The following is a 57671-nucleotide window of genomic DNA, read 5'->3' as shown; positions in this document are numbered from 1 at the left end:
CTTGTTAAACATTGGAATCCTATACCAAAATAGAGCAAATTCTTACTCCGGAAATGCGCCCCTATAGCGGCGTAACCTTGATAAAAAGCAACCCTAATTCTCTTCCTTATTGTTTGCAAACCTAACAAGTTCTGTAAAACTTGATATTAAATCCGTAACGCATTGTTCACTTTTATATTCACCATTTCCATTTTGAACGATATCCAATCTAGCATAAACTTGTTTCAAAAGTGCCTTTGCGTTATCTTCATTCAAATCATTTATACTTTTGAGTACATCATCATAACACTTTACAGCTTCAGCACTTGCTAATTTTCCATTGAACATTTATTCCCCCCTATGCATACAAGTATTTCTCAATCTGACCCATTTTGAAGTATAGCCTTGTTCCATAACTGCGCCCGTTTGTGGCATTAGCGCTTTTACAATGTAGTAATAATTGGTCCTTCCTTGGTAAGAATAATCGTATGTTCGTATTGAGCAACAGCGCTTTCATTGGTTAGGAAAGTCCATCCATCTTCGGATTGGAAGACTTCTTCTTCAAATGTAGAGATAAAAGGTTCAAAGGCAATTACCATACCATCTTTTAAAATTTCATCATCCCAACGGGCGAAGTAATTGAAAATATGTTTTGGTTCTTCATGAATCGAACGCCCAACACCGTGTCCAGTAAGGTTTTTTATGACTGTAAAGCCATGCTTTTTCGCTACGTTGTGTACAGCTTTTCCGAGCGCGCTTTTTTTCAAACCTGGCTTTGCCTTCTTAAGTCCGGCGTCGAATGCTTCCTTAGCAACGTCACATATTTTCTGTAAAGTTGCCTCTCCTTTCCCAACTACAAAGGAAATTCCAGTATCTGCAAAATACCCGTTTTTTGAACCTGAAACATCAATATTTACTATGTCCCCTTCTCGAATGGTCCGTTTCCTCTTCGGAATCCCGTGCGCTACTTCATTATTTATGCTAATACACGTATATCCAGGAAAATCGTATTCTCCTTTTGGGGCAGATTGAGCTTCTGCTATTTCAAACATCTCTCTCGCAATTTCATCGAGTTCTTTTGTGGTAATTCCAGGTTTCGTACTATGGACTAATTCATCTCGAATTGCCCCACAAATTTCACCAATTACTCTCAATCCATCAAAATCCTTTTTAGTCTTTGCAACCATTATATATCCTCACTTTTTAATGTATTTTATGATTAGTATTCCATTTAGTTTCTAAACGGAACAGATTTTCATGCAACAATATGGCTCTATAACAGAAGGAGGCATTATTCGATGAACGCGCCCGATTGCTTAATAAGCTAATTGGCGTAAATTGAGAAGTAGATTTTCATCTTGCTTTTTAACTATATATTTACGAATTTTACTGTCTATCTTTTTTTGTTGTTTGCTATCTTTATTAGGCCAGTTTATGGGGGAATACCAGTGAAGCTGTCACCAACCAATAAGGAAATGTCAAGACTGCAATCAAGTTGTTTAATGTAGATTTAAAATAAAGTTGTACCGTTTATAAAAAAGTTAAACCGTTTTGCCCCTTTGGATATGATTATCTAAAGACTCTTCACGCAACCTTAGTAAACGACTGTTAGAATCCTCTATTAAATAATACTGTAAAATATAGCTCATTATTTATAGAGGATCATAAGTAAGTCACCTTAGTTATCACACCAAGATGCCTTACTAGTTTAGGAAAATATCGATAAATGGACTAAACCGTTTTATTCTCCTCCTCTATAGCTATAACTTCCCTTGCTGCTTCTATGAAAGATAATATGATTGGTGAAAGCCATTTGTCTTTATGCCATGCCATATGTGTATACACGTGCAAGTCCGGAATCTGCCATGGAAGAGCAACAAGTTCCCCCCGTTCAACTTCGGCTTTCACTGTTATTTCTGGAAGAAAAGCAATGCCGATTCTCGTAATTGCACATTGTTTAATGGCTTCGGCATTTTGAAACTCTAAATAAGTAATATCATCAATGCCCTTTTTCTCAAATGACCGGTCAAACATAGTTCGATAGGTACAACCTTTTTCATTGACCAGGAACACTTCTCCGTGAAAATCTTCCAACTGTAGTACAGTTCGTTTCGCGAGGGGATGATCTGGAGCAACGAAAAAGCGGAAAGTTTCTTCCATTAACGGTTCCACTGCAAGTCCGCTTGAGAGAATGGTTTCGTCCAGCATAAAGACGACATCCGCGGTTCCCTCAAAGAGCGTTTGCTTGAGTTCCTGATTTGGAACAGAACGGAAGATGAGACGAACCCCTGGATAGCGCGAACGAAATAGCTGGAAGACAACTGGAAGCCGATAGGCGCAAAGAACCTCGTTGGCACTTATCGTCAGAGTGCCACTTAGATTTTCATTGTCATGAACGGCACTGCGAGCTTCGTCCAATTTGTCTAGAACACTTTGGACATGAGTTAAAAAGCGCTTACCCGCAGTTGTGAGAACGAGCTGCTTGCCCAATCGGTCAAAGAGACGAACACCAAGTTCATCCTCCAATGCTTTTATTTGCATCGTGACGTTGGAGGGGACGTAGTTCAGCGCTTCCGCAGCCCGACTGAAGTTTAAAGTTGATGCAACCGTGCGAAACGTATTCAGTTGGCGTAATTCCATCATACTACCCCCATTCCACTTTCAGTATTATTGAATACAGTTTTTAATTTTATTCACTTTTTTTGAGAGTACCATAGGTTTATACTAAGTACAAGAAATACATTCTAAATGTATGGTTTCATTTTGAAGGGAGAGACAATACAATGGATTATGAGATTTTTGATTTGGGTGACGTAACCTTGCAATCAGGAGTGACGTTACCGAGCGCATTTCTTGCTTATAAAACTTATGGAAAATTGAATGAAAAGAAAGATAATGTCATCGTCTATCCAACTGCTTTTGGCGACCAGCATGCTCAGAATGAATGGTTGATTGGAAACGGCATGGCACTAGATCCGCAGAAATATTTCATTATCGTTCCAAATCTGCTGGGGAACGGATTATCTTCGTCTCCTAGTAACACGCCTCCCCCATTCGACAGGGCTAATTTCCCTCAGGTAACGATCTATGACAACGTCAAATTACAACATCGGTTAGTGACCGAAAAATTCGGCATTCAAAAGATCGCTCTCGTAGTTGGATGGTCAATGGGAGGCGTTCAATCATTCCAATGGGGGGCAAGTTATCCCGACATAGTGGAACGAATAGCACCTTTCTGCGGAGGTGCAAAGACTTGGCCGCAAACGTATGTGGTCCTAGACGGAATGAAAGCTGCGCTCATGGCTGCAGTTGGCTTCGATTCAAGTAAACTAAACCAGTTGACTTCAGCAGACATGCGCGCCGTTGGCCGCGTCTATGCGGGATGGGGCGTATCGCAGGCCTTTTACAAAGAGGAACTTTATCGTGAGCTGGGATTTGACTCATTGGCAGATTTTGTAGTTGGCGTCTGGGAAGATAGCTTTATGAGGATGGATCCGCACAATGTTCTGGCCATGTTATGGACAGGCCAACATGCAGATCTTAGTGCAAACCCCGCATATAACGGAGATTTCGATGAGACGCTCAAAAGCATTAAAGCGCTAGCCTGTGTCATGCCAGGGAGCACGGATCTATTCTGTACAGCTGAAGATAACAAATACGAGGCTAAGCTTATACCTAATGCTATTTTTAATCCTATCGAGTCGATCTGGGGCCATTTTGCCGGACGCGGAATTAACAGTGTCGATAATAAATTTATTGATGACAACCTAAAACGCTTGTTGGCACTTAGTAAGAACGGATAAATGAAAAGTAGCTTTATATTTTTTGTTGTCCACTATTCTAAAAACATATACTACAATTAAAGACAATTGTGAAGAATTGTATTAAATTATAGGATAGATTAATAGAAATAAGTGATTTTAGAATTCAAACTATGTTTTAGATTCCATTAAAGGCTGATAGTGGAACAACACAAATAGAAAATGATCAAACTTTTTTATGAAAAATGCATAGTTCTTCACAATAAATGAATTCGTTTTGATTAATCTTTTTTCAAAAGATTCTTTTAATTTTACGTAAAACGTGGGTTTGCGAGGTATGTTTGATCAAACATTATTTCAAAGCTACATTTAAGTTAAATACTTTAACATGCATACCCCCGTCCTACTTGGATGGGGGTATGTTAAATTTTCTAGAGAGAAGCTTTAACCAGCACAATCTGTACGCACTAAAAAATTGCGGGAAAGCCGATTAGAATAAGAAGTTATGAGAAAGATTTTTACCCTTTAAAAGATCCAATTTCCCTGTTTTTCTGATTTCTCTTGGTATTCTTTTATCCCTTCAACAATTGAAGTGGCAACTCGATTTTGAAAATCGTCTTTCCACATTTTAGACTCATCATCAAGATTCGTCAGATAACCTACTTCTATCAAAGCCGCCGGCATTTTCGTATCCTTTACAACAAATAGATCTTGCTTCTTTATCCCTCTATCCCTAAATCCAGTTGCTTCAACCACATGTTTCTGTAAGGTTTCAGCAAAAAGGCGGGAATTGTTGTGATAATAAAATGTTTCCGTACCCGAAACATTGGGATCAGAAAAAGTATTCCCGTGTATAGATATAAATAAATCTGCATCTATTTCATTTGCATATTTGGGCCTGTATCGGCTTTCTTGTGATAGAAAGCTATCGTCCGTTCTCGTCATAAAAACTTCTATTGCAGGATCCTGTCCCAATAGCTTTTCCACCTTTTTTGACACACTCAAAGTAAAATCCTTTTCATACTGGCCACTTTCGCCTGACGCCCCGACATCTTTACCGCCATGTCCCGCATCAATGACAACCTTAAAAGCTGTATTACTGTTTTTACTGTTATTATGCTTAACGTTATTGTTGTCGGGATTGCTAGTGCAAGCCGATAATATTAAAGTTGAAAATAAGAACAATGTAATAAATAACATATTTTTTTTCATGTTTCTGCCTTCTTTCTTTTTAATATAGTTCTGGAGTGCTATGAAGCATCAAGACGATGGCAACGGTCATAGCAATTGAATTGTACCGGTTCAACAGAAGCATCAATTTTCTTCATTAGAAACCCCTGTTTTGTTAAATAGCTCAATAGCTCCGGTAAATATTTCGCTGTTTTGGATTGATCATGCAACAACACAACTGGTGTGGCGTCATTTCCTTCCAATGATTGAATTTGTTCAATAAGGTTTTCCACATATTCCCCCTCTGGCAGGTCCCAGTCATTGCTGTCGATATTCCAATCCCACAATTCGTAGCCTTGTGCATTCAGAGCTTCTCTGAACGGTTTGGTTAAATACGGTACACTTCCGTACGGAGTTCGAATAAGTACGGAATGAATTCCAGTAATACTTTCGAGTGCTTTTTGGGCTTCATTCATTTCACTGAGAGCCGTTTGTTTAGAAAGGTAAAATCGATTGACATCATGTGTTACACCATGTATCCCAACGCCATGCCCCTCCTTAACCACTTGTTTTACTACATTAGGACGCTCCTTCATATGAGGTGAAAGCATAAAAAACGTCGCTTTAGCATCATGTTTTTTTAAGGTTTCAAGGATATCGTCTGTTGCAGAAGATGGGCCGTCATCAAATGTTAAGTAAACGACTTTCCCGTCAGCCCTTTTTGAATTGGTTGGCAGTGATTCTAATTTCCCTGTTTTCCTTTTTGCTGCATCATTTTTCACAAATTTTTCTACCTCTTTCACTGGAGAAGGAGAAGTAACTGTACTTATTAGAAAGAATGATAGGAAAATAGTTACTAATAGGAGTCCCAAACTTATGATTTTTTTCCTTTTTAACCTCTTTATCCACTGACTTTTCCGCTTTAACGCCATTTTTTTTATCCCTTCTTTTTCAAAGCATCTTTGTACTGTTTAAAGATTAATAGAGGCAGATAAAGATTAGGTGAAGATAATATCAATATCATTTAAAGAATTAAAAATGAGGCTAGCCCTCAGAAATGTGAGTGTATTCTATAACCTGGCATAAAAAATCCGTAAGTCAAATACCCGCGATATAACGGCTATTTGACTTACGGATTTCACAGTAATTTAGGCTTCTATTAGGATTAATTAAATTTTTTAATGGTGTTTTGACTAGAATGAATATGGTCTATGAGCTTGTCTGTGAAAAAAAGCCATCCGTTCGATACCTTTGGTAAAGGCCTATTGATCGGATGGCTCAAATAAATTAAAAACTCAATATTATCCCTTAAGTTTGGCAAATTGAATAGGTTACTAAATAAAATATCTATCCTTTTTTGTTTAAATAGAAGAAAAACTGCACTCCATCTTCAGTATTCGATACACCATATTGCGACTCATGCAGCTCTAAAACATTTTTTGAAATAGCAAGCCCTAATCCTGTTCCACCATTCGAACGCCTGCGAGATGTATCTCCGCGATAAAAACGATCCCATATTTTCTCTAAATGTTCCTGCGCAATATGAGCGCCTTTATTTTCCACACTTACTTTTACACGCTCCGGCTCTTCTATCGCGGAAATAATAATGCTTTTATTTTCTGGCGTGTAGCGAATCGCATTGGTAATAAAGTTCGTAATCACTTGCTCTATTCGATGTTGATTGGCAACCACCATAATCTTAGAAAGTTGTTTATGAACATGTAATTGCTTGTTCGCTATGTCTAAATCTAATTGCTCGCATATATACTCAATGACTTGGTCAATATAGAAGACATCCATTTTCATTTTATACGTACCAGATTCAAATTTTGCTAATTCGAGCATATCAACAATGAGCATATCCATTTTATCTACTTCATTAGCCATTGCTTTAAAATAATAATCTTTTTTATTACTAGCAACACCATCTTCCAAAATGGAGATGCAACTCTTCATAATACTTAAAGGTGTCTTTAATTCATGTGAAACACTAGAAATAAATTCTTTACGTGTATTTTCTAATTGTTTTTCTTTCTCTATATCTTGTTGCAATTGATTAATATACGAATGCAAAGTAGTAGAGAGAGTATTAATATTGTGTGATAGAGTACCAATTTCATCTTTAGAGGTAATGGGTATTGTCTCTGAAAAGTCCAGATTTGCCATCTTGTTTGTAGTATCGTTTATTTGTAACAACGGTTTCGCAATCTTTTTTGAATAATAAAATGATGCCAGAACAATAAGAAGTAGTACAAATATAACTAAGTATGGGTAATAACCTTCTAACATTTGTACAGCCTCATCAACTGGTTGTAATGATGTCATAGCAAAAATATAAATAGTTTTACCTGTAGTATCTTTTATGGGTCTAATAAATATTTTGTAATTAATATTATTTTCCTCATAGTCCAATGTTTCAGCATCGCTAGTTTGATTTTTATTTAATAGTAGGTTTACTTGAAATTGTTTTACTCTATCTATAAACACACGATTCGTATAAATGTTCGAACCGAAGGTCCCTACTGGTAATTGTAATTTCTTAATGACTCCCTTTAAGAATATCTGCGAGCTACCCTTTGGAATAGGCTCTGGTGCATCTTTTTTGCCATATAACTTTTCTGATAGTTGCCCATTATCCAATGCAACATTCCTATTTTCGACCGTTAATATAGCAGGAACCACTTTATCATCTTTTTTTACTCCATCAATCATAATACGATTTCCCTGTTCTAATTCAAACCTCTCTAATCCAATGAAGCTATACAATGGGATGTTAATGACACGATTGGAGAAATCCTTATTTCGAGAAGGATCTAATTGAACTTTTACAGAAAAATCATTTGCATATTTTATATTTCCTACACTATCTAATGTTGTAATCCACGTCGTATTTTCTTGGTAGAAATCCTGCTCTAGCTTTTGAATTTTCTGTACATCTCCTCCTGCCTTTATGTACTCTTTTTTAAAAGATTGAATACTTGTTTCAATATCATTTACCTTTTGGTTTGCATAATATTGCTTAAAAAATATAGTTTGTCCAATAAAAATTGTCGTTAAAATGAGCATACATAATAATGTTGTAAGTATAAATAATTTTGATACAATTCCTATTTTCATGCCTTACCCTCAAATTTATAACCAGCTCGAATAACAGTTACAATACTATTTGCTTTATTTCCTAATTTATGACGTAAATTACGAATATGACTATTGACTGTACGATCATCACCAGCAAATTCATACCCCCAAATTTTAGTGATTAGCTGTTCTCTCGTAATAATAATCCCTGGATTTTGCATTAAATATGTTAATATTTCATATTCTGTGTGTGTTAAACCTATCTTTTCTTCATCTACTGTCACGGTACGTGAAGGGAAATGGACATGGATACCATTTCTAGTTAAGATATCTTCATTAGATAACTCTCCTGTATAAGCATATCGACTTTCCATTAATCGTTTCACTCTCGCCAATAAAATTGGTGGACTGTAAGGTTTTGTAACATAATCATCAGCCCCTAATTCAAAACCAAGTAACGTATCGTCTTCATCCACACGAGCTGTCAATATAATAATAGGCACATTCGATGATTTGCGAATTCGTCTACAAACAGACCATCCATCTAACTCTGGCAGCATAATATCTAAAATTATTAAATGTACTTCACGTTCTTCAAATATAGCCAAAGCTTCATTTCCATCTACTGCTTCTAATACTTCATATCCTTCATTCAATAAATAATCTTTCACTATTTCACGTAAAATGTCTTCATCTTCTACAATTAGTAATGTTTTTTGCATTTTTCTCCCTCGCAATGTCAAAAAGGTAAGTACCTATGAAAGAATATCATAACGATATAAAGATGAGATAAAGAAGTTAACTTGATATCATAATTGATAAACCCTCTTTAGGATCGTTGTCAATTAATTGCACATCCCACATTTTTATTTTATCCATACAAAAGCAATATTAGAAAAGAACGAATTTGCAACCCTTAGTTGGGGTAATACCAGCGAAGCTGTCACCAACCGCATAGGGATATATCCTTTTCTTGTGCCTTTTCGATATTGTCTTCGTAAGAAGCAATATCAGTAGTTTTACATTCATAAAGTGAAAATGTTAATAGTATTAAACTCCACGATAAAATCATTACCTTCTTCAAAGAAGGTAATTTCATTTTACTCATCCTTTTATCAAATTGTGTTAACTCTCCTCTATTTTAAGAGACAAGACATTTATCATTTCATTAATGATAAGCATTTTCTCATTTGTAAGCATCAGCCAATCATTCTTTTCTTTTATATTTATCATCATCAAATACAACTTCTAGTATCGCAAGCAACAACGCAATAATAATTTCTGATCTTATGGAGAGTATCATACTTTTCATAAATTCATCCACTGTAAACAGAACGAGCCAGTTGGATAAGGCCGCAACGCTAATTCGGACGAAAAACACTTTGATTCTCCCCGTTATATTACGAACCGACAGCTTATAAATTACTTTGAAAAAAATTTCAACAATGATTCCTAGAATCAAAAAACTTATAACAAAAATAGCCAAAGACCAAATTGAATTATACTGAACGCCAAGCAGTTCAAAAATCCCTGCTAGTCCAAAGAAATAAAGCCCTATTACAAAGCTCAGAACTAAAATAATAAGAGATCCAATTCCGACAATTGTTGCCGTCTTTTCTCTTATATTCATATCACGGAATAAATTATTTTTGTGTTCTGGCATAAATTTGTTTCTCCTTCAGTTAAAATCCAACTTCCAAACTCCATTAAAGAAAATCTCCCTATATGTAAATTACCACGTATCGTAATAAAAGGTTTAAGCTGATACATATAATATAAAACAAAAATAATTATAAACAGCCAACCACATGCTTTTTGTTTTTTCTTCATCTCTTCTATCCTCTCACTAACATCAAAGTGGCAAGAACTTATATAATCAGTTATTAATCCATAACCAGAAAATGATAAGATTTCAAAATGCTACCTATGCCTCCCTATCTAGGTTGAGAAGAACCATTCCAATTAAAAGACAAATATGCCAACCTATAAAAATTTTTATAAACCGGATACTTACATAAATTTATCTGATGTTATCTATACTTGAATAACATTATGCAGGTTAACGATTGGGACAATACAAACATAACGTCGGTAAGTAGCAATAACCTCTTAATCTTTTACCTCCCTAAAAAATCCCCTGATAATAATAAATTTCTTAATCTGAATAGTATATTGTATCAGAATTTCTCTACAAAAAAATAATAATACTGGAATTTTCATCCAACCTGTGATGGTTGGCTAACTTGTACAGGCGGCCTCCTATTTTCCCTTGGAAATTAAAAAAGGCATGTTCACTTAGCTTCCTGTAAATGAACATGCCATTACTACGTTCTGCCTTCATCTCTTACAAATGACTTAAAGTGATTTGCCAGCATCAATTGCTTTTTGAATGGCTTCTATTGGGTTATTCTTATCTGAATTAATTTCATAGACGACTTTATCTACCTGCCATTGTATTTTCACTTGAGGAGAATCTTTAAAACCACGAACTTTTATGACTCCTTTATCTTGAGGAGCAGGTAAATAGTGACTTTCTAAATAGCTAACCATTTGTTTTGCAAGCGCTGTATTATTAGGATATTTTTCTGTTACATATTGGGTATCAGTAGGATAATCCAATCCAATAAACCAGCGGCCTTCATTCCAAGAGATATACTGGTGACCTGCACCTGCATCTCTAGATCCTTAAATACCAAAACCTAGGTCAATGTTTGTTTGTTTTATGTTACGATAGCCTTCCATGTAATTAGCTGCTTCTTCCGAAGTATTAAATGTATGCTTTTCTAGTTCATCCGGAATGGAACGTTGTTTGCTTGAATTATCATCGTTATTCCTATTTGATTCATTGGCTGCAGAGTTGTCATCATTATGCGATTGTTCCACATTGGATTCCGAGCTAGTACCAGCTGCTTCATTTGTTTCATTCGTAGTTGCATTCGGATCATCATCTGCTGCTTCAAGATTTGTGTTACATCCAGCTAGGGTGATGCTAACAACCAGGATTCCCATCATTATGCTTCTGACATGCATCGTCATTCCACCTTTCCTGAAGTCCTCTATAGGAAACATTTTCCCTAACAGCAAGACAGTAAACATAACTAAAGATACAGGGTAATTACGTCATGCAAAATGTATGAATCCATCATACTTAGCCGAGGGCTCTCCTTTAGCCTTACATATCCCACCTTCTTTTCACATAGTTATAGGAAGGAAGAAAGGTGGTTACTGACATGAACAATTCTGATTTTGCTTCCCTTCGTTACCCAGAAGATATGCTATCCATTATTCGCAATGGATTAACGACTTCTTCACATCCGAAGAGTGTAATTATTATTGGTGCAGGTATGGCGGGCCTTGTTGCTGCTTCCTTATTAAAACAAGCGGGACACCAAGTAACCATCCTGGAAGGTAATGATCGCATTGGTGGAAGGGTTTATACGCTGAGAGAACCTTTTTCAGCAGGAAATTATTTAGATGTGGGGGCAATGCGAATTCCGGATAATCATGCGTTGGTCCTTGAATACATGAAACGATTCCATCTACCAGTCAATCATTTTCTAAATACGACTCCCGAAGATATAATTTATGTCAATAATGTATTAACAACAAGAGCAGTATATGAAGAAAACCCTGATATTTTACAATTTCCGGTGAATGAAAATGAAAAGGGAAAAACAGCAACAGCGTTATTTTTAGAGGCAACACAGCCATTTCTTGACTTATATAATAATAGTTCACCTGAAGAACAAGCACGGCTAGAAGAGGAATTTAGTGAATACTCGATGGGCGAATTTCTACAATATAATCCTATTGGTCGACCACTATCTATACCCGCCATTCGCAGCATTGGTGTTATGCTAGGAATCGAAGGTTTTCCTCAAGCTTCCTTTGTCGATATTCTGACAGATATTACGTATCCTATATTTGGTGAATCCGTTGAGTTTCTGGAAATAGATGGTGGTAATGATCGACTTCCATATGCCTTTCTAAATCAGCTTCAACCACATACGTACGTCAATCAAAAAGTAGAGCGAATCTATCAACATAATCATGGCGTACGAGTTCAGTCGTGGAATCCGCTAACTCATAAAACAACATGGGTTGATGGAGATTATACGATTGTCACCATTCCCTTTCCTGTTTTTCAGTTTATCGATGTTATTCCTTATAACTCCATTTCCTTTGAAAAATGGCAAATTATTCGGGAACTGATCAATGTACCCTCGGTTAAAATTGGAATTGAATTTAAACACCGATTCTGGGAAAAACTTCATCTCGGGAATGCTATTTCAGATATCCCTACGCGTTTTTCTTATATTCCAAGCCATGGAATAGGTGAGCCAGGACCAGCGATTTTGTTAGCTAGCTACAGTTGGGGCGAAGATGCAATTCTCTGGGCGAGTTTACCACCACAGCAGTTAGCTCGAGCATTGTTAAAAGACATAGCAAAAATCTACGGCAATATCGTCTTCCAAGAATATATTAAGGCTGTATCCTATAATTGGAGCCTAAATCCATACTCAGCAGGGGCATTTACGTTATTTACCCCTGGACAAGGAAAAGAATTTTCAGAGGTTATTCGCCAACCTGAGGGACGATTACACTTCGCTGGAGAGCATACTTCTTCCTTTCACGGCTGGATAGAAGGAGCAATTGAGTCTGGTATTCGCACTGCGTATGAGATCAATGCAAGAGAATAATCATTACTACTAATTATAAAATAAGGTGGCATACGAAATGACTTCTTCAACGAATAGTTTTGGTTTTAAATTCAAAGGCGATCTGCAAATGCGGATTGCCGGCCTTCACTCCATTGGAAAAGAAACAAGAACGTGCCCTTCTTATCAATGGAATGGCTTAGAACGGAGTGAAGAAGGAAGATGGGTATTTCAATATACATTACATGGACAAGGTGCTATCCGAATTGGAGAGCAGACGTATGATTTATCAAAAGGACACGCATTTCTTGTGCAGATCCCGAGTGATCACTGTTATTATTTACCTGATCAATCTTCTAGCTGGGAATTTATCTTTATTACGTTATTTGGAAATGAAGTAACCCGCTTCTTTGAACAGATCACCACGAAACATGGACATCTATTTACGTTTCCCCTTCATGCGAAACCTATTAAGCGCATCTTTCATTTATTAGAGGAAATTGCGACTTCAGGAATTGAACAAGCATATAAAGCATCGCAATACGCCTACAGCTTTCTAATGGATTATCTGCAATACGTAGAATATGAAGAGCAGAGTCAAAGCCCGTTCCCCCTCACGATTTATAAAGCCATCTCCTTTATGCAAAGCAAGTTTGCGGAAAATCTTGTCTTGGATGATATTGTTGCTGTTACTGGTTTATCAAAGTATCATTTTACAAGACTCTTCCATCACACAGTAAAAGAGACGCCGATGAAATACCTTGCAAAATTACGAATACATCAATCCATCTTTTTACTAAAGAATAGTGATCTAACCATTGCAGAAATTGCAACAGCGGTTGGCTTTCGTAGTGGTAATTATTTTAGTAAAGTTTTTAAAAACATGATCAATGTCCCTCCTAGTGAATATCGAAAAAACCAATCCTATATGCCTGTTGATCATTTTTTTATCGATTAAATACAAGCAATAATTTACCTCATTTTATTTTTTTTACGATTGTAAAGCTACATTTCTTCGCATAACATGTAGTTCAAGAAGGCAATTATTTATCAGGGGGGAATGTTGATGTCTAAGATTACCTTTTTAGGTGCAGGCAGTACGGTGTTTGCTAAAAATTTACTAGGCGACTGCATGACTGTCGATGCGTTGCAATCGTTTGAGTTCGCATTGTATGATGTCGATCATAAACGTTTACGAGATTCAGAGTTATTGTTAAATACAATGAAAAAGAACCTACAATCCAATGTAACTATTATTACCTATCATGACCGAAAAGAAGCTCTGCGAAATGCAACCTATGTAATTAATGCTATTCAAGTAGGCGGTTATGATCCGTGTACAATTACCGACTTTGAGATGCCAAAGAAGTATGGACTTCGCCAAACAATCGCAGACACGATCGGAATTGGAGGAATCTTTCGTAACCTCCGTACCATACCAGTTATACAAGCATTTGCTAAAGACATGAAAGAAGTTTGTCCAGATGCATGGTTTCTTAATTACACGAATCCAATGGCTGTATTAACCAATGTTTTGCTCCAAGAAGGAATTAAGACAGTCGGCTTATGTCATAGCGTGCAAGTCTGTGCAAGCCATTTATTAGAATCATTAGATATGCCCTTCGATAATATTCAATGGAAGATTGCTGGAATTAATCATATGGCTTGGCTTTTGGAGATTACAAGAAATGGCAAAGACCTTTATCCAGAAATCAAACAACGTGCCCGCCAAAAGCAATCTGAAAAACATGATGATATGGTCCGTTTTGAATTAATGCAACGCTTCGGCTATTATGTTACGGAGTCTTCCGAGCATAATGCAGAATATCATCCATACTTTATTAAAAAGAACTATCCAGAACTGATAGAACAATATAATATTCCGTTAGATGAGTATCCTCGTCGTTGTGTGAATCAAATAGAAGGATGGAAACAGATGCGAGAAGATCTTGTTCATAATAAACATTTACATCATGAACGTACCATGGAATATGGTTCGTATATTATCGAGGCAATGGAAACGAATCAGCCATTTAAAATTGGCGGTAATGTCCTAAATACTGGCGGCCTCATTCGTAATTTACCAGAAAAAGCTGTAGTGGAAGTTCCATGCCTGGTCGACGCATCCGGGGTTACACCAACTCATGTAGGCGACCTTCCTGAGCAGCTCGCAGCACTCAACCGGACAAATATCCATACACAATTATTAACAATCGAAGCGGCTCTTACGAAGAAGAAAGAAAAGATCTATCAGGCCGCACTTTTAGATCCACATACCGCTGCTGAATTATCGATTGATGATATTGTTTCTCTTTGTGATGACTTGATTGAAGCACATGGCAGCTGGCTACCAGCTTATACGTAATTAACAAAATCTCTCGCTTAGGTTCAGCGAGAGATTTTTTAGTAAAATAATTAGTTTTTTAAGTTATATCTTCTCCCATGAACACATAAAATGAACTCAAATCAAGTAAACTTTCGTAAAAAATCATCCTATTTACATCGCTTCTATTTCATTATTTTTTTATTCAACCACCTCATTTTTTACTAAATACAAGAAAAGGTGAAGACAATGGCAACCATAAAAGATGTCGCTAATTTAGCTAACGTATCACAGGCTACCGTTTCCCGTGTATTAAATCATGATCATACCCTATCTGTCTCGGCGGATACAAGAAACCGTATCGTTGATGCAGCTAAACAATTAAACTATCAGACGATCCGTGTTCGCAAACAACATACTTATAGCCAAGCTCCCTACCGAATTGGTATTTTCTTATGTTTATCGCAAGAAGAAGAATTAAATGATCCGTATTTTCTTTCGATACGGCAAGGAGTTGAGCAGGAATGTAAAGCACTTGGAATTGAAAGCATGGAAATATACCGAAAATATAATTTTAATACTACTCAATTAAATCCTAATTTGGATGGCTTGATCATAATTGGAAAAGTAGATACCGAACTAATACAGTATATTCGAGGAAAAATGAAATGTATCACGTTTATTGATTGCTCTCCAGACGAAGATACGTATGATTCAGTTGTAATTGATTTTCAGAAAGCTACGAATCTAGCATTGGATCATTTATTGGAGAGTAATATCAATACAATCGGGTTTATCGGAGGGAGGCAAACCGAATATACGAATAATCAACTTTCCCACACATATGAGGACGAACGCTATTTAACATTCAAACAACGTATGCGTGAAATAAAGCAATACGACAAGCGTCATGTGCATATTGGGGAATTCACAATGACGACAGGTTATCGGCTTATGAAACAAGCAATTGAACAAGGCGGGCTGCCAAATGCTTTCTTTATTGCAAGTGATCCAATGGCGATTGGAGCATTACGTGCACTACGAGAATCCGGATTACGTGTTCCAGAAGATATAAAAATTATTGGCTTTGACGATATTGAAATGGCTCAATTTGCAAACCCTCCTCTTTCTACCATTCATGTTCCAACCGAATGGATGGGAAAAATCGGTGTGAAATTATTAGTCGAACGACTAAAAGGGCGTGATCTACCATTAAAGGTAACAGTACCTACAACATTAATCCAACGTGAAAGCACGAAGATGACAACGTAAGTTAAATGATGTTTTCCATTAAAATAGCGGAAGGATTGATATTATGAAAGCGCTTTTAAAGATTAGCTTTACACTTCTCATTTGCAGCATTGTATTAATCGGGTGCTCTGACGGTTCTAATAAAGAGAGCGGAAAGGTCACTTTATCGTTATTTTCTACTGTCACAAATGAATCAGATCAGCAAGCAATCGAACATGCAGCAGCTAAATTCGAAGAAGCGAACCCAGATATTCAGATTGATTATAATTTTCCTGGTGGTGATTATGAGGACATGCTTCGAGTGAAGATGGCAGCTAATGATATGCCTGATTTATTTGACACACACGGATGGGCACAGCAACGTTATGGCGAATATGTGATGGACTTATCCGATATGGATTGGGTAGCTGATTTAGATCCTGCCTTAGAATCTATTTTCACCGATGATCAAGGAAAGGTCTATGCCTATCCTCTCAACCAAGCAAAAGACGGTTTAACTTACAATAAACATGTTTTGGATAAATATGGTATTAAACCTCCTGAAACGTTTGATCAATTCATGGATGCGCTTGAAAAAATAAAAGAAAAAAGTAATGGAGAAGTTACTCCTCTTTGGTTTGCAGGATCAGAAAAGTCACAGCTTGGGCAATTTCTTGACGAATTCGCTACTCCTTTACTCATTACACATCCGGAACACAATTTCAGTAAGGAATTAGAAACAGGAAGCTTCGATTGGTCGAAATACACTTTTTTACCTAAAAAACTAAAAGAAATGCAAAATAAAGAACTATTAAATGAAGACGTGCTTACCGCACAAATTCATGAACTACCTCAACTACTTGCTCAAGATAAGATTGGGTTTGTTATGGCCACAACGCCGATTCAATCCGTAAAGGAATTAAACCCGGATGCAGAATTAGGAGTTATTCCTGTACCTGCGATTCATGAAGGCGGGGAACAAAGTTGGATTGGAGGCGAACGTCATACGATGGCAATCTGGAAAGATACGGAACACCCTGAAGCGGCTCGCAAATTTATTGAATTCTTAGCACAGCCAGATTTAGTTAAAGCGATAGCAGAAGGAACCTCCCTACCTGCCGGATTAACCAATGCCACAGCAGATGTCTATTACTCAGACGATTATCAAAAGTACGCGGATGTCCAAGTAGAGCCTTATTTTGATCGAATTTATTTGCCAAGTGGGATGTGGGATGTATTAGGAAATACAGCACAAGAACTGCTATCCGGTGCTTTAACTCCTGAACAAGTGTCCGAATCTACAGGAAGTGAATTTGAACGACTACGGGATCAAGGGAAGTAGAATTGCGCTTAATAGGAGTTGATTTAAATGAAAGCATACACGCATTCTCTCCAACAGTCGAATACTAAGACGAAACGGATTTCTTCATTATGGTGGATGTATCTACCTGCATTGTTATTTGTTGGACTTTTTATTATCTATCCATTTATCAATGGGATTCGCATCTCGTTCACAAACTGGAATGGTTTTTCTCAAATGTATGATTTTATTGGATTCAAACAATATACGCGAATGCTTTCTGATCCCGATACATGGTTAGTTGTACGAAATACATTAATTTATGGAATTGGGAGTACATTGTTGCAGAATATTATTGGACTGCTTTATGCTCTATTATTAAACCAGAGCTTCCACTTTCGAACATTGACACGTACGATTATTTACTTGCCCGTTATTATTAGTCCCTTAGTGATGGGGTATATCTGGTATTTCTTTTTTGCTTACCAAGGTGGAGCATTTAATGATGTCCTCCTTTGGTTAGGATTGGAGAAAGTTAATATATTAGGCAACCCTGACATGAATATTTGGATTATCGTATTCGTAAATACATTTCAATTTGTTGGAATCGCAATGATCATTTATTTGGCTGGATTACAAAGTATTCAGAAGGATTACTATGAAGCCGCCGAAATAGATGGAGCAAGCCCCTTTCAACGATTTAAAAACATCACACTTCCACTATTAATGCCATCCATAACCATTAATATGGTTATCAATATAATTGGGGGATTGAAGCTATTTGATGTCATTATTTCGTTAACGAACGGCGGTCCTGGTAACGCCTCCCAGTCTATGTCGACCTTTATGTATAATCTATATTTTTCCAGACAAGATGCTGGGTACGCAGCTACACAAGGGGTGTTAATGATGGTAATAGTCCTGCTACTAAGTCTTTCAGCATTATTGTATTTTCGTAGGAAGGAGGTTGAGGCATAATGCATCCCATCGTAAAAAAAAGACTGTTTACGATCATAGCACTCCTTATCGTCGCATTGCATATTCTCCCCTTTTATATCCTTGTGACAACCTCCTTAAAGGCAAGGGGAAACTTCAGTTCAAAATGGATTTTCCCAAGGGATATAAGCTGGGAGAACTTTACTCTTGCCTGGCAGCAAGCCAATTTAGGTCATGCACTCCTTAATACAACAATAATTACTTTTTTCGCTGCATTATTGCTTATATTTATTGGCTCACTAGCCGCTTATCCATTAGCTAGACGGCAAACGAAATTGAATAAATGGATGTATATGTTGTTTATCGCTATTATGGTAGTGCCCCCATTAGCGGCACTCGTCCCGCTTTATCAGCTCGTTGTTAATATCGGCTTAATGAATACCCATCTTGTAGCCATTCTTAATAACGTAGCTGCATATCTACCCTTAACGATCTTCTTATATGCTGGCTTTATCCGCTCAACAATACCTAAATCGTTAGAAGATGCAGCTCGAATAGACGGTGCAAGTACAGCAACCATTTTCTTTCGGATTATCTTCCCATTACTAAAACCGGTCACGGCATCTATCTTAATAATTTCTTGTGTCTTCATTTGGAATGATTATCAATTTGCGATCTTCTTCCTACAAGATAAAGATGTTCAAACGATGACTGTAGCATTATCAAGCTTTTTCGGCGAAAATGCGAATAATCTCAACCTTGTCGGTGCAGCAGCAATTATTGCCATGCTGCCGATGGTGGTTCTGTTTCTATTCTTACAGAAGTACTTTATTAAAGGTCTTGCATCAGGATCTGTCAAAGAATAACCGTTATTTTTTAGGATAACTTAGCAGTTATTACCTGTTTTCCACTTCTATTGGCTTGATGCGAACCAACTGCATCAAGCTTTTTCTTCTTGCTTGCTCCCCTTCTCTTTTTAAAACAAGCAAATGCCAGAGCTGGCCTCGACTTGCTTCTAAAGATCTTGGATTACTTATTATGCAAGGTATAGGGTATAACCTTAAATGGTAATAACTTGCGGAATAGGATGTTGGATAAAAAATTTTATTCCATTTATAATAGTAGAAAACTGTATGCTGGGTGGAGGGTCATCATGAAAACAGTCTTAGCTTTTTTAAAACCATATAAGCTCCCGGCCGTTGTTGCTTTTTTACTCATGTTAATCGAGCTTACGGTAGAGTTAATGCTTCCCTTCTTTCTAGGAAAAATGATCAATGAAGGGGTGGTAAACCAAGACATAGACACCATCATGATGTGGGGTGTGATTATGATCGGTCTTGCTTTTATAGCCTTCATTGCAGGAATTATCAATTCATTTTATTCATCCCATGTCGGATGGGGTTTTGCTCATGATATACGCAAAAAATTATTTGCTAAGATTCAAGCATTCTCCTTCGCTAATTTAAATCAGTATCCAACTTCTGGGTTAATGACTCGCTTCACCAACGACGTACGGCAAATTCAAAATACGATTTATATGATATTGCGAATTATGTCAAAAGCACCATTATTAGTGATCGGTGGTGTAATCATGGCTTTTGTCGTTAATGCTAGACTTGCACTTATCTTTTTAATTACTGTTCCAATATTAGTAGGGTTTATCTTATGGGTATTAAAACGAGCCAGCGGTTTATTCAATAAGATACAAAATAGTATTGACAAAGTAAATCGCGTGATGCAAGAAAACCTTTCCGGGATACGGCTAATTAAAGCTTTTTCACGAAGAAACCATGAAGAAACACGGTTTACTGAAGCAAACCAAACCTTAGCAAATCGTACCCGCTATACTTTTCGGTTCATAGAGTCGTCGATGCCTGTGCTTTTATTCGTTATGAACCTGAGTTTAATTTTCATTATCTGGTTTGGTAACCTTCAGACGATTTCCGGTACAACTAGTGTCGGAGATGTAGTTGCGATCATCAATTATGCGATGCGGGTTGCAATGTCTATTTCTATGTTTACCTTTATTATCATGGGAATCTCACGAATGAAAGCTTCTGCTGATCGTGTGGATCAGGTATTAAACGTTGATGTGGATCTAAAAGATCATGATGAAGCAGATAGCTCTCTTCGTGTTAAGCAAGGTTTTATTACATTTGATCATGTTTCATTTATTTATCCAGGAACAACGAAGTCTGTTTTAAGTAATGTTCGTTTTTCTGTGAATCCAGGTGAACGTTTAGCAGTTATTGGCTCTACTGGATCAGGTAAGACATCGTTATTTCAATTAATACCACGCCTCTATGATGCAACAGAAGGCGAAATACGGATTGATCATCGACCAACGACTGATTATACATTAGATAATTTGCGGAGAAGTATTGGATACGTACCTCAAAGCCCGCTATTATTTACCGGTACAGTAGCTGAGAATATTGCTTGGGGGAAAGAACATGCTTCTACTAAGGAAATTATTCACGCAGCCAAAGATGCACAAATCCATGATGCGATTATGGAGCTTGACAACCAATATCAAACGAAAGTTGGGCAAAAAGGGGTCAACTTATCTGGTGGTCAGAAACAGCGAATTTCCATTGCCAGAGCACTTATTCGAAATCCGAAGATTTTAATGTTGGATGACAGTACGAGCGCCCTCGACCTCACGACAGAATCAAAGTTGCTACACGCAATGGAGTCCTATGAATGTACAACGTTACTTATTACCCAAAAAATTTCGACGGCAATGCGGGCTGATCGAATATTATTAATTGATGAAGGAAAAGTACTTGCAATTGGAACGCATGAGGAATTGCTTCATTCCTCCTCTCTATATCAACGAATCGTTACGTCTCAATTTGGAAAGGAGTATGCAAATGTCGAGTAATTCATTAAAACAACCTTTTCAATATGAGAAAATTCCAATCGACTCGATTCACGTAGATAAAAAAAAACGTGCCAAAGATACAACAGGAACAGTTAAGCGCATATGGTCTTATTTAGCAAGAGAGAAAATGAAATTAGTCCTTGTTATATTAATGGTTATTGCAAGCTCTGGGTTAAGCTTACTTGGTCCCTTTATGATCGGTATGGCGATAGATGACTTTATTGTCACTAAAGAAACAGCAGGATTAACTACTTTACTAATCTGGTTAGTCGTCATTTATCTCGGTCATTCCCTTTCGGTATTTTTACAAAATTATTGGATGATTGGTATCGCACAACAAACTGTATTTTCTTTAAGATCGGAATTATTCTCTCAATTTCATCGACTACCTATCGCTTATTTTGATCAACGCCAACATGGTGAACTGATGAGTAGAATTACCAATGATATTGATAATGTAAATAACACGCTTAATCAATCCGTTATACAGATATTCTCTAGTGTGTTAACACTAATTGGGACAATAGGCGTGATGATTTACCTTAGCCCCCTTTTAACGCTTGTAACCATGACCATTATTCCTGTTATGTTTCTAGGTATACGTTGGATTACGAAACGCACTGGTCCATTATATAAATTGCAACAGCGGAACCTTGGCGAGGTCAATGGCTATGTAGAAGAAATTGTATCCGGACAGCATATTGTAAAAACCTTCTCTCAAGAAAACCGGGTCATGCGCGAATTTGAGCAACGAAATAAAGACTTAAATCATGTTGGATTCTGGGCTCTAACCATTTCTGGATTTATTCCTAAAGTCATGAATATGCTTAATTTTTTAAGCTTCGGGCTCATCGCATTGGTTGGTGGACTATTAGCTATTAAAGGTTTTGTGACGGTAGGTGTAATTGTTATTTTTACCGAGTATGCGAGACAATTTACCCGCCCCCTAAATGAACTATCTAATCAATTTAACATTCTTTTATCTGCGGTAGCAGGAGCAGAACGTGTCTTTCGTGTGATCGACGAGAAACAAGAAGAAACGGATGAAGAAGATGCCAAGGAACTACATTCAATAACCGGTCATATTATCTTTGACCATGTCTACTTCGGATATGAGGATACTGCCATTCTTAAAGGAATTAGCTTTGAAGCAAACCCGGGAGAAACCGTTGCTCTAGTAGGACATACTGGAGCAGGAAAAACTACCATCATTAATTTGCTTGCTCGGTTTTATAACTATGACGAAGGGGATATCAGGATAGATGGAACATCTTTAAAAAGCATTAAACGAGCTAATTTGCGTCAACATATGGCTTTTGTCCTACAAGATGCTTTCTTATTCCATGCTACTATCCGTGAGAATATTCGATATGGGAAATTAGCAGCTACTGATCAGGAGGTAATGCAAGCAGCCAAAAATGCTAATGCTCATGAATTTATAGAGAAATTACCAAATGGCTATGATACGATGTTAGATCAATCAGGGAGTGGAATTAGCCAAGGTCAAAAACAATTATTAACAATTGCTCGTGCTTTACTTGCAGAACCTACCATCTTGATTTTAGATGAGGCAACCAGTAATATTGACACGATTACTGAATTAAAAATTCAAGAGGCACTCAAACGATTAATGGAAGGACGCACAAGTTTTGTAATCGCTCATCGATTGAATACGATCCAAGAGGCGGACCATATTATTATGCTAGAGCACGGAGAGATTATTGAGCAAGGCAACCATCATCAATTGCTAGCACAGCAGGGGAAATACTACCAATTAAACCAGAACCAAATGCAACAAAGCAAAGCTAATTAAAATGGTTTATCTATGTAAATACGGGGAATTTTTACAGAGAAAGGGAGATCAACTTGGGTAGAAAAGGTTCCATGATAGAAAAACAAATCAATAGCAACTATTTAGATGAAACGATAGCATTAAAGATCTATCAGCCTCAATCGTTCTCATCGCTTTATAAGTATCATATTTGCATTATGCAAGATGGCAATGACTATTATCAAATGGGCCGAATTGCGACGCTAAGCGATCGACTTCATGAAAATGAAGACATGACAAATACGATCTTTGTTGGCATTCACTATCAAGACAAATTCGATCGTCGTAAAAAATATCACCCACAAGGGGAACAAAATCAATCCTATACAAAATTCCTAGTTAACGAAGTTGTGCCTTTTTTAGATGAGCTGCTCCCCACCTTTCATATGGGACAATCAAGAACCTTAATGGGCGATTCGTTAGCAGGGACATTGGCGTTTATGACTGCAATTCGATACCCACATACATTCGGGAATGTGATCATGCAGTCCCCTTATGTGGATGAAACCGTATTAGAAGCAGCCAATCAAGCAACGAATTTAGATGCTATCGATATTTATCATACAATCGGAAGTGAAGAAACAAAGGTAACTACTACTGACGGAAAAACGCAAGACTTTTTAACACCAAATCGTGCATTGTATCAAATCTTAACAAATAAGGGGTTTAGTTATGAATATCATGAGCTATTACAAGGTGAACATACTTGGAAATACTGGCAAAAAGATATGAAGCGTGCACTGACAACAATGTTTGATTAGGTAATTACATTTAATTTTTCAGATAGTGCAAAAAAATCTCTTATTTTGCCATATTTTTTGTTATAATAAAGGGTAACTTAAAAAACTATACTTATTGTTAACAAACGCAATAGGAAAGTAGTAAAAAACCTATCTAGCTTTTAGCAACATATGAACCAAACCATTACAAATGAATCAAAGTGTTTGATAAAATAGGAGGTTTTATTATGAAATATGGTATTGTTATTTTTCCAACGAAGGCCGTACAGGATGAAGCAAATTCATACAGAAAACGTTATGACCCGCATTACGCGTTAATTCCTCCACATATTACGTTGAAAGAAGCATTTGAAGCAGATGGGGATCAATTGGAGGAAGTAGTTACAGAGCTTAAGCACATTGCAAATGAAACAGAACCTTTTAAAATAAACATTAACAAAGTAAGTACGTTTGCACCAGTTACCAATACGATATACTTCAAGATTGAACCAATTAAAGAACTTAATGATTTATATAAAAAAATGCATTCTGGTACCTTTTCAGAAAATCAAGAGTATGCGTTTGTCCCGCATATTACAATTGCTCAAAAGCTTTCCCATGATGAATACTCCGATATTTTTGGCAGTATGAAAATGAAAGATATCCAAATTGAAGATACCGTTGATCGTTTTCAACTAATGTATCAATTAGACAACGGCTCATGGACGGTTCATGATTCGTTTGTATTCGGGAAGGAATTTGTGTGAATATAAAAGTCGTTACATCAAAAGAAGCAATTGAGCAAGCTTATCACATTCGTACGGTTGTATTTGTAGACGAACAAAAGGTTTCCCCTGAAGAAGAACTGGATAGCTACGATGAAACGGCCATTCATTTTGTTGCTTATGACCAGGACAAGCCGATTGCAGCAAGCCGGCTTCGTTTTGTCGATCAATATGGGAAACTTGAACGAATATGTGTCTTAAAAGCGTATCGTGGGCAATCCATTGGCAAACAGCTTATTAAAGCTATGGAAGCAGTAATTGCTGAAGAAGGTTACCAGCATGCAAAGCTTAATGGTCAAACACATGCAGAAGCTTTTTATCAACGATTGGGTTATCAGACTATATCGGAACAATTCATGGATGCAGGTATCCCTCATGTAACCATGGTTAAGCAATTAACATAGAAAAAGCATTTCTTTTTAGAAATGCTTTTTTCATGTTACGTTTTCTTAACATATCCTTTTTCATGAATGAATTTCCCATTACAGGCAATGCTAAATGGTGATCTTGTTTGAAGGGGGCACAATTGATGGATCCATACCTGCAAATGTTTGGTGATACAGTATTCGGCTTTTTTGCCTTATTTATATTAACCAAAGTATTAGGAAAAACGCAAATCACCCAGTTAACTCCCTTTGACTTTATCTCTTCACTAATTCTAGGTGAATTAGTTGGGAATGCCTTATTTGATAAAGAAGCCGGTATTCCTGAAATTGCGTTTGTTATTCTTTTATGGGGAGCATTGATTTATATAACTGAAGTAATTACCCAAAAAATCAAGCGTACTAGGCATCTTATTGAAGGTGGTCCGGACTTTGTTATTTATAGAGGAAAATTAATTCGTGACGTAATGAAAAAAAATAGCTTAGATGTGAATCAATTACAAAGTTTACTCCGTACAAAGGACGTATTTTCCTTACGTGAAGTGGAATTTGCATTTATAGAAACAAACGGGACGATATCCGTTATTCGTAAACCCGAGTATCAAATGCCGAATAAACAAGACCTTCATGTCTCTCCTCAAGAAATTAATCTTGCGACTACATTAATTAATGATGGTGAAATTGTCTACGATAATCTGAAAGAAAAAAATTTAACAGAGGAATGGCTGCAAGAGCAATTGAAAGCACAGGATTATGATCATATAAAAGATGTATTTTACGCCGAATATATGAAGGGGCAAGATTTGTTCGTTCTTCCATTTGTTAATAGGGAACACCATAAATTTGATGCTTAGCAAACATTAGGCTAAGCATCAATTGGTATTATTAGATGGTTCTGTTAATTCGTCTTCCCTTTCCCGTTAATGAGGCAAATATGTTTTCACTAGCTTTAACAGGTGTAATAAGATAACGATCATAACCAGCTGGATAGAATCGTTCATACTGCTTGGATAACTGCTGATGTTGTTGTTCAAGCATAACTTTAAAAGGACGTTCAATATGAAATGCGTTTTCATCTGTTGTAGCAGTTCTACGGTGATATTGTTGATATTGATAATGCTGAATTGGCAAAATATACCCCATCACCATCAGCTCCTTTTTATACCATTCGTCTGAAAATTTTGTTTACGACTATTCATATACCCTTTTTCTCAAAAAGTTAATCCTACTCTTCCATCTTTTTTTCTAATTCTTTTATTAGATCTTCAACATTTGTAATCATTGATAAAAAGTCACTATTCCATTGGTCCATTTCTTCCTCAAAAGCTTTCACCTTTTTTTCAGGAAACTGAAGCCACTTTTCGTTTTTTCCTAAATGCTTCTCAATTGCATGAAAATGTCTCATCCATTCTGGTTCTGAAATTTTCATATTATCCCCCTCAGAGACAAAAAAGCAGCTTAATACAGCTGCTTCAAACCCCCAATTATTTAAAACAAAGAGAATGGTCCCCGTTTCCTATCGTCATGGTCGTCACGTTCTTCCTCCCTACGATCATCTTCATGATGCTGTTCTTCACTGCTACTTTCAAACTCTTTATCTTCATGTTCTTCCCTATCTTCCTCGTTCATCGGACGTCTTCCTAAAAATGGATCCCTTCGATGACGAGGTGGGCGGGGCTGAGGTCTTGACTCTCGAGATGGTTCAATTCTAACATTATCCGCCTTTATAACAAGATCCTTCACATGGATTACCTGTTTCTTACCTTCCGACATTCACTTTCACTCCTTCTATACATATGATCGTTATTAGTCTATGTATGTATGCCGATGAGGTATAGACATCCGCCCGGAATTTAGCAAAAATACAGTATACATGCCCCACAGGATAAATATCACGAATCATTCTCAATAATTAGTGTGAGCGCCCACACAATCCTTATAAACGCACATATTCTATTAAGGACAAATGAGTCAATTCCAATTCGAAAGGAGAAATAATTCATGGGTTGTGGAAAAGATTTTGATACAGGTAACTGTGTATGTGATATTTTAAAAGAAATTGTAGAGGCACAAAATGATATCGTTGAGAATTGCTGTGACTCAAGTTGCGAACAATCCATTCATGATTTGTTGGGAGACAATGATAACGGGAATGGTCTTGATACAGTACCAGTAATACTTTATTGCAAAGGGGACTGCAAACCTTTCAAAGGATTCGGTGCTCACCCAAGCGATATCGGCGATGTAGTTGGAAGCTTTTTCTTCCGAGTTAAGAAAATAACCGATGATTGCTGCGCAGTTCTAGAACTATTAAGAGATCCAGAAGATGAATATGCATGTCCTAAAGATCCTTGTGACCAAGAAACAGATCCACTTTGCGCAACAGGCATCTGTATCACTGCTGACTTAAACTGCTTCTGTCACGTAACTTGCTTACCAGCAATTAATGCACTAAACTAATTGCATAAACAAAACACTGGGGTGGCTTCACCTCAGTGTTTTTTTATCAATTTTATAGTTAGAGAACATAGGACACCAATCATATAAAATAAACGAAAACCGCCGGTACAACCACCGGCGGATACTTTCAATATAACATTAAAATCCTAGTAATCTTATATGCTTTATATCATCAAGTGAAACCTTTGTACTTGATGATCGATTTCCGACTCTTATATACACATAATTGCCTTCCGAACCCGTAATGACTCCACGAAAAGTTCTTTCTTCTGTTTTAATTTCACAGCGTAGTTTTGGTGCATAGCTTGGAGAATTAACAAAATAGTCCACTTTTTCTTCAATGGACATATCCTTGAATTTTGTTTGTTTCGTTTCCTCTTTTGGATCATTATTTCGTTTCACTTCATTTTGTTCATCAAATGCCGGATGCCTTCCCCCTTTTTTAACGGCTTCTTGAGTTCCTTTATTATCGAAGTTTTCTACTTTTTCATTTCCTGTTTCTTTTTTGTTTTTAGGGGTTACATACATATGCTGCATAGGCGCTTGCAAATCGACTTCCTTAGGTTGATGAATAAAAAGCAATGGGTTTTTTGCGTACTTCTTTCCCATCCTTTATCTCTCCTCCTTCCAGTCTTCCTCAAACCATTATATGAACCCATTTTTGGAAATGTGTTGCCCCTACTAATTTTCTTTGTTTATTTTAATATCTAAAAAAATAGCGAGATTAAAATAATCAAAAAAAAGAGCGATAAATCTCGAATACATATAACAAAGACTATGCGGTTTAGTTCAGCTTGTAGAGAAGCCTCGCAGATTTGCCTTGGAAGTTCCTTTAACACAGAAAAAGACTTCAACCTGGATAGGTGAAGGATAGATAAGGCTTGGAATCGTGCACATTTTCCAAAGTGACATGAACATCTGTGAGAATATTATGTTTCAAATTTGTTGTTTTAGTGTCAGAACTAAAATAAGGCTGTCGAGTATTTCTCCTCGACAGCCTTACGAAAACACTATTGAATCAGAAACCCCATAAAAGCAGTTGCCATACCAAAATAGATGAGAATAGAGATAATATCGTTAATCGTTGTAATGAACGGTCCTGATGCAACAGCTGGATCAATCTTCATACGATCCATAAGCATAGGTACAAGTGCTCCCGCTAATGTAGCGACTAACAAAGTAGCAGCAATCGAAATACCAACGAGTAACCCTAAATAAATATCATCTTTCCATAAATAAATCACAATGGTTATAACAATGCCACATACAATACCATTGATTAGGCCTGTACAAGCTTCTCGCATTACTAATTTCCACTTTCCTTGCTTTCCATAGTCTCCATTTGCTAGACCTCGGACAGCAACAGCTAAGGCTTGCGTACCTGTATTACCGGCCATACCCGCAATTAATGGAATAAAAATAGCTAGTACTGCGACTTGATTAAGTGTTTCTTCAAAGCGGCCAATTAGGCTTGCAGTAAACATCCCTAAAAACAAGAGGATAACGAGCCATGGTAGTCGTTTACGAGCGGAAACAAATGCATTATCATCTGGTTTATCCATGTCGGAGACCCCAGCTAATTTCGAATAATCTTCACTCGCTTCTTCTTCCATAACATCCAAAATATCATCAACTGTAATGATTCCTAGTAAATGGTCTTGAAAATCAACAACAGGCAAAGCGAGGAAATCATAATCCCGCATCATTTGGGCAACTTCCTCTTGGTCTTTGCCTACTGAGACAGCTACAATCTTCTCACTCATAATATCTTCAATTAACGTCTCTTCATCTGCTACAATTAAATCCCTTAACGAAAGTACACCAACTAACCGTTTTTCTTCGTCCAGTACATATAAATAATAAATAGTCTCAGCATCCGGCGCTTCTTCTTTTAAAGCTTGCATCGTTTGTTTGGCCATGTAATTTTTATACGTAGCTACAAACTCTGTCGTCATAATACTTCCAGCAGTTTTTTCTTCATAATGGAGTAATTGTTTAATTTCTTCTGCCGATTCTTTCTCCATAATCGTTAAAAAACTGGCAACTTGATCCTTCTCTAACTCATTAAGTATATCCACTGCATTATCGGCAGACATCTCAGCTAACACCATCGATGCAAATCGTGGATCCATCTCACCCATCAGAACTTGCGTATCCTCTTCATTCATGCTTTCCATGATGTCTCCGACTTCTTCTGGTGATAAATAGGTATAGATTTGTAGACGTGCTTCCTTTTCCTGCTCCATGAAAAATATGGCTTGATCATAGGGATGCATATCAAGAAACTCGCTACGAAATCCTTCCATATGATCTTGTGCCAGCGCTTGCTGTAATTTCTCCCAATGATGCTCATACTGTACTTCATACTCTTTATCAAAACGATTATTGGATTCCATATGATCACATCCTTCTTCTTCCCTATCTTAAAGTTTACCCGTCGCATGTACAATCAAACAAAGTTACTTGGATTATGGTAGTTCCTTTTATATAATATAGTACAATTCCGTTCAAAGGCAGACGATAATTCCCGCAACATATCATATCCAAAAAAAAGATACAAATCAAGGAGCGATTTGATGAAAATTGATGTAATCGGCGATGTACATGGCTGTTTAGAGGAACTAGAACGTTTATTCCAAAAACTAGGATATACTAAAGTCCATTCAAATTTCACTCACCCTGATGGACGTATTCCTGTTTTTGTTGGTGATATAACCGATCGTGGACCGCACTCTATAGATGTTATCAACCTTGTTTATCAAATGGTAATTGCAAATCAGAATGCCTTGTATGTACCAGGAAACCATTGCAATAAGTTATACCGTTATTTTTCAGGCAATCCCGTTCAACAGCGCCATGGATTAGAAACGACGGTTGCAGAATATGAAAAGCTTACTTCCTATCAACAAGACACCGTTCGTTCTCAATTTATGCATCTATATGAACAAGCGCCACTTTATTTACAGCTTCCTCAAGCAAATGCAATTATTGCCCATGCAGGAATAAAGCAAGCGTACATTGGCAGAACCGATAAACAAGTGAAATCCTTTGTTTTGTATGGAGACACTACTGGAGAAATACATCCCGATGGGCGACCAATTCGTCGGGATTGGGCACAGGAATATTACGGAGGTACTTGGATTATATATGGACACACGCCTGTTCTACAGCCACGTATTGTTCATCAGACCATTAATATTGATACAGGATGTGTATTTGGTAATAAACTAACAGCATTTCGTCTTCCAGAGGAAAAAATAACGTCCGTCCCATCGAAGCAGCCGTTTATCGAAGAAAAGTTTACTTATTTTGCATAATTGCGGCCATATCAGCTGGCATGTTGGCAGAAAAGTAGAAAGGTTCCTTCGTAATAGGATGGTTAAAAGATAGTTGATAACAATGTAAAGCCTGACGATCGATGAATTGTTTACTCCCACCATACAACGTATCACCACAAAGGGGATGACCAATACCTGAGAAATGAACACGGATTTGATGCGTCCTGCCCGTTTCTAGTCGAACATCAGCTAATGCGAATGCATCCGCTTGTTTCTCTACTAAATAATGGGTTATAGCTGATTTACCATCCATTCTAATTTCCCGTTCAATAATGGATCCTGGTTTTCTACCAATAGGTTTATTTATCGTTCCCTTTTTTTGTTCCATTTTCCCTTGAACAATTGCTTGATAATGCCGCTTCACTTCCCCCATTTTTTGCGATTCAGCCAATATGGAGTGACTGTATCGATGTTTAGCAACAAGCATTAATCCAGATGTATCACGATCTAACCTTGTCACAATATGAATCGTAAAGTGAATATCCTGCTTGCTATAATGAGCCAATAAGCCATTAGCAACGGTTCCGGTCGGATGATGAAGCGAAGGAATAACAGCCATACCAGCAGCTTTATTAATAACTATAATATCTGCATCTTCATACATAATGGCTAAATCAAGCTGTTCTGGCTGCATATGATCGCCGTGTTGTTCTTCTGGCAAAATGACAGTAAGCTTATCTCCTGCTACTAAAGAATAACGCACCGTCTGCGTCTTTCCATTTACCATAATTCTTCCACCATCAAATTTGATGGATTTTACAATCCTACGCGAAAATCCTTGTTCTTCGCGTAAGAATTCACGTATAAGCATTCCTTCATGTGCCTTCTTAATCGTCCATTCCATATACTTTTTCTTCTCTTTCTATTCTGCTAATTATTATCATCTGAAACGAATGATTCTCTTACTCGATTCCAAAATGGAAACTGACGAAATCTCGCGAATCGAATTCGTTCTTCTGCAACACGACATTGAATTGATTTTACATTTGTATAATTGGTGGTGAAGTGATCAATTGCGATCAAAAAGCTGCGATCAACAATTGGCTTTAATAAACATGTATGATGTTTCGGTAAAATTAACGGAGAGCCAATTGTACGAAAAACTCGATTATTTATTGAGGCCATCTCTGTTAATTGAATAGCATCGAGAGAAGGATGGATAATTCCACCGCCTAATGCTTTATTATAAGCTGTACTGCCGGAAGGAGTGGAAACACAAAGTCCGTCCCCTCGAAAGGTTTCAAAATGTTCTCCTTTAATCTCCACATCAAAAACAACAGATCCATCGGCAGTTTTTATGGTCGCTTCATTAAGCGCAAGGAAGCGATCCTCACTACCTCCTGATTTTGCACGAATCGTAACTTCCAATAAAGGATACTCAACAATTTGAAAAGGTGTTTTAGCAATTTCTATTATTAATTTTTCTACTTCGTCCGGTACCCAGTCTGCATAAAAACCTAAATGTCCAGTATGTACCCCAATAAAGGCTGTCTCATTAAGTCGATGTACATAGGAGTGGAATGCTTCTAAAAAAGTCCCATCTCCTCCTACAGATATTACAAGGTCCGGTTCAACTTCATTATATTCTAATTGAAAATCAGTTAAATATTGCTTCATTGTAGCCATAATTTGTTCGGAGCGATTATCTCCTTTTGATACAATTGCGAACTTCATGCTTTTCCCCCTTCCATTACCTATGATTTCCCTATCTTCCAATCACATTCTATTTTCTGTGAAATATACGTTGCGCTTCTTGTACCTCATGTTTGATCATTGACATTTCTTCATCTAATTTAAAAGCAGCCTCAGCTGCCTTTTGCAATCGTTCTTTTATATCAGCAGGTATACTTCCTTTATATTTATAATTTAACGAGTGTTCATTTGTCGCCCAAAAATTCATAGCTAATGTACGAATTTGTATCTCAGCTAGCAATTTCTTCATCCCATCAATGGTCTCGACAGGATATTCAATTATAAGATGATACGAGCGATATCCACTATCTTTTTTCTTAGAGACATAGTCCTTCTCCTCCACAATCAATAAATCTTTCCTTGCACGAATCATTTCAACAATCGCATATATATCATCCACAAATTGGCATACCACTCTCACTCCAGCTATATCTTGGATTTCCGTATCAATGTTTTCAAGTGGAATTTTTCTATTTTCTGCTTTTTCTAAGATGCTTGGTACTGGCTTCACACGGCCAGTAATAAATTCGATAGGTGAATGTTCGGATTCATATTCAAATTGTTTTCGTATTCCTTTTAATTTAACTTTTAATTCTTCTACCACTTGCGCGTATGGGGCAAGCATTGATTTCCAGTTCACATTCGACACCACCTAATTGAAATCATCTTATGTATGAAGCATCTATTATTGTATCATAGAATCGTTCAATGACTAATCTTTGCAAAATAATTACAAATTCGCGATAATCGGTAATAGCCTAATTTTTTTTATGTGGAGGGTCACGATGGGACAAGAAATAGAAATTGAGTTTAAAAATTTATTAACACAAAAAGAATATCATCGATTATTGAATCAAATACCTTTTCCTGCATATAGTGATACTCAAACCAATTATTATTTTGAAACAAAGGATTTGGCTTTGCAAGAGTTAGGCTGTGCACTGCGAATTAGAGAGAAAAATGGTTATTATCGTCTAACATTAAAAGAACCGCATGAACACGGACTTTTAGAAACACATGATTTTTTAACAAAAAACGAAGCACTGCAAAGTATTAACGGAACTATTTTGAAGAAAGAAGATACAGCTACTCAACTAGAACAATTAGGAATTTCTGTTGATTCACTCGTATGCTATGGAAGTTTATCAACCGAACGACGCGAGGTTCAAAGAGAGGATATTCTTTTAGTACTGGATTATAGTACGTACAATGGGAAATCGGATTATGAACTAGAATTGGAAGCTACATCCACCGAGAACGGAAAAGCAAAATTCAATGAATTGCTGTCTAAATATAAAATACCGAAACGGGAAACACCGAATAAGATTAAACGTTTTTTTACTAGTTTATAAAATCATTATAGAATATTCAGACTAGGATATTTAAATCATTTATTTATTTGCATTAATATTGTGGGGAAGGTGCATCTGGCAGTAACTGAATTACAACTATCAGGACTTTCAGCCCAGCCTTTCTAATCAGATTATTTGCCCAGTAACCATTACGTTGCTACAATATATAGAAACAAACAAGGGGAAAGATAACAATGAAACAGACTGGAACAATGTTTGAAGCAATTGGTGGATTTACTACGATTGAAAAGCTTGTTCATGCTTTTTATAAGCGCGTAGGAAACCATCCCGATTTAATTCCAATCTTTCCAGAAGACTTAACAGAGACAATCCACAAACAGAAACTTTTTCTCACCCAATTCTTTGGGGGACCTTCACTATACGCTGAAGAACGAGGGCATCCAATGTTACGTAGAAGACATTTACCTTTTGAAATTACACCTACACGCAGGGATGCTTGGCTTGATTGTATGGCACATGCACTAGTAGAAGCAGAAATCGATGAACCTTATCGCACAGCTATATTTGAGAAATTAACCTTAACTGCGAACCACATGATGAACACGCCAGAATAGGAGAAAGGAGAATCGGTGTGAATTGGGAACATTCTGGAGTTGAATCCATCTATCAATCAAACACATCTGAAAAATATAGCTTTAATCTTGTTCAAAAACCAATTGAGATTTACGTTTTTGTAGATCCGTTATGTCCTGAATGCTGGTCATTAGAGCCATTCCTAAAAAAATTATCGATGGAATATGGGCGTTTCTTCACAATCAGACCGATTATAAGTGGTCACTTAAACACACTTAACAAAGATCAATTTGACCGCCCCAGAAAAATTAAAGATATATGGGAAAAAACTTCAAAACGAACAGGTATGTGTTGTGATGGTGATTTATGGCTAGAAAACCCAGTCTCATTTCCTTGGATCGCATCCTTGGCAATTAAAGCTGCAGAGTTACAGGGCAAAAAATCTGGAAGGATTTTCCTTCGTAAAGTTCAAGAGAGTGCATTTCTATATAAACAAGATATTTCGGACGAAGAAATACTTTATTCTTGTGCAAAAGCTGCTAACTTAGATATTGAGGAATTTTCAACAGACCTTTATTCTTCATCGGCAAAGAAAGCATTTCAATGTGATTTGAAATTAACACAAGAAATGGAAGTAGATTACATTCCCACCATTGTGTTTTTTAATCAAGTAACGGAGGAACAAGGTATTAAAATCTCTGGCCTTTATCCATATGATATTTATGTACGTGTACTAAGAGAAATTTTAGAGAAGCAACCTATTCCTTCGGAAAAACCGACATTGGAACATTTTCTCTCCGTTTTTAAAACAGTTAGCACAAAAGAAATTGCTGTTGTATATGATTGGTCCATAGCAAAGGCCGAAAAAGAAATGAAAAAACTTCAATTAAAACAAAAAGTAGAGAGAATTCCAGTAAAGTACGGTGATTTTTGGAAATATGAAGATTAATTCAAAGCCTTATTTGAGGCTTTTTTTATTTTCCTAAGAATAACAATTCTATGTTTCACGTTTACTTGCCGCATGGATAAAAAAGAAGGATATACGGGGCAGCGTATATCCTTCTAGTCTCTCTTTGTAATAACAAAGGGGGATGGGAGAAAGTTTCATGATCAAACAAAGGGGTTTTTGTTTGTATTTAACTTACAATAATAATATACCAAGTTATTTTTTGAGATTCAAGTAGTATGTTCATGATTTCACAAAAATGTCACTTCTAAATGAATAACGACATTCATAAGCTATACTAGCATTCTTTCTGATAAGAGGTGATTAAGTGCAACATTTTGTTCAACCATTCCTATTCTTACTAATGACTGCTTTTGCTTTCTTTCTAAATATTCTAGGTTTAATGCAAGTTATCCCTTTATATATAACCTTACCACTTTTATTTGTATCGATCTATTTGACCATTTATTCGTTTACAAACAAACGTTTATACCGTGGCATGCGTTAAAAAAGCAGGATAACCTTATAGAGGTCATCCTGCTTTTATTATTGGAGATTACTCTGCAAGCAATTGCTCCATTTGTGTTAGTTTTTCTTCAAATACATCAAGAGCATCTAGAATCACTTGCTTTTGTGTCATATCGACACCAGCTTTTTTCAAGACTTCAATTGGGTAATCACTGCTTCCCGCTTTCAAGAAATCAATATAACGCTCTACCGCACCTTCTTTTTCATCTAAAATCTGGCTTGCTAGCGCTGTAGCAGCTGAATAACCTGTAGCATACTGATATACATAATAATTGTAATAGAAATGGGGAATTCTTGCCCATTCTAAGCCAATTTCTTCATCTGAGACAACTTCTTCTCCAAAATATTTTTTATTTAAATCATAATAAATTTCCGTTAACTTCTCAGCCGTTAATGCTTCTCCTTCTTGTTGCTTTACATGAATCACATGTTCAAACTCAGCAAACATGGTTTGACGGAATACAGTACCTCTAAACCCTTCAAGAAAATGGTTGAGTAAATATAGCTTTTGTTTCTCATCATCTAGATTATTTAGTAAATAATCATTTAGTAAGGCCTCATTACACGTTGAAGCAACTTCAGCTACGAAGATCGAATAATTTCCATAGCGAAATGGTTGGTTTTCCCTCGTGTAATAACTATGAATGGAATGACCAAGCTCATGGGCTAATGTAAACATATCATTTACGTTATCCTGCCAATTCAATAGAATATATGGATTCGTACCATATGCTCCAGAAGAATAAGCACCGCTGCGTTTACCTTTGTTTTCCTCTACGTCTATCCAACGGTTCTGATAACCTTCCTTGACTTTTGACAAGTACTCGTCACCTAATGGCTTCAACCCGTCTAATACATATTGCTGTGCTTTTTCATAAGTAATCTCCATATCTACATCTTTAACAAGCGGTGTGTACAAATCATACATATGAAGCTCATCTAAGCCTAAAACTTTCTTACGCAGATTCACATAGCGATGAAGTAATGGCAAACGTTCATTTACTGCTTCGACCAAATTATCGTATACTTGCTCTGGAATATGATTATCATCCAATGCGGATTGTCTTGCTGAATCATAGTTTCTAACCTTGGCAACGAAATTATCTTTTTTAATGTTTCCGCTTAATGTTGAAGCAAAGGTGTTCTGAAATTTACCATATGTTTGATAAACAGCCTTAAACGCAGCTTCCCGTACATTGCGGTCTTTAGACTCTAAGAAACGAATATAACGACCATGTGTCACATCCACTTCTTCTCCATTTTCATCCTTTATGGAAGGGAACGTGAGATCTGCGTCATTTAGCATGCTAAATGTTTGCGATGGCGCAGATAAAGGCTCAGATGCTTCTGCTAAAATTGCTTCTTCTCGCTCACTTAGAATATGTGGACGTTGCCTGGTAATCTCATCTAATGTCTTTTGATAATCCTGTAATTCCTTCTCTTCTTCTAAAAAACGATTTAGTTTTTCTTCATCAATGGATAGTATCTCCGGAACAATAAAACTCATCTTACTTGATGCTACAGTTAATACACTCTCAGCCTGTGCGTTTAACCTTTGATAAAAAGAATTGGTTGTATCTTGGTCATAACGCATATGCGCATATGTAAACAGCTTTCCTAATCGTTGAGAAAGCTTATCTTGGAGTTTTAGAAGTTCATATAAAGTCGTAGCTGATTCAGATAATGTCCCTTGGTATTTTTCTATCTCCGGAATATCTGCTTGTAAACTCTTTAATTCTGATTCCCATGCATCATCCGTTTCGAATATATCTTCGAGTTTCCATGTGGATTCCACCGGAATTTCTTCTCGTTTTGGTAACTCTTTTTTTGCTTTTGCCAAAGCTAATTCCTCCTTTTTCTATCATTTACTACTACTTCTTGATAATGGCATTAAAATCCTGTAAATAGCAAACAAAATCTTCTTTTTTGAAACATCTATTATTTAGTATAGCTTATTCTTTCTAAAACATGCTCTTATTTTGCATTCATCAACTGCTTTAAGAGTATTCGATCTGCGTTGATTGCTTGTTCTAGATTTGCATGGAAGATAATGTTCTTTTGCTTTTTGTACAAAGATAAATTGTATTGCTTTATGATTCCAAGCTTACAAAGAAGTTGTAAATATTGATTAATTGGGTCTTTTACTTGATAAATAAGCGGAAAATCCTTTTTTGAGTAATGATCCTCCGATTGAAATAAATCATTAATGCGAGAACGTTCAAGGTAGGAACCGACCGAAATTTTTACTAAATACTCCACGACCAATTTACTCTGCCAAATCCAAAGAGGAGTTTTCATGAAGTATTGAGATTCTACTGGTAAGTGTATGATTGAGGGGAGGTATATAATAGAAGTTTGGTTACGATATAACCACTGCTGCCAAAGATGGCCAAGTCTTGAAACATGGATTGGCTTTGTTCGAAATTTTTCTTTTTCACGCATCCACAAGCTAAGTAATTCTTGATCTGCAAGTAATTTTTCACGGAACAGGTCGACTATGGTTGTTTTCATTAGTTGTCTTACCCTGAATTTTGCTATAGCAGATCGTTTATTGATAATAAATACATGTTGAGCAATTACAAACTGTTTCGTATCGGGGCAAAAGAAGAAGAGCTTATTAGAAGTAGAAGAAGGAAACTGATGCATCATTGATAATAAAAAAGGAGAAATACGAAGCGTTGTTGCTGTTATTCTTTTCAATTGGTTAGCTCCAATAATCCAAATAGGTTGGATACCACTAGATTGATACCCTTTACTTCTATTATTTATTACCTCTTTTGGAATCGTCGCGCATTGGAATTCAATTGCTATTTGTTTGTTTCCGATCTCTACCAACATATCAGGACGCTGCTTAATTAGGGAAAGATATGGTTCTAGCTTTACATCTAGCTGTTGCTTCTCTAACCATTGATATATCATTAACTTACCTTGTTCATGATATTCCCCTTCCCCACCTTCTATTGAGAAACATTTTGCATTAGCATGATGAGCGAAGTGAGGAATTACCTCTGTTCCTGCACGAATACGTACTTCTGAATGACAAACAGGACAATAGTACTTCTGATTGCTCGCTTTTAATTTCTGAATGGCTGCATGTGATTTTGCAGCGATTATTATTTGATCGCCTTGATGGGTAATCGCTTGCAACATAAAAAAACACCTCCGTCTGAATAATTTCGACAGAGGTTAGTTATTTCCTTTATTCCTTTTGCGAGATGTCATATAAGAAGTTAACATAAAAAATAATGCTAGGAAAATAAATGATATGGGAAGATAATGATCTCGCCATTGAAATGGATCACCTATTCGCTGAACAAATAAGAAAATGCCAAAAATGAAAAATAGAATACCTGCAACACAATACACCTTACCGTATAAGGGAAGATTCTTCATAAGTTCACCTCATTTTCTCCATTTTATCAAAATTGTTGATAAAAGAAAGGCTGAAGCAGAAACTTAGAAGTCAATATAATGGATAAATAAAAAGACACCCTTTCATAAAGAGTGTCTATACTTGTACCGGGAAATGTGATCTAATTTGAACAAATGTATCGTTCACAAAAATCTTTTTCCCATATTCTTCTAGCAAATGGAATGTAATATCCGAATCATTACCAAATTCAAATACTTTACTTATAATGTCTTCTTGCTCTTTTTCATCAAGCTCTTCTTCTGAGAATTCCATATATAAATAATACTTATCGTTATAATGATATAGTGTTTCTTTTGTACCTTCATGATTTTCTCTAAAGTAATGGCTTAATTGAATAACATCTTCAAAGTCACTAAAATCAGCAATAATCCACAATTTATCTTCTTCATCTTCCTGTTCTGTCTCTTCATCATCATGTTTACCGAATTTATCTTCTAACATATTTTCAATTTTCTTATCTACAGGAAAGTCAACGGTATTTCCATCCTCCGTCTGTAGTTCGATATTTTCTCCATTCTTAGAGATTTGGGCTTTTGTAACAATGATTTCTAGCCCTTTTTCTAATGCTTGGACTTGTATCCATAATGGACCTTCCACATTGAAATCTTCCTTATAATTAACTTCGTCCATCATTTGCCAGAACAATTGCTCGCTTCTTTCACGGTTATACCAAATTTCTTCACGTTCAAAACCGCGATCTTCAATATCAATATATGAAATGTAGAACTTTATCGTATTCTCATTAATTCTTTCAATTTCCATTACGTTTTCTCCCCCTTCTTTTTAGGTAGGTGGAAGATTAGCTTCACCAAATATAACTTCTTGTTATAACATGTACCCTAAATTGATATGCAATAATCATTATTATTTAATCTATGCTTCCACATTAATGGTGATGCTATCCTTCCTGTAATTCATGTTTCAGAAATGAGTGGTTACATCATTCTATTTCTATTGTATGATAGCACTTATCAACTTGGAAACATATATGCCTATTTAATTAGTAACATATTTTAACGTATTCTTAAAGATTTGTCACCCATATTTTTGTGACGAAATTAGTAACGATTTGTCGTATTCTTGATACGGAGCGAAGCGATAAAAAAACGCAGATCTTGAAATTTCGATCTGCGTTTTTTTATATATGAAATGGATTTAATTGACCATTCGTTGCGCCTCACGTAATTGAAAAGTCCGCACCGTTCTCGGTAAGAAACGGCGAATCTCATCTTCGTTATATCCTACTTGCAGGCGCTTTTCATCCAAAATAATTGGTCTTCTCAAAAGACCTGGATTTTGTTGAATTAAATTGAAAAGATCTTTCATCGGTAATTGATCAATATTAACATCTAACTTCTGAAAAACCTTTGACCGAGTTGAAATGATCTCATCCGTACCATCTTCCGTCATACGCAAAATTTCCTTTATTTCATCCAGTGTAAGTGGTTCGGAAAATATGTTACGCTCCGTAAACGGGATATCATGCTCTTCCAACCATGCTTTTGCTTTTCTGCAAGATGTACAACTTGGTGAGGTATAAAGTGTAACCATTAAAACTTCACTCCTCATTCTAATATGGGTTTATTCATTTCATAAACATTGAGTACTTATCAAATTAAAATAAGTTTAAATAACCCTATATGTAAATTATACTACAATTGTCAAGCGAAAGGTAGAGGATATTCAAGAAAAAATCGAGTTTTTTATAGATGTTTACGAAATGTAAATTGTTTCATTATATATGTAAGTTACCCCTAATCATTTTTAATTAAACCTTTTATTTGAAAAAATTTTTCAAATCACAGCAATTATTTCTTGCAAGCGTTTACTTCAAAATTTTCTAAAAAATTAGCCAAAACCTCTTGATTTTTAACTAATTTCCTATTATGATATTTTACATAACTTATAATGTAAGGTTTCCTAACATAATAAAAAGGGGTGATATAAATGAAAAAAATCGAGGCTATTATTCGTCCAGAAAAGTTCCAAGCTCTACGCAAGGCGTTATCTGCAGCAGGAATTGGTGGATTAACTGTTACTGAGGCCGCTGGTACAGGAAAACAAAAGGGGCAAAAAGGGATATTCCGAGGAACTACTTTTCAATTACAGCTACTTCCAAAAATTAAAGTAGAGACAATTGTGGAAGAGCAGAGACTGGATGAAATTCTAGATATTATCATTAAAAATTGCAGCACTGGCAACATTGGAGACGGTAAAATCTTTGTTTCTCCAATTGAAGAAACAATACGAATACGTACAGGTGAACGAGGCAAAGAGGCTGTCTTGTAAAAAAATTGAAGGAGGATTTATTCATGATTAAGAAGAGTTTACTGTTATTTTTCATCCTTTTCCTCATCGCATCTCCTGTTTACGCTGCACCAACTACCGCTTCCTTGGAATTATCCATTAATCTCGTATGGGTTATGCTTGGAGCTTTCCTTGTATTTTTTATGCATGCAGGTTTTGCTATGGTGGAATCAGGATTTACTCGTGCCAAAAACTCACTAAACATATTAATTAAAAATTTCTTAACCATTAGTGTTGCTGCTATCCTATTTTTTGTTGTTGGTTATGGAATTATGTTTGGGACTTCAGGAGGTTCATTTATAGGCACAGATGGTTTCATGCTAAGCGGGGTTGAAGATATCGGGTTTTTTGTTTTCCAGGCAATGTTTATAGCAACCTGTGCAACAATTATTTCTGGTGCTGTTGCTGAACGAATGAAGTTAGGTGTTTACGTACTGATTGTTGTTGCTATGACAGCATTTGTGTATCCAATAGTTGGCCATTGGGTATGGCAAGGTGATGGCTGGCTGACCGATCTAGGGTTTAGCGATTTCGCAGGTTCTACAGTGGTTCATTTAACCGGGGCAGTCGGAGCCTTAACAGCAGTATTGTTCTTAGGACCACGCCTTGGAAAGTACTCTAGTAAAAAAGTTAATGTTATACAGGGGCATAATATACCAATTGGTGCTCTAGGAGTATTCATTTTATGGCTTGGCTGGTTTGGCTTCAATGGGGGAAGTACGCTGGCAGCCGATCCAGCACTTGTACCAATGGTAATTGGAACAACGCTCTTATCGACTTCCGCCGCACTGGTGTCGTCTGCTGCATATACAAAATTACGTTTTAAACGGGTAGATACATCATTATCGTTAAATGGTGTTTTAGGAGGACTAGTTGGTATAACGGCTGGCTGTGCTGAAATTTCTTTAGGTGGATCCATCGCCGTTGGCCTTATTTCAGGAATTATCCTTGTGGAAGGGATTCACTTATTGGATACGAAATTACGTATTGATGATCCAGTGGGGGCAATAACTGTTCACGGAATTTGTGGTATTTGGGGTACGCTAGCTATTGGTTTATTCTCTACTTCAACTGGTTTATTTTATGGGAATGGTTTTACACAGCTCGTTATTCAAGGGATTGGTGTCGCAGCAGTTATTGCTTGGACAATGATCACATTAGGTGTATTCTTATTCATTGTAAAACAATTTACATCATTACGTGTTTCTGAAGAAGAAGAAATCGCAGGATTAGACTTTGCTGAACATGGTTCGAACGCATATGAACTAAAAGAAGCTCTGATCTCTGATGATGAAGAACCATTATTAAATAACCTTGGCTTGGCAGATCGTTTAAATAATTTGACTACTACAGGGGAGCCACAGCAAAAATCCTCGTAATTAACAAAACAATTGTTAAAAAGCCTCTTATTCTACGAGGAATAAGAGGCTTTTGTTTAACTTTTCAAATTATCTAAGATGTTAGCGGAGGATCGATTTTTATCATAGGTTAATACTTCATCAACCCCCTGATAAGCTTTTCCGTATATCTCTTCATCTTTATACGTGTGTATATCTTCATACATCTTTTTCATTTGTTCATAAATAAAGTCTTCCGATTCATCATTCGGTGACCAGTACAGGATTTCCATCGGTGTATCTTCATTTGTCGCTAAAGATCTACGGGTATAACCGATAGCCTGGGCATGACGAAACCCTTCCCTATTGTAAAAATGTAGTCGTTTTTCTGTATCTGAATCCTCATAATCAACAGGCTCTACTTCGAGAATAATTGGTTTGTTTTTGGCTTTTAATTTCTCAATTAATTTGTGACCAATACCTTGACCCCTTGTTTTTGCTGATACCCATAAATAGTCGATAAACAGAAATGTGTCAAATTCAGCATACATCAAAACATGCTTATCACTCTCGTCTTTGTAATAGACGTCACCTTTTTCCTCTAAGAGCATTTCCATATGTTTTTTGGATTTCATCTCTTCTACAGGAAAATACTTATTCAATTTCTCATACCAATTCATTGATCTACTCCTTATTTTTAGTAGTCCTATTTAGTATAACGAAAAAATAAAATTTTGTTAAATAGAAGCCACAATATTGTGTTATTTTAGATTTCCCAAGATAGGATATATCATGTAGAAAAAAAGAGAAGATCCTTGAAGGATTACGTTCTCCCAACAAGGAGCTTGTCCCCTCAGAGGGTTTCTTGCTTCAAAAAAGTATACGCAATCCTCTCCAAAAATGGTTGTAGGTTTCTAAATTAATAGCTTTAAAAAAGCAGACCTTTTAATTGGTCTGCTCTATTCGTTATTTGCTCATTCCGACTGTATAATCTACATTTTCCGTATACGTATTACCAGCATTCCAAAGTAAGAATTCATGGATATCATTCTCTGCTAGGGCTTTAATTTGGGCTTCCACCTCAGCTTTACCATACTGCTTTGTTGCTCCTGAATAAAGCCAAGGAGCTTCGAAGTCCTGTATCCAAGGTCTAGAAACTGGTGGGTTATCTAATTTATCTAAGACTTTATTTTCCACCTTTGCATACGCATTAACTAATTTGTATGGTTCTTCATCTGGTTTTTCAATTCCAAAATAAGGCGTCCAATGGCTTGGATAAATCATCGACGAAATTACATCAACATTATCTGCAATCTTAGAGAAATTTTGTCCTATACCAGGCGTTTCTTCGATAGTAGCAGCATATCCAAATATATCAGCAGAGACATCAACATCATAATTAGACAATTCTTCACTTGCAAAATGCACAAAGTCAGTTACTGCTTTAACTCGTTTCTTAATATTGTTCATTTCTAGGTTTTCATATTCTCCTAAAGAATATTCCAATTCCTTATCTCTTGTCTCAAAACCTTCAGGAAAACGAACATAATCAAATTGTATCTCTTGGAATCCCATTGCTGCTGCCATTTTAGCAACCTCAACGTTATATTCCCAAACTTCGGTTTGAAACGGACTAACAAACGCTTCTCCTTTACCATTTTTCCATACTTCCCCATCTTTGGTAAACGATAAATCTGGACGTTTTTCTGCTAAAACCGAATCCTTAAATACTACAATTCGTGCAATTGGATAAATTTGTTTTTCTTCTAAAACTTTCATCATTTGTTCAGGATCATCAATTAAATTTTTTGCCATATCTTCATATGGGGAACCTTCTTCTGGTTTAAACGTTAAGTGACCATTATCTTCTTTAATATCAATTACCATGGTATTCAAATCGGTTTCATCGACAAAATCAACCAAGGAATTAAACCGACTGCCACCAGCAGAATTTCCAGTCACATATATTCCTCTTACCGCATCAGGATATTCGAAATCATAACTTGAGGTATGTACAAATCGTTTCATCGTATTCTCTAGTTCAAGTGGCTTTAAGCTGATCTCCCTCTCATGATGTGGCTTTATTTCCTGAGCGTCTTCCCCACTTACAATTGCCGGAATGCTTAGTAGCACTGTACTAAGTATGGCTACAATTAATCCTCGCTTTCTCTGCATAAGCAATCAATCCCCAATTTCATTGTAATATGAGTCTAGTATAAAGGAAAACATGTCAATTTTGAACGAAAAATACAAGATTTTGAAGAAAATAATCAGGCTTGATTTATTCTTTTCCCCCTTTGTTGTATAATAAACATCATCAAATCCAGTAAAAACAAACACGAATAGCCTCTATAACTTAATTGAGGAGAGAGTTTATTTATGCTTACCATATTAGATTTAAAAAAAATGAAACAAAATCATGAAAAAATCACCATGGTTACTGCTTATGATTATCCTTCTGCTAAACAAGCAGAACAGGCAGGCATTGATACGATACTTGTCGGTGACTCATTAGGAATGGTCGTACTTGGATATGATTCAACGGTACAAGTAACAGTAGAAGACATGATTCATCATGGAAAAGCTGTAAAGAGAGGCGCACCAAATACTTTTGCTGTCGTCGATATGCCGTTTATGTCCTATCATATTTCCACAGAAGATTCATTACGTCAGGCAGCCAAAATCTTTCAGGAAACCAATGCACAATGCTTGAAAATTGAGGGTGCCTCAGCAGGGATTATTGAATTTATCCAACGATTAACAGAGGCAGGTATTCCGGCTATTGGTCATTTGGGCTTAACACCGCAGTCCGTTAATGTATTAGGAGGATTTAAAGTTCAAGGGAAAGATAAAGCAGCAGCAGCTAAACTACTACATGATGCTAAGAAAGTGGCTGCGTCTGGTGCTGTAGCACTTGTTTTGGAATGCGTTCCAAAAGAACTAGCTGACATCATAACAGCATCTATTGATATACCAACTATTGGAATAGGTGCTGGTTCGAAATGTGATGGACAAGTCCTTGTTTATCACGATATTCTAAAATATGGTGTCGATCGCCTACCAAGATTCGTTAAACCTTATAGTGATTTTAATCAAATTGGATTAGAAGCGATTAAAGGATATATATCCGATGTAAAAACTCAAAACTTCCCGTCGGACGAACATTCCTTCTTCATAAAAAGTAAAGACCTCCTCCCAGAATGAGGTTCACTTATTCAATTTTGATTAACAATGAATGAAAAGGAGTTAATCACATGTTCCGAACAATGATGAAAAGTAAGATACATCGTGCACGTGTCACAGAAGCTAATTTAAACTATGTAGGTAGTGTTACAATTGATCAAGATATTTTGGATAAAGTAAATATATTGCCACATGAAAAGGTTCAAATTGTAAACAATAACAATGGCGCTCGGTTAGAAACGTACGTTATAGCAGGACAAAGAGGCTCTGGCGTAATTTGCTTAAATGGAGCTGCAGCAAGACTTGTTCAAAAAGATGATGTCGTCATTATTGTCTCCTATGCACTCCTTTCAGGTGAAGAGCTTCATTCCCATCGTCCATTAGTTGCAATCATGAATGACAAAAACGAGGTTACAAACCTATTGGAACAAGAACCGCCATTAACAACAATAAATTCTTAATCAAAGAACAGTCTGAATCTAGAATCAGACTGTTCTATACATATTAAGGATGTAGAATTGTACGTGGATAACTCTGATCTATCATTTTCACTAATTTATACATCATATTATTATATGGAGTAGCAATTTGTAGCCTTTTTCCTTCTTTAACAATCGCACCATTGATAACTTCTATTTCTGTTTTACGCTGATGAAGAACATCTGTAAGCATAGATGATATATTTCTCCCAATCTCTTCAATCCCTAAGCGTATACATTCTTGAACAGGATCTTTATACAATAAGGATATTTCTTTTGCATGTGCAACCTCAACAGCTTCCTCTACTAGCTTTGAAACAAGTTCTTTCCCTTCCTTATACTCAATAGCCTCCCCGTTTTTCAAACGTGTTACAGCAGTTAGACCATTATAAGCTATATTTACTACCAATTTACTCCAAATTATAGATTGTACATTGTCAGACACTAACGTTTCCAATCCACTTTCGGAAAATGTAGCAGCAACCTTCTTTAAAAAATCGACATTCTCATTAGTCGGTTTCGTTGATCCAATAAATGTTTTCCCCCAAGCCCGTTGTTCTATTACTCCCTGCTTCACCCAACCTGCCCCAGCACTAGTTCCACCAACAAAAACTTCATGTGTCGGTGCTAATTGTTGAATTAATTCAAGGTTACCTATTCCATTTTGCAAGGTAAGGATTGGGGTCTTGTCATCGACCATTGGTAATACCTTTTCTAATACAGCCTTAGTTGCAAAAGATTTTATCAATACAAGCATAAGCTCGTAATCTCCAGGTAAATCGGCAGGGTTCGTATAAACTGGTACATGGAGGGTAGCAAAATCACCTTTATCATGAACCATTTGCATACCTTGCTGCTTCATTATTTCTACATGGTTATTTGGTCTATTATACAGCGTGACATCGAATCCACATTTCGTTAATTTTCCAGCGAAAAGACTCCCCATTGCACCAGCACCAAGAATTAATATTTTCATGTGAATTTACTCCTTTACGGCTTTTTCACCATTTCGTATTCACTTGTACTATCCTTACCATACGTATAATCGGTAATTCTTTCAACAGCAAAACTTGATTTTAACCTTTCAAATCCTATATAATAGTGTCAAATAAATACGTATGAGCTATGAAAAAGTATGAAAGTACAATTATTCACTAGATTAGGTTAATTAGAGAGCTTGTGGTAGGTGGAAACAAGTACTATGGATAATTGGAATTGGGCCTTTGGAGCTTATAATCAAAAGTGATCTTATATAATAAGATAATAAGGGTGGTACCGCGGTTCATTCGTCCCTGTTGTATGGGGATGAATGGACTTTTTTATATGGGTATTACTAAGAAATGGAGTGAGCAAGATGAAGACGATTTTTTCAGGGATTCAACCAAGTGGTACTTTAACATTAGGAAATTATTTAGGAGCATTAAAGCATTTCACTCAATTACAGGAGGATCATGACTGTTTTTTCTGTATCGTTGATGAGCACGCTATTACCGTTCCACAAGATCGATTAAAGCTAAGAAACAATATACGTTCTTTAGCAGCTCTCTATTTAGCTTCTGGCATTGATCCAGAGAAATCAACACTGTTTATTCAATCTGAAGTTGCAGCACATACGCAGTTAGGTTGGATGTTACAATCTATTAGTTATATGGGTGAGCTTGAACGAATGACACAATTTAAAGATAAATCAAACAAAGAAACAGCTATTTCTTCTGGTTTACTGACCTATCCAACACTAATGGCTGCTGACATTCTTTTATATAATACCGATATCGTCCCGGTCGGTGAAGATCAAAAGCAGCATTTAGAGTTAACAAGGAACCTAGCCCAACGGTTTAATAACAAATATAATGATATCTTTACGGTTCCAGAGGTCAGTATTCCAAAAGTTGGTGCTCGGATTATGTCTTTACAAGATCCAACGAAGAAAATGAGTAAATCCGATTCGAATGAAAAAGGATTTATTTCAATGCTTGATGAACCAAAGAAAATTGAAAAGAAAATTAAAAGTGCGGTCACCGACTCGGAAGGAAAAGTAAAGTACGATAAAGAAAATAAACCTGGTGTTTCGAACTTACTTACGATTTACTCTATTTGTTCAGGTGAATCCATTGATGTATTGGAAGAAAAATATGAAGGTAAGGGCTATGGTGTTTTCAAGCAAGATGTGGCTAATGCTGTTATTCATTTATTAGAACCAATTCAAAACAAATACTATGCATTGATTGACTCTGAAGATCTTGATAATATTTTAGATCGTGGAGCAGATAAGGCAGGAATGACAGCAAATCGCACCGTTGCTAAAGCAAAAAAAGCAATGGGGTTAGGTAGAGTTAAAAAGAAGAAAAAGTAAACGTAAACAAGAGGATGATCTTTGTTTGTTATGAGACCCTCCTCTTGTTTATTATATCTATCCCTTATTTTTGCTTCGATGTATTTTGTTCTTGACCGTTTTCAATTTCCCACATTTTTTCTAGGAAAGGCTGTCCTTTTATTAACTTCGCACACAGGTCCTCATGCCTTGTACTCCAACCTTGTCTGACACCCTCATATAAAGCTGTCCAAACTTTCTCTTCATCCATAAACCGGATATATGGATAATTTTTTGGGTCCCATTCCGTTAACCAGTAACGAAGTTCTTCTAAATGATTAGCCGTCCGTAGCTGATCAAGTGCCATCATTAATAGTTGTTTCAGCTGTCTTTCTCTTCTCGTTAACCCAAAAACGAGTTCGGGCGGCATCGACAACATATGGTATTCCTTTTTATAATATTTATTATCATATTTAAATGACTGAGGTTTGGTGTTCTTAATCATGTCGTACACCAACTGTTCTTGTCTGGGAATTAAACGACTTTTTCGAACTGGAATTTTATAGCCGATTGTATCAAATGCCAACATGTCATTACCATCTGTCACAATACAAGCATAGTCTAAAACGGTTCTTTCTTGCCCTTTTCGCATATAAGCACGTTTATAAATAGCATCTAATAAAGCTTTTGGCAGTTCATGCATATCATTTTCAATAAAGTTATACAAGTCCTTTGTTATGTATAGTAATGGCACCTGATCGAGTAATTCTATGCCGTCCTCCTTGCGCCATTCTTGAAAATAACAAACATTATAGCCATTTTCTTCTCCTTCAAACCAATTCACCCATACATCATGCATATATAGCATAAAACAACCCTCACTTTTCAATCAGAACTTAACATACATTATGACCATGATTTAGAAAAATATTCTAAGTCTGCCATATTTGCGGCATGATATTTTTTCCAAAATATAGTATTCTTCTTGGTAGTAATTATCAAGCAAGGTAATTCATGCATGGAAATGGTTCAATTGAAAACCTTTATCTTTCACTTATCATTTAAGTTTATTTGGTAAACGGCTGATAACCAGACTCATCATAACAATTCCTATTGGTAAAAAATAACATTCAATTCGGCTCAAAATAAAACTAAAATATTCTCCCCATGATAGACCAGCTGGAAGAAAGTTCATATAAGCAATGATAGTTACTCCACCCATTACAGCAAAACCGAATCCCATTAAAAACAGAAATACATACCCCATAAATTGTCGCCTACCTTGTCCACTTTTTAATAGAGTATGCTTGTCTTACCTATTACATGAAAAAAATTGTACAAGCTTTTACAATTGGTAAACAAAAAATCGACCCCTTCATGGGATCGATTTGCTATTTATTCATATTTTTTAAATACTAAAGCAACATTATGGCCGCCAAATCCTAGTGAGTTGCTGAGAACAACATTTACATCTTGCTGTCTAGCTTCATTTGGAACATAATCTAAGTCGCAATCAGCATCTGGTGTTTCATAATTGGTTGTCGGAGGTATAATACCATCTGTTATTGATTTAACAGCTATAACAGACTCAATTCCCCCAGCTGCTCCAAGCAAGTGTCCAGTCATCGATTTGGTAGATGAAATGGCAACATTATACGCATCTTCTGACATTACAGCTTTAATTGCAGCTGTTTCAAATTTATCATTCAATGCCGTACTCGTTCCATGCGCATTGATATAGTCAATTTGTCCAGCAGTAATCGAAGCGTCATCCAACGCATGCTGCATTGCCCGTGCTGCCCCTTCCCCGTTTTCAGCTGGAGCTGTTATATGGTATGCGTCTCCAGTCGCTCCGTACCCAACAATTTCTGCATATATATGGGCATCTCGAGCAAGTGCAGTCTCTAAATCTTCTAAGACTAAAATACCGGATCCTTCCCCCATTACAAAACCATCTCGTTCTTTGTCAAAAGGGCGACTCGCGGTTTGTGGATCTTCATTCAAGGATAGCGCTTTGGCTGAAGAGAAGCCCGCAAATGCCATATTAGATATGGGAGCTTCTGCCCCCCCAGTAATCATATAATCTGCATCTCCACGTTGAATAGCCTTAAACGCATCTCCAATGGAGTTTGCACCTGAAGCACATGCAGTTGTTGTACAAGAATTTATTCCTTTTGCTCCTAATTGAATAGATACTTGACCAGCAGCCATATCTGGAATCATCATCGGCACAAAGAATGGACTAACACGCTTCGGTCCTTTTTCCATGAATTTACGATGTTGATCTTCCCAAGTTTGCATACCACCAATCCCAGAACCAATCCATACACCAACACGGTTTGTATTCGTTTCATCAATAATCAAATTGGCATCTTCTACTGCCATTTTGGATGCCGCTACAGCGTATTGCGTGAATAAATCCATCTTACGTACGTCTTTTTTCTCTATATACTTGGTAGCATCAAAATCTTTTACTTCTGCAGCTACTTTTGCAGTGAATTGTTGACTGTCTACTTTTGTCACAAAATCAATTCCGGATTTCCCGTTAATTATACTTTCCCACATTTGATTTACATTATTTCCTACTGGGGTTACTGCCCCAAGTCCAGTAATAACTACTCTTCTTTGCTCCATAAGGTTGTCCTCCTACTTACATTTATCTTCCCCAACGTAATGCTAAGGCTCCCCACGTTAATCCGCCTCCAAAGCCTACTAAAACGACCAAATCCTCGTCATTTATTTTACCATCTTTTACCGATTCTGATAAAGCAATTGGTATAGAAGCAGCGGAATTATTTCCGTATTTTTTAACCGTCTTTGCCATCTTCTCATCAGAAATTTCAAGTCTTTCTCTTGCAGCTTCCATAATTCGAATATTCGCTTGATGTGGAACTAAATAATCAACATCCTCTTTATCATGTCCAGCTGCTTTTATTACATTGACAGAAGACTCTGGCATTTGCCGAACAGCAAATTTAAATACTTCACGTCCGTTCATATAGATATAGCCACTATCTTTATCTTGATATAGCTCCTTACCACCAGCGCCATTTGAACCTAGTTCAAAGGAAAGAATTCCTCTGCCTTCAGATACCTCGCCCATAACTGCTGCTCCTGCTCCATCACCAAATAAAACACAAGTACTGCGATCGGACCAATCTGTAATTTTTGAAAGTTTTTCTACTCCAACAACAAGTACATTTTTATACGTATTTGTTTCGATAAATTGTTTTGCTGTTACCATTCCATACATAAATCCAGCACAAGCAGCGCTAACATCCATTGCAGCTGCATTTTTTGCCCCTAATCTATCTTGAATTATACATGCTACAGACGGAAAAGGGGTGTCTGGTGTTACAGTAGCAACTAAAATAAGATCAATTTCTTCCGGATGCATTTCCGCATTTGCTAGTGCATCCTTAGCAGCTAAAAATGCCATATCTGAGGTATCCATGTTGTCTTCTGCAATTCTTCGCTCTTCGATACCGGTTCTAGTACGAATCCATTCGTCATTCGTCTCTACAATTTTTTCTAAGTCTTTATTAGTCACGACTTTCTCTGGAACAAAGTGACCGACTCCTAGAACACCTACATCCATTTTTCCATCTCCTTAAAAAGTATTAATATCTATTCTTATGACTTGGTACTAATTTTAATTCATTTAGCCCTAATTTGCAAGAACCTAATCATTATGCAGTTTCACTGTGGGAGTAAATTAGCTCCTCGGTAATCGTTGATTATCTTTTTTAATTCTTTTCGAAGCCTTGGTGGAATCTCCCTAATCGCTGCATGATTCAAAAATTCTGCCTCTGTAATCGCTCGCTCAGTGGTTAGGTGTTCCCTAAAGTAGACATTTGTATCATTCCAAGCTTGATCTGTATTTGAATCCGTTTGTACCATACCTACACTATGAATTCGATTTGGCTCGTCCATCATTGAACTGCAACCACTTATAAAGATGGCTGCAAAAAGGATTACTAGGGTATACGATACATACGATTTATGCAATGTAGGCACTCCCGGCTTCTTTAAGAGAAAATAAACTAGACCAAAGCGAGTATTATTCCGTATACTTTTTAAATTGATGATAATGTTCTTTTACTTGCTCTAATTTCTTTTCGATAGGTCTATTGTCCCGAGTATATGCTGAATGTTCAAGTTTTATTATTGCACTTTTCTTGTTATCAGCAATATCGTCGTTTAACCATTTCACTAAATAAGAAACAAAATCCTCAATATAAACAGCTTCGGTAAGAAAATATGTCGAGTCAAAAGAGATAAACAGGTGGTTGCGATACATTCCATTTTCGTTCATTGGCATCCATTCTCCAAACAATAGCGGAGCTTTTATTAATATTGTATCTTCCTTCATGTTTTCAGGAACAGTTGGATGAATGATAACAAAACGATTCGTGTGTACATGATCTATTTCTTTCAATGGAACACCAACGGAAATCACTGTGTCATAAACTTTCTTTTCCACATTCTCGCAAAATGAGAAATTGCTATTTCGACCAAAAAACATACTTAGTGTATCCTTCTCTTCTTTATCGATTACTCCTTCTACCAGCCAATCATCCTCTAATAATCCATTTACAATATGATATCCTATCCAATGATTACAATTTACAACTAAACATGTCATCAATAACATTCCCCCTTCCCCTTTGTTATAAAATTATCCTTTTTTTTTACGATTGGTTTTGGTAAACTAAAACAAGATAAACTAGAGTTAAATGTAAAAATGAGGTGTATACATGAGGTACATTGCAACAATTATCTGGGCACTTGTAATAAGTGGCGTACTTTCTTATGTTTTATCAAGTATGCGCGGTGACAGCTTTAGTATGATGGGTACAATTGTTTTCGCAGTTATCATGTTTATAGCTATTGTCATTTTAGGTGATAGTGCTATCCACGATGATAACGCTGAGAACTAAACCGAACTGATATATCCTACCTGTAATAATATTAGGTAACTCAATTTCTCTATGGCAGAGACCAGCTGTATGATTGAAATAAACCCTTGCCCATTCTTACTATACAGGGCAAGGGTTTCCCATTTTAGGCCCTGTTAATGTAATAATGTTAATACCATGGAAGTATACTCAATGCCGCTAAAGCAGTTAAAGGCAGAATTAGCCTTCTAAATCGTGGTCCAGGTCCATAGCCGTATCCATACCCTGGACCACCATAACCAGGATAACCATAACCGAATTGTCTATGATGTGACCCACCACCCTGAAGTTGTTCATGAGGTTCAAGTGGTACAGCAAGATAAACGGATTCATTATCCAGTCCAGTAATAATTCCGTCTACACTTGAGCCATCGACTAATTCTATAAGCACATAGGCATGCATATGATCTTTACATACATCGTATATTTGTTGATTTCGGTCCGTCATTCCTATCAACCTCCTCACCAGCTAGCCTATTCATTCGCCCATGGGTTGGTGACATAAAAAATTAATAATTCTATAAGGAGATACATTATGGAAACATTAACTGAACTAGGTTTGTTAATTAAGTATTTAATTCTTGGCTTATTTCAAGGTTTTACAGAACCAATTCCAATTTCTTCAAGTGGTCATTTAGTAATCTTACGGGATCTGTTTGGATTAGAAATTAAAGGGTTATCTTTTGAGATACTCGTCAATTTTGGCTCATTGATTGCTGTTTTTATCGTATTCCGTAAAGATATCGCACGCTTAATTCGCAATGGCCTTCGATTCATTGTTCAAAAGGATAGAGATGAAGAAGCGAAGGAAGATTTTCGATTTATCCTATTCTTAGTCATTGCAACAATCCCTACAGGTATCCTCGGACTCCTATTTGAAGATATGATTAGTGAGCGATTAAGTGGAGTTGTCATTGTCGGCTACACGTTACTTATTACTGGGGCTGCCTTGTGGATAATTCGTAATTTACAAGGGAAGAAAAATGATGAGGAATTAACAATTAAAGATGCCTTGATTGTCGGAGCTGCTCAAGCGATTGCGTTAATTCCAGGTATTAGTCGTTCTGGAGCAACGATTGTTGCAGCAATGTTAGTTGGCATGAAACGCGAAACAGCTTTTCGCTTTTCCTTTTTACTTTATATTCCAGTAAGCTTAGGAATAACCGTATTAAAAATAACCGACATATTTACAGATCCTAATTTCGACACATTAATGATACCATATGCTATTGCATTCTTAGCATCCATTATTGCATCCTATTTTGCTCTTAAATGGTTTGCTAATATTATGGCGAAAGGTAATTTAAAATACTTTGCCTTTTATTGCTTTATCGTCGGAATACTTGTTATTATTTTCCTATAAATAGTTAAAACAGCAGTTCTCAATGACTGCTGTTTTTATAATGCTTAATGGAAATATTGGAGGAATTTGATTGTATCAACAAACGTATGCAGCTAACCTGCAACCATTTTTGAAAGACCCTAATTATTTATAGTGGTTAGAAAGACTCAAGGAGTATGCATTCATCTGCCTCTTACAAACCATAACAAAATAGAAAGTGTAAACCGATTACTTAGTGAGTCAATCGGCTATCGATTATTTCAATTCATCACGGAAAGATTGTTATTTACGATTTCGACCATTTAAAAATGCAATCAATGTGAACAATGTAACTTTGTACAATTTAAATGTACAAAAGGTTCATTCATGATTACAACCTCATGAATGAACCTTTTACCGATTAATCTGGAATTCCTAATGCAATCTTAGCATAACGAGACATTCTTTCTTTTCCCCAAGGAGGATTCCATACAATATTTACTTCTGTTTCTTTTACTTCTGGAATATCCGCAAGCGCATGTTTTACATCTTGCTCAATATGTGCAGCTAATGGGCATCCCATCGCGGTTAATGTCATGGTGACATTGCAAATGCCCTCTTCATTCAAATCAACATCATATATTAAACCTAAATTAACAATATCAATGCCTAATTCAGGGTCAATAACATTCTCTAGGGCACCCATTAGATTTTCCTTAAGCGCTTCATCCATACCCTGTACCTCCTCTATCTTGTTATTACTATTTAAACATATTTTTAATTGATTTTAAATAACACTGCTTTAAAACTTACAAATGTTTGGTAAACCATTTCGCAGTTTCTAATATAGCAAACCGACCTACTTTGTGGCCACGATTAGCCTCTTTAATAAAGAAAATATTATCTTTATTTGTATATTCCGATGCCACTTTCTCATAGAATGTATAAGAATGATCAAATGGCACAACTGGATCATCTTCTCCATGCCAGAACATGAGTGGTCGTTGATTCAGTTTCTCCGGCTGTTCAGATAAATCATATTGTTTTAATTGATCGTACAAATGGCTAATTTCTTCATCAGTTATAGGCAAATTCCCCATTTTCTTGAAACTGTTTACAAGTGTCTTCGCATAAGTGGTTATCTTAGGAGACCCCATTAATATTACTGCTGTCTTAATCCAAGGATATTGCGTGAGAGCTGCTGAAGTTGTAATTCCTCCCATACTAGTACCGGCAATTCCAAAACGGTTATCTAATAATAAACCTGTGCTATCCAAATAATCTTTTATATCCTTTAATTCGATAACATTTTGCATGACGATATCCCAAAAAGAAACCTGCCTTCTCATCTCAGATATTTCATTTTCTCTTGCACCATGGTATTTACTATCTGGGAGAACAACACGATACCCTTCTTCTGCAAGTAAATATGCTAATGGCAAATTATGTTCTTTTGCACTCGTAAACCCATGGAAAAAGGTGATTACTGGTAAAGCTTTATTTTCGTTTTCGGCATCAACAACTATTAGGCTTGGAATGGTTTTAATTTCTTCTTTATATACTCCGATCATGCCATTATCTCCTTATGTACGTTTTCAGTCATGTAAATTATTTTACTACCCATAAGAAATAAATTGCAACTAATGCAAAGGAATTTTTACTTTACATCTCTACATATCAACTATACACTATTGACAGATGAGGTGAAATAATTATGCAAACAAACAGACATTTAATTGCTTTAGATTTAGATGGAACTCTTCTCACGGATAAAAAAGTCATCAGTCCACATACGAAGAAACTTGTTGAAACAGCGATAGAAGCAGGTCATATTGTTGTTATCGCAACAGGAAGACCACATCGAGCAAGCATTGAATACTATCATCGGCTTCGATTAACAACGCCAATGGTTAATTTTAATGGAGCATTAATTCACCATCCAGCCGATTCAAGATGGGATGCATTACATAGCCCCATGTCCATTCGAACAGCACATAAAATTATTGACGCTTGCTATGAACTGAATGTTCATAATGTATTAGCAGAAGTCATGGATGAGGTTTATCTCGATCAGTTCGACCAAGCCATAATTGATATCTTTCATATGACAGAAAACGATCCTCCATTTACTATTGGAAGTCTCAAGAACAAATTAACAGAGGATCCTACTTCTCTGCTAATACACCCAAAGGAAGATCATATTTTAACATTACGTGATCATCTTGATGATTACCACGCCGACTTAATTGAACATCGGAAATGGGGAGCTCCTTGGAATATTATTGAAATCGTCCGTAAAGGTATGAACAAAGCAGTTGGATTGCAAAAAATTGCACATTATTATCATATTCCGAAAGAGCGTATTATTGCTTTTGGTGATGAGGATAATGATTTAGAAATGATTGATTATGCTGGGGTGGGTGTAGCCATGGGCAATGCAATTGACGAGCTTAAA

Annotated in this window: 62 protein-coding genes and 1 other annotated feature (1 of these 63 running past the window's edge); of the genes, 28 read left to right on the top strand and 34 right to left on the bottom strand. The window is 36.5% G+C overall.

From position 1 onward, the window contains the following. Positions 1-93: 93 nt before the first annotated feature. The 3 genes from JKP73_RS17165 to JKP73_RS17155 form a co-directional block, all read right to left on the bottom strand. Positions 94-327 (bottom strand): hypothetical protein, encoded by a 234-nt coding sequence (locus tag JKP73_RS17165; protein WP_021292325.1) that lies wholly within the window; start codon positions 325-327, stop codon positions 94-96. A gap of 95 nt (positions 328-422) precedes the next feature. Beyond that, complete coding sequence (gene map / locus JKP73_RS17160) at positions 423-1166, bottom strand: type I methionyl aminopeptidase (RefSeq protein ID WP_038245605.1); 744 nt, start codon at positions 1164-1166, stop codon at positions 423-425. A 544-nt stretch (positions 1167-1710) separates the two neighbouring features. Further along, entirely contained in the window at positions 1711-2619 is a 909-nt protein-coding gene (locus tag JKP73_RS17155; RefSeq protein WP_038245607.1) for a LysR family transcriptional regulator, read from the bottom strand. Between the two features lie 143 nt (positions 2620-2762). Between JKP73_RS17155 and JKP73_RS17150 the strand changes: the two genes are divergently transcribed. Then, the gene (locus JKP73_RS17150) at positions 2763-3782 is read left to right on the top strand and encodes an alpha/beta fold hydrolase (protein ID WP_200411575.1); all 1020 of its coding nucleotides are present in this window, start codon (positions 2763-2765) and stop codon (positions 3780-3782) included. 483 nt (positions 3783-4265) lie between these two features. Here JKP73_RS17150 and JKP73_RS17145 read toward each other — a convergent pair whose 3' ends face one another. From JKP73_RS17145 to JKP73_RS17115, 7 genes are all read right to left on the bottom strand, one after another. Further along, entirely contained in the window at positions 4266-4952 is a 687-nt protein-coding gene (locus JKP73_RS17145) for an N-acetylmuramoyl-L-alanine amidase family protein (RefSeq protein WP_160807320.1), read from the bottom strand. Positions 4953-4990: 38 nt separating this feature from the next. After that, on the bottom strand, positions 4991-5782 hold the full coding sequence (locus JKP73_RS17140; protein ID WP_234447130.1) for a polysaccharide deacetylase family protein: 792 nt from the start codon (positions 5780-5782) through the stop codon (positions 4991-4993). Between the two features lie 475 nt (positions 5783-6257). Next, positions 6258-8027, bottom strand: a complete 1770-nt coding sequence (locus JKP73_RS17135; protein WP_200411574.1) for a sensor histidine kinase — start codon at positions 8025-8027, stop codon at positions 6258-6260. Continuing rightward, positions 8024-8710, bottom strand: a complete 687-nt coding sequence (locus JKP73_RS17130) for a response regulator transcription factor (RefSeq protein ID WP_021292318.1) — start codon at positions 8708-8710, stop codon at positions 8024-8026. Before JKP73_RS17130 ends, JKP73_RS17135 begins: the two co-directional genes overlap by 4 nt. Positions 8711-9195: 485 nt before the next feature. After that, entirely contained in the window at positions 9196-9651 is a 456-nt protein-coding gene (locus JKP73_RS17125; RefSeq protein WP_038245610.1) for a YrvL family regulatory protein, read from the bottom strand. A gap of 692 nt (positions 9652-10343) precedes the next feature. Continuing rightward, positions 10344-10607, bottom strand: coding sequence for a hypothetical protein (locus JKP73_RS17120; protein WP_200411573.1), 264 nt, complete (start codon positions 10605-10607; stop codon positions 10344-10346). 66 nt (positions 10608-10673) lie between these two features. Continuing rightward, positions 10674-11018, bottom strand: a complete 345-nt coding sequence (locus JKP73_RS17115; RefSeq protein WP_200411572.1) for a hypothetical protein — start codon at positions 11016-11018, stop codon at positions 10674-10676. 200 nt (positions 11019-11218) lie between these two features. On the opposite strand from JKP73_RS17115, the gene JKP73_RS17110 reads away from it, so the two are divergent. The 13 genes from JKP73_RS17110 to JKP73_RS17050 all read left to right on the top strand — a co-directional run bounded on the left by JKP73_RS17110 (position 11219) and on the right by JKP73_RS17050 (position 25891). Continuing rightward, a complete protein-coding gene (locus tag JKP73_RS17110) occupies positions 11219-12688 on the top strand; it encodes a flavin monoamine oxidase family protein (RefSeq protein WP_160807324.1) in 1470 nt (489 codons plus the stop codon). Between the two features lie 37 nt (positions 12689-12725). Beyond that, positions 12726-13604: an AraC family transcriptional regulator gene (locus JKP73_RS17105; RefSeq protein WP_021292312.1), complete on the top strand. Its 879-nt coding sequence runs from the start codon at positions 12726-12728 to the stop codon at positions 13602-13604. A gap of 108 nt (positions 13605-13712) precedes the next feature. Further along, positions 13713-15011: an alpha-glucosidase/alpha-galactosidase gene (locus JKP73_RS17100; protein ID WP_160807325.1), complete on the top strand. Its 1299-nt coding sequence runs from the start codon at positions 13713-13715 to the stop codon at positions 15009-15011. Between the two features lie 207 nt (positions 15012-15218). Beyond that, a complete protein-coding gene (locus tag JKP73_RS17095; RefSeq protein ID WP_021292310.1) occupies positions 15219-16241 on the top strand; it encodes a LacI family DNA-binding transcriptional regulator in 1023 nt (340 codons plus the stop codon). Between the two features lie 43 nt (positions 16242-16284). After that, positions 16285-17541 carry an ABC transporter substrate-binding protein gene (locus JKP73_RS17090; protein WP_021292309.1) on the top strand — a complete coding sequence of 419 codons (1257 nt, stop codon included), beginning with the start codon at positions 16285-16287 and terminating at the stop codon, positions 17539-17541. Positions 17542-17568: 27 nt separating this feature from the next. After that, entirely contained in the window at positions 17569-18477 is a 909-nt protein-coding gene (locus JKP73_RS17085) for a carbohydrate ABC transporter permease (RefSeq protein ID WP_038245613.1), read from the top strand. After that, positions 18477-19301, top strand: a complete 825-nt coding sequence (locus tag JKP73_RS17080; RefSeq protein WP_021292307.1) for a carbohydrate ABC transporter permease — start codon at positions 18477-18479, stop codon at positions 19299-19301. The genes JKP73_RS17085 and JKP73_RS17080 overlap by 1 nt, the downstream gene beginning before the upstream one ends. 287 nt (positions 19302-19588) lie before the next feature. Continuing rightward, a complete protein-coding gene (locus JKP73_RS17075; RefSeq protein WP_200411571.1) occupies positions 19589-21319 on the top strand; it encodes an ABC transporter ATP-binding protein in 1731 nt (576 codons plus the stop codon). Beyond that, positions 21309-23132, top strand: a complete 1824-nt coding sequence (locus JKP73_RS17070; protein WP_021292305.1) for an ABC transporter ATP-binding protein — start codon at positions 21309-21311, stop codon at positions 23130-23132. The genes JKP73_RS17075 and JKP73_RS17070 overlap by 11 nt, the downstream gene beginning before the upstream one ends. Before the next feature lie 53 nt (positions 23133-23185). Further along, the gene (locus JKP73_RS17065; protein ID WP_021292304.1) at positions 23186-23911 is read left to right on the top strand and encodes an alpha/beta hydrolase; all 726 of its coding nucleotides are present in this window, start codon (positions 23186-23188) and stop codon (positions 23909-23911) included. 206 nt (positions 23912-24117) lie between these two features. Next, on the top strand, positions 24118-24636 hold the full coding sequence (locus tag JKP73_RS17060; protein ID WP_021292303.1) for a YjcG family protein: 519 nt from the start codon (positions 24118-24120) through the stop codon (positions 24634-24636). Next, the gene (locus tag JKP73_RS17055) at positions 24633-25058 is read left to right on the top strand and encodes a GNAT family N-acetyltransferase (RefSeq protein ID WP_021292302.1); all 426 of its coding nucleotides are present in this window, start codon (positions 24633-24635) and stop codon (positions 25056-25058) included. Before JKP73_RS17060 ends, JKP73_RS17055 begins: the two co-directional genes overlap by 4 nt. A gap of 125 nt (positions 25059-25183) precedes the next feature. Continuing rightward, on the top strand, positions 25184-25891 hold the full coding sequence (locus tag JKP73_RS17050) for a DUF421 domain-containing protein (protein WP_021292301.1): 708 nt from the start codon (positions 25184-25186) through the stop codon (positions 25889-25891). A gap of 31 nt (positions 25892-25922) precedes the next feature. On the opposite strand, the gene JKP73_RS17045 is transcribed toward JKP73_RS17050, so the two are convergent. The 3 genes from JKP73_RS17045 to JKP73_RS17035 form a co-directional block, all read right to left on the bottom strand. After that, a complete protein-coding gene (locus JKP73_RS17045; RefSeq protein WP_021292300.1) occupies positions 25923-26180 on the bottom strand; it encodes a hypothetical protein in 258 nt (85 codons plus the stop codon). An 82-nt stretch (positions 26181-26262) separates the two neighbouring features. Then, positions 26263-26466 carry a hypothetical protein gene (locus JKP73_RS17040; protein ID WP_021292299.1) on the bottom strand — a complete coding sequence of 68 codons (204 nt, stop codon included), beginning with the start codon at positions 26464-26466 and terminating at the stop codon, positions 26263-26265. 59 nt (positions 26467-26525) lie between these two features. Beyond that, on the bottom strand, positions 26526-26810 hold the full coding sequence (locus tag JKP73_RS17035) for a hypothetical protein (protein WP_021292298.1): 285 nt from the start codon (positions 26808-26810) through the stop codon (positions 26526-26528). Between the two features lie 228 nt (positions 26811-27038). Here JKP73_RS17035 and JKP73_RS17030 point away from each other — a divergent pair, with 228 nt between their 5' ends. Continuing rightward, positions 27039-27497: a CotY/CotZ family spore coat protein gene (locus tag JKP73_RS17030; RefSeq protein ID WP_021292297.1), complete on the top strand. Its 459-nt coding sequence runs from the start codon at positions 27039-27041 to the stop codon at positions 27495-27497. Between the two features lie 138 nt (positions 27498-27635). Here JKP73_RS17030 and JKP73_RS17025 read toward each other — a convergent pair whose 3' ends face one another. Together JKP73_RS17025 and mgtE are read right to left on the bottom strand one after the other, a co-directional pair. Continuing rightward, positions 27636-28106 (bottom strand): CotO family spore coat protein, encoded by a 471-nt coding sequence (locus JKP73_RS17025; RefSeq protein ID WP_021292296.1) that lies wholly within the window; start codon positions 28104-28106, stop codon positions 27636-27638. A 401-nt stretch (positions 28107-28507) separates the two neighbouring features. Further along, positions 28508-29893, bottom strand: a complete 1386-nt coding sequence (gene mgtE / locus JKP73_RS17020) for a magnesium transporter (protein WP_021292295.1) — start codon at positions 29891-29893, stop codon at positions 28508-28510. A gap of 180 nt (positions 29894-30073) precedes the next feature. Between mgtE and prpE the strand changes: the two genes are divergently transcribed. Continuing rightward, a complete protein-coding gene (prpE, locus tag JKP73_RS17015) occupies positions 30074-30814 on the top strand; it encodes a bis(5'-nucleosyl)-tetraphosphatase PrpE (protein WP_021292294.1) in 741 nt (246 codons plus the stop codon). Here the strand turns inward: prpE and JKP73_RS17010 are convergent. The 3 genes from JKP73_RS17010 to yjbM are packed head-to-tail and all read right to left on the bottom strand — an operon-like array spanning position 30798 to position 33167. Next, positions 30798-31679 carry an RluA family pseudouridine synthase gene (locus JKP73_RS17010; RefSeq protein WP_160807328.1) on the bottom strand — a complete coding sequence of 294 codons (882 nt, stop codon included), beginning with the start codon at positions 31677-31679 and terminating at the stop codon, positions 30798-30800. The genes prpE and JKP73_RS17010 overlap by 17 nt on opposite strands. Positions 31680-31705: 26 nt before the next feature. After that, the gene (locus JKP73_RS17005) at positions 31706-32509 is read right to left on the bottom strand and encodes an NAD kinase (protein WP_021292292.1); all 804 of its coding nucleotides are present in this window, start codon (positions 32507-32509) and stop codon (positions 31706-31708) included. A 49-nt stretch (positions 32510-32558) separates the two neighbouring features. Further along, positions 32559-33167: a GTP diphosphokinase gene (gene yjbM / locus JKP73_RS17000; RefSeq protein ID WP_021292291.1), complete on the bottom strand. Its 609-nt coding sequence runs from the start codon at positions 33165-33167 to the stop codon at positions 32559-32561. A 145-nt stretch (positions 33168-33312) separates the two neighbouring features. Between yjbM and JKP73_RS16995 the strand changes: the two genes are divergently transcribed. The 4 genes from JKP73_RS16995 to JKP73_RS16980 all read left to right on the top strand — a co-directional run bounded on the left by JKP73_RS16995 (position 33313) and on the right by JKP73_RS16980 (position 35867). After that, positions 33313-33879 carry a CYTH domain-containing protein gene (locus JKP73_RS16995; RefSeq protein WP_021292290.1) on the top strand — a complete coding sequence of 189 codons (567 nt, stop codon included), beginning with the start codon at positions 33313-33315 and terminating at the stop codon, positions 33877-33879. Between the two features lie 194 nt (positions 33880-34073). Continuing rightward, complete coding sequence (locus tag JKP73_RS16990) at positions 34074-34454, top strand: globin domain-containing protein (RefSeq protein ID WP_021292289.1); 381 nt, start codon at positions 34074-34076, stop codon at positions 34452-34454. A gap of 17 nt (positions 34455-34471) precedes the next feature. Next, entirely contained in the window at positions 34472-35362 is an 891-nt protein-coding gene (locus tag JKP73_RS16985) for a ClpXP adapter SpxH family protein (protein WP_051739210.1), read from the top strand. A 325-nt stretch (positions 35363-35687) separates the two neighbouring features. Further along, on the top strand, positions 35688-35867 hold the full coding sequence (locus JKP73_RS16980; RefSeq protein ID WP_021292287.1) for a hypothetical protein: 180 nt from the start codon (positions 35688-35690) through the stop codon (positions 35865-35867). Positions 35868-35915: 48 nt separating this feature from the next. Here JKP73_RS16980 and pepF read toward each other — a convergent pair whose 3' ends face one another. The 4 genes from pepF to spxA all read right to left on the bottom strand — a co-directional run bounded on the left by pepF (position 35916) and on the right by spxA (position 40871). After that, on the bottom strand, positions 35916-37727 hold the full coding sequence (gene pepF / locus JKP73_RS16975; protein ID WP_200411570.1) for an oligoendopeptidase F: 1812 nt from the start codon (positions 37725-37727) through the stop codon (positions 35916-35918). Positions 37728-37861: 134 nt separating this feature from the next. After that, positions 37862-39037: a competence protein CoiA gene (locus JKP73_RS16970; protein ID WP_021292285.1), complete on the bottom strand. Its 1176-nt coding sequence runs from the start codon at positions 39035-39037 to the stop codon at positions 37862-37864. 358 nt (positions 39038-39395) lie between these two features. Continuing rightward, entirely contained in the window at positions 39396-40082 is a 687-nt protein-coding gene (gene mecA, locus JKP73_RS16965; protein WP_021292283.1) for an adaptor protein MecA, read from the bottom strand. A gap of 393 nt (positions 40083-40475) precedes the next feature. Beyond that, entirely contained in the window at positions 40476-40871 is a 396-nt protein-coding gene (spxA, locus tag JKP73_RS16960; RefSeq protein ID WP_021292282.1) for a transcriptional regulator SpxA, read from the bottom strand. Positions 40872-41267: 396 nt separating this feature from the next. Between spxA and JKP73_RS16955 the strand changes: the two genes are divergently transcribed. Beyond that, complete coding sequence (locus JKP73_RS16955) at positions 41268-41609, top strand: P-II family nitrogen regulator (protein ID WP_038245624.1); 342 nt, start codon at positions 41268-41270, stop codon at positions 41607-41609. 23 nt (positions 41610-41632) lie between these two features. After that, positions 41633-43006, top strand: coding sequence for an ammonium transporter (locus tag JKP73_RS16950; protein ID WP_160807330.1), 1374 nt, complete (start codon positions 41633-41635; stop codon positions 43004-43006). Positions 43007-43062: 56 nt separating this feature from the next. On the opposite strand, the gene JKP73_RS16945 is transcribed toward JKP73_RS16950, so the two are convergent. Together JKP73_RS16945 and JKP73_RS16940 are read right to left on the bottom strand one after the other, a co-directional pair. Continuing rightward, on the bottom strand, positions 43063-43644 hold the full coding sequence (locus tag JKP73_RS16945) for a GNAT family N-acetyltransferase (protein WP_038245625.1): 582 nt from the start codon (positions 43642-43644) through the stop codon (positions 43063-43065). A 286-nt stretch (positions 43645-43930) separates the two neighbouring features. Further along, the gene (locus tag JKP73_RS16940; protein WP_021292278.1) at positions 43931-45139 is read right to left on the bottom strand and encodes a putative glycoside hydrolase; all 1209 of its coding nucleotides are present in this window, start codon (positions 45137-45139) and stop codon (positions 43931-43933) included. A 204-nt stretch (positions 45140-45343) separates the two neighbouring features. On the opposite strand from JKP73_RS16940, the gene panB reads away from it, so the two are divergent. Then, a complete protein-coding gene (gene panB, locus JKP73_RS16935; RefSeq protein ID WP_200411569.1) occupies positions 45344-46168 on the top strand; it encodes a 3-methyl-2-oxobutanoate hydroxymethyltransferase in 825 nt (274 codons plus the stop codon). Between the two features lie 50 nt (positions 46169-46218). Next, complete coding sequence (panD, locus tag JKP73_RS16930; RefSeq protein WP_021292276.1) at positions 46219-46608, top strand: aspartate 1-decarboxylase; 390 nt, start codon at positions 46219-46221, stop codon at positions 46606-46608. 43 nt (positions 46609-46651) lie between these two features. Here panD and JKP73_RS16925 read toward each other — a convergent pair whose 3' ends face one another. Then, positions 46652-47602 carry a ketopantoate reductase family protein gene (locus JKP73_RS16925; protein ID WP_200411568.1) on the bottom strand — a complete coding sequence of 317 codons (951 nt, stop codon included), beginning with the start codon at positions 47600-47602 and terminating at the stop codon, positions 46652-46654. Between the two features lie 140 nt (positions 47603-47742). Next, positions 47743-47923 (top strand) — a binding site (T-box leader). A 57-nt stretch (positions 47924-47980) separates the two neighbouring features. On the opposite strand from JKP73_RS16925, the gene trpS reads away from it, so the two are divergent. Next, a complete protein-coding gene (gene trpS, locus JKP73_RS16920; protein ID WP_021292274.1) occupies positions 47981-48979 on the top strand; it encodes a tryptophan--tRNA ligase in 999 nt (332 codons plus the stop codon). Between the two features lie 64 nt (positions 48980-49043). On the opposite strand, the gene JKP73_RS16915 is transcribed toward trpS, so the two are convergent. The 6 genes from JKP73_RS16915 to JKP73_RS16890 form a co-directional block, all read right to left on the bottom strand. Further along, positions 49044-49805: a YjbA family protein gene (locus JKP73_RS16915; RefSeq protein WP_021292273.1), complete on the bottom strand. Its 762-nt coding sequence runs from the start codon at positions 49803-49805 to the stop codon at positions 49044-49046. 189 nt (positions 49806-49994) lie between these two features. Beyond that, positions 49995-50204, bottom strand: a complete 210-nt coding sequence (locus JKP73_RS16910; protein WP_021292272.1) for a YuzI family membrane protein — start codon at positions 50202-50204, stop codon at positions 49995-49997. Between the two features lie 128 nt (positions 50205-50332). Further along, positions 50333-51571 carry a beta-ketoacyl-ACP synthase II gene (gene fabF / locus JKP73_RS16905; protein ID WP_021292271.1) on the bottom strand — a complete coding sequence of 413 codons (1239 nt, stop codon included), beginning with the start codon at positions 51569-51571 and terminating at the stop codon, positions 50333-50335. Positions 51572-51593: 22 nt separating this feature from the next. Continuing rightward, positions 51594-52535 (bottom strand): beta-ketoacyl-ACP synthase III, encoded by a 942-nt coding sequence (locus JKP73_RS16900; RefSeq protein ID WP_021292270.1) that lies wholly within the window; start codon positions 52533-52535, stop codon positions 51594-51596. Between the two features lie 101 nt (positions 52536-52636). Beyond that, the gene (locus JKP73_RS16895) at positions 52637-52945 is read right to left on the bottom strand and encodes a hypothetical protein (RefSeq protein ID WP_160807333.1); all 309 of its coding nucleotides are present in this window, start codon (positions 52943-52945) and stop codon (positions 52637-52639) included. Positions 52946-52997: 52 nt separating this feature from the next. After that, positions 52998-53585: a hypothetical protein gene (locus tag JKP73_RS16890; protein ID WP_200411567.1), complete on the bottom strand. Its 588-nt coding sequence runs from the start codon at positions 53583-53585 to the stop codon at positions 52998-53000. Positions 53586-53694: 109 nt separating this feature from the next. On the opposite strand from JKP73_RS16890, the gene JKP73_RS16885 reads away from it, so the two are divergent. Continuing rightward, the gene (locus JKP73_RS16885; RefSeq protein ID WP_021292267.1) at positions 53695-53877 is read left to right on the top strand and encodes a DUF2929 family protein; all 183 of its coding nucleotides are present in this window, start codon (positions 53695-53697) and stop codon (positions 53875-53877) included. A gap of 148 nt (positions 53878-54025) precedes the next feature. On the opposite strand, the gene JKP73_RS16880 is transcribed toward JKP73_RS16885, so the two are convergent. Next, the gene (locus JKP73_RS16880; protein ID WP_021292266.1) at positions 54026-54343 is read right to left on the bottom strand and encodes a hypothetical protein; all 318 of its coding nucleotides are present in this window, start codon (positions 54341-54343) and stop codon (positions 54026-54028) included. Positions 54344-54430: 87 nt separating this feature from the next. Between JKP73_RS16880 and JKP73_RS16875 the strand changes: the two genes are divergently transcribed. After that, the gene (locus JKP73_RS16875) at positions 54431-55258 is read left to right on the top strand and encodes an undecaprenyl-diphosphate phosphatase (RefSeq protein ID WP_200411566.1); all 828 of its coding nucleotides are present in this window, start codon (positions 54431-54433) and stop codon (positions 55256-55258) included. 379 nt (positions 55259-55637) lie between these two features. On the opposite strand, the gene JKP73_RS16870 is transcribed toward JKP73_RS16875, so the two are convergent. Then, positions 55638-55949: a metal-sulfur cluster assembly factor gene (locus JKP73_RS16870; protein ID WP_021292264.1), complete on the bottom strand. Its 312-nt coding sequence runs from the start codon at positions 55947-55949 to the stop codon at positions 55638-55640. 76 nt (positions 55950-56025) lie between these two features. Next, a complete protein-coding gene (locus JKP73_RS16865) occupies positions 56026-56787 on the bottom strand; it encodes an alpha/beta fold hydrolase (protein ID WP_021292263.1) in 762 nt (253 codons plus the stop codon). A gap of 143 nt (positions 56788-56930) precedes the next feature. Between JKP73_RS16865 and JKP73_RS16860 the strand changes: the two genes are divergently transcribed. After that, positions 56931-57671 carry the 5' portion of a Cof-type HAD-IIB family hydrolase gene (locus JKP73_RS16860; protein WP_187370471.1) on the top strand. Its footprint extends 93 nt past the window's final position, so the window shows 741 of its 834 coding nt (coding positions 1-741); the start codon lies at positions 56931-56933; its stop codon lies beyond the right edge, outside the window.

Source organism: Virgibacillus salexigens (genome assembly GCF_014905415.1).
Lineage (GTDB): Bacteria > Bacillota > Bacilli > Bacillales > Amphibacillaceae > Virgibacillus > Virgibacillus salexigens.
The sequence above is the reverse complement of the archived record's forward strand: the minus strand, read 5'-3'. Positions and strand labels throughout refer to the sequence as shown.

Bases quoted from the DNA above. Each gene is read 5' to 3' on its own strand.
- JKP73_RS17165 (WP_021292325.1), bottom strand. From the start codon at position 327: ATGTTCAATGGAAAATTAGCAAGTGCTGAAGCTGTAAAGTGTTATGAT.
- map (WP_038245605.1), bottom strand. From the start codon at position 1,166: ATGGTTGCAAAGACTAAAAAGGATTTTGATGGATTGAGAGTAATTGGT.
- JKP73_RS17155 (WP_038245607.1), bottom strand. From the start codon at position 2,619: ATGGAATTACGCCAACTGAATACGTTTCGCACGGTTGCATCAACTTTA.
- JKP73_RS17150 (WP_200411575.1), top strand. From the start codon at position 2,763: ATGGATTATGAGATTTTTGATTTGGGTGACGTAACCTTGCAATCAGGA.
- JKP73_RS17145 (WP_160807320.1), bottom strand. From the start codon at position 4,952: ATGAAAAAAAATATGTTATTTATTACATTGTTCTTATTTTCAACTTTA.
- JKP73_RS17135 (WP_200411574.1), bottom strand. From the start codon at position 8,027: ATGAAAATAGGAATTGTATCAAAATTATTTATACTTACAACATTATTA.
- JKP73_RS17130 (WP_021292318.1), bottom strand. From the start codon at position 8,710: ATGCAAAAAACATTACTAATTGTAGAAGATGAAGACATTTTACGTGAA.
- JKP73_RS17125 (WP_038245610.1), bottom strand. From the start codon at position 9,651: ATGCCAGAACACAAAAATAATTTATTCCGTGATATGAATATAAGAGAA.
- JKP73_RS17115 (WP_200411572.1), bottom strand. From the start codon at position 11,018: ATGCATGTCAGAAGCATAATGATGGGAATCCTGGTTGTTAGCATCACC.
- JKP73_RS17110 (WP_160807324.1), top strand. From the start codon at position 11,219: ATGAACAATTCTGATTTTGCTTCCCTTCGTTACCCAGAAGATATGCTA.
- JKP73_RS17105 (WP_021292312.1), top strand. From the start codon at position 12,726: ATGACTTCTTCAACGAATAGTTTTGGTTTTAAATTCAAAGGCGATCTG.
- JKP73_RS17100 (WP_160807325.1), top strand. From the start codon at position 13,713: ATGTCTAAGATTACCTTTTTAGGTGCAGGCAGTACGGTGTTTGCTAAA.
- JKP73_RS17095 (WP_021292310.1), top strand. From the start codon at position 15,219: ATGGCAACCATAAAAGATGTCGCTAATTTAGCTAACGTATCACAGGCT.
- JKP73_RS17090 (WP_021292309.1), top strand. From the start codon at position 16,285: ATGAAAGCGCTTTTAAAGATTAGCTTTACACTTCTCATTTGCAGCATT.
- JKP73_RS17085 (WP_038245613.1), top strand. From the start codon at position 17,569: ATGAAAGCATACACGCATTCTCTCCAACAGTCGAATACTAAGACGAAA.
- JKP73_RS17080 (WP_021292307.1), top strand. From the start codon at position 18,477: ATGCATCCCATCGTAAAAAAAAGACTGTTTACGATCATAGCACTCCTT.
- JKP73_RS17075 (WP_200411571.1), top strand. From the start codon at position 19,589: ATGAAAACAGTCTTAGCTTTTTTAAAACCATATAAGCTCCCGGCCGTT.
- JKP73_RS17070 (WP_021292305.1), top strand. From the start codon at position 21,309: ATGTCGAGTAATTCATTAAAACAACCTTTTCAATATGAGAAAATTCCA.
- JKP73_RS17060 (WP_021292303.1), top strand. From the start codon at position 24,118: ATGAAATATGGTATTGTTATTTTTCCAACGAAGGCCGTACAGGATGAA.
- JKP73_RS17050 (WP_021292301.1), top strand. From the start codon at position 25,184: ATGGATCCATACCTGCAAATGTTTGGTGATACAGTATTCGGCTTTTTT.
- JKP73_RS17045 (WP_021292300.1), bottom strand. From the start codon at position 26,180: ATGGGGTATATTTTGCCAATTCAGCATTATCAATATCAACAATATCAC.
- JKP73_RS17040 (WP_021292299.1), bottom strand. From the start codon at position 26,466: ATGAAAATTTCAGAACCAGAATGGATGAGACATTTTCATGCAATTGAG.
- JKP73_RS17035 (WP_021292298.1), bottom strand. From the start codon at position 26,810: ATGTCGGAAGGTAAGAAACAGGTAATCCATGTGAAGGATCTTGTTATA.
- JKP73_RS17030 (WP_021292297.1), top strand. From the start codon at position 27,039: ATGGGTTGTGGAAAAGATTTTGATACAGGTAACTGTGTATGTGATATT.
- JKP73_RS17025 (WP_021292296.1), bottom strand. From the start codon at position 28,106: ATGGGAAAGAAGTACGCAAAAAACCCATTGCTTTTTATTCATCAACCT.
- mgtE (WP_021292295.1), bottom strand. From the start codon at position 29,893: ATGGAATCCAATAATCGTTTTGATAAAGAGTATGAAGTACAGTATGAG.
- prpE (WP_021292294.1), top strand. From the start codon at position 30,074: ATGAAAATTGATGTAATCGGCGATGTACATGGCTGTTTAGAGGAACTA.
- JKP73_RS17010 (WP_160807328.1), bottom strand. From the start codon at position 31,679: ATGGAATGGACGATTAAGAAGGCACATGAAGGAATGCTTATACGTGAA.
- JKP73_RS17005 (WP_021292292.1), bottom strand. From the start codon at position 32,509: ATGAAGTTCGCAATTGTATCAAAAGGAGATAATCGCTCCGAACAAATT.
- JKP73_RS16995 (WP_021292290.1), top strand. From the start codon at position 33,313: ATGGGACAAGAAATAGAAATTGAGTTTAAAAATTTATTAACACAAAAA.
- JKP73_RS16990 (WP_021292289.1), top strand. From the start codon at position 34,074: ATGAAACAGACTGGAACAATGTTTGAAGCAATTGGTGGATTTACTACG.
- JKP73_RS16970 (WP_021292285.1), bottom strand. From the start codon at position 39,037: ATGTTGCAAGCGATTACCCATCAAGGCGATCAAATAATAATCGCTGCA.
- mecA (WP_021292283.1), bottom strand. From the start codon at position 40,082: ATGGAAATTGAAAGAATTAATGAGAATACGATAAAGTTCTACATTTCA.
- spxA (WP_021292282.1), bottom strand. From the start codon at position 40,871: ATGGTTACACTTTATACCTCACCAAGTTGTACATCTTGCAGAAAAGCA.
- JKP73_RS16955 (WP_038245624.1), top strand. From the start codon at position 41,268: ATGAAAAAAATCGAGGCTATTATTCGTCCAGAAAAGTTCCAAGCTCTA.
- JKP73_RS16950 (WP_160807330.1), top strand. From the start codon at position 41,633: ATGATTAAGAAGAGTTTACTGTTATTTTTCATCCTTTTCCTCATCGCA.
- JKP73_RS16945 (WP_038245625.1), bottom strand. From the start codon at position 43,644: ATGAATTGGTATGAGAAATTGAATAAGTATTTTCCTGTAGAAGAGATG.
- JKP73_RS16940 (WP_021292278.1), bottom strand. From the start codon at position 45,139: ATGCAGAGAAAGCGAGGATTAATTGTAGCCATACTTAGTACAGTGCTA.
- panB (WP_200411569.1), top strand. From the start codon at position 45,344: ATGCTTACCATATTAGATTTAAAAAAAATGAAACAAAATCATGAAAAA.
- panD (WP_021292276.1), top strand. From the start codon at position 46,219: ATGTTCCGAACAATGATGAAAAGTAAGATACATCGTGCACGTGTCACA.
- JKP73_RS16925 (WP_200411568.1), bottom strand. From the start codon at position 47,602: ATGAAAATATTAATTCTTGGTGCTGGTGCAATGGGGAGTCTTTTCGCT.
- trpS (WP_021292274.1), top strand. From the start codon at position 47,981: ATGAAGACGATTTTTTCAGGGATTCAACCAAGTGGTACTTTAACATTA.
- JKP73_RS16915 (WP_021292273.1), bottom strand. From the start codon at position 49,805: ATGCTATATATGCATGATGTATGGGTGAATTGGTTTGAAGGAGAAGAA.
- JKP73_RS16910 (WP_021292272.1), bottom strand. From the start codon at position 50,204: ATGGGGTATGTATTTCTGTTTTTAATGGGATTCGGTTTTGCTGTAATG.
- fabF (WP_021292271.1), bottom strand. From the start codon at position 51,571: ATGGAGCAAAGAAGAGTAGTTATTACTGGACTTGGGGCAGTAACCCCA.
- JKP73_RS16900 (WP_021292270.1), bottom strand. From the start codon at position 52,535: ATGGATGTAGGTGTTCTAGGAGTCGGTCACTTTGTTCCAGAGAAAGTC.
- JKP73_RS16885 (WP_021292267.1), top strand. From the start codon at position 53,695: ATGAGGTACATTGCAACAATTATCTGGGCACTTGTAATAAGTGGCGTA.
- JKP73_RS16880 (WP_021292266.1), bottom strand. From the start codon at position 54,343: ATGACGGACCGAAATCAACAAATATACGATGTATGTAAAGATCATATG.
- JKP73_RS16875 (WP_200411566.1), top strand. From the start codon at position 54,431: ATGGAAACATTAACTGAACTAGGTTTGTTAATTAAGTATTTAATTCTT.
- JKP73_RS16870 (WP_021292264.1), bottom strand. From the start codon at position 55,949: ATGGATGAAGCGCTTAAGGAAAATCTAATGGGTGCCCTAGAGAATGTT.
- JKP73_RS16865 (WP_021292263.1), bottom strand. From the start codon at position 56,787: ATGATCGGAGTATATAAAGAAGAAATTAAAACCATTCCAAGCCTAATA.